The organism is Nocardia sp. NPDC058499, assembly GCF_042719915.1.
GTDB lineage: Bacteria > Actinomycetota > Actinomycetes > Mycobacteriales > Mycobacteriaceae > Nocardia.
In genome coordinates, this window is sequence record NZ_JBHXMZ010000003.1 from 354,662 (window position 1) to 411,827 (window position 57,166).

54 protein-coding genes and 1 pseudogene (1 of these 55 only partly in view) are annotated in these 57,166 nt (G+C 67.9%); 22 read left to right on the top strand and 33 right to left on the bottom strand.

Going from position 1 to position 57,166, the window contains the following annotated elements; translation table 11 throughout:
- Positions 1–217: 217 nt before the first annotated feature.
- Positions 218–1,594, top strand: a complete 1,377-nt coding sequence (gene radA, locus ACFWPH_RS11855; RefSeq protein WP_378750686.1) for a DNA repair protein RadA — start codon at positions 218–220, stop codon at positions 1,592–1,594.
- Between the two features lie 27 nt (positions 1,595–1,621).
- Here radA and ACFWPH_RS11860 read toward each other — a convergent pair whose 3' ends face one another.
- Positions 1,622–2,296, bottom strand: a complete 675-nt coding sequence (locus ACFWPH_RS11860) for a hypothetical protein (protein ID WP_378750103.1) — start codon at positions 2,294–2,296, stop codon at positions 1,622–1,624.
- A gap of 121 nt (positions 2,297–2,417) precedes the next feature.
- Positions 2,418–3,041: a carbonic anhydrase gene (locus ACFWPH_RS11865; protein WP_280415291.1), complete on the bottom strand. Its 624-nt coding sequence runs from the start codon at positions 3,039–3,041 to the stop codon at positions 2,418–2,420.
- A 177-nt stretch (positions 3,042–3,218) separates the two neighbouring features.
- Between ACFWPH_RS11865 and ACFWPH_RS11870 the strand changes: the two genes are divergently transcribed.
- Entirely contained in the window at positions 3,219–4,085 is an 867-nt protein-coding gene (locus tag ACFWPH_RS11870; RefSeq protein WP_378750688.1) for an A/G-specific adenine glycosylase, read from the top strand.
- A 64-nt stretch (positions 4,086–4,149) separates the two neighbouring features.
- Here ACFWPH_RS11870 and ACFWPH_RS11875 read toward each other — a convergent pair whose 3' ends face one another.
- Entirely contained in the window at positions 4,150–4,914 is a 765-nt protein-coding gene (locus ACFWPH_RS11875; protein WP_378750105.1) for an alpha/beta fold hydrolase, read from the bottom strand.
- 502 nt (positions 4,915–5,416) lie between these two features.
- Here ACFWPH_RS11875 and mhuD point away from each other — a divergent pair.
- Positions 5,417–5,728: a mycobilin-forming heme oxygenase MhuD gene (gene mhuD, locus ACFWPH_RS11880; RefSeq protein ID WP_062972073.1), complete on the top strand. Its 312-nt coding sequence runs from the start codon at positions 5,417–5,419 to the stop codon at positions 5,726–5,728.
- A 153-nt stretch (positions 5,729–5,881) separates the two neighbouring features.
- Positions 5,882–6,367 (top strand): hypothetical protein, encoded by a 486-nt coding sequence (locus tag ACFWPH_RS11885; RefSeq protein WP_378750107.1) that lies wholly within the window; start codon positions 5,882–5,884, stop codon positions 6,365–6,367.
- A 50-nt stretch (positions 6,368–6,417) separates the two neighbouring features.
- Here ACFWPH_RS11885 and ACFWPH_RS11890 read toward each other — a convergent pair whose 3' ends face one another.
- Together ACFWPH_RS11890 and ACFWPH_RS11895 are read right to left on the bottom strand one after the other, a co-directional pair.
- A complete protein-coding gene (locus ACFWPH_RS11890; protein WP_062972069.1) occupies positions 6,418–6,861 on the bottom strand; it encodes an OsmC family peroxiredoxin in 444 nt (147 codons plus the stop codon).
- 56 nt (positions 6,862–6,917) lie between these two features.
- Positions 6,918–7,373: an SRPBCC domain-containing protein gene (locus ACFWPH_RS11895; RefSeq protein ID WP_378750109.1), complete on the bottom strand. Its 456-nt coding sequence runs from the start codon at positions 7,371–7,373 to the stop codon at positions 6,918–6,920.
- 187 nt (positions 7,374–7,560) lie between these two features.
- Between ACFWPH_RS11895 and ACFWPH_RS11900 the strand changes: the two genes are divergently transcribed.
- Positions 7,561–8,682, top strand: a complete 1,122-nt coding sequence (locus ACFWPH_RS11900) for a sensor histidine kinase (RefSeq protein WP_378750111.1) — start codon at positions 7,561–7,563, stop codon at positions 8,680–8,682.
- Positions 8,683–9,213: 531 nt separating this feature from the next.
- Here ACFWPH_RS11900 and ACFWPH_RS11905 read toward each other — a convergent pair.
- The 18 genes from ACFWPH_RS11905 to ftsH all read right to left on the bottom strand — a co-directional run bounded on the left by ACFWPH_RS11905 (position 9,214) and on the right by ftsH (position 27,789).
- Positions 9,214–9,870 carry a VWA domain-containing protein gene (locus tag ACFWPH_RS11905; RefSeq protein ID WP_378750113.1) on the bottom strand — a complete coding sequence of 219 codons (657 nt, stop codon included), beginning with the start codon at positions 9,868–9,870 and terminating at the stop codon, positions 9,214–9,216.
- Positions 9,871–10,023: 153 nt separating this feature from the next.
- The gene (locus ACFWPH_RS11910) at positions 10,024–12,579 is read right to left on the bottom strand and encodes an ATP-dependent Clp protease ATP-binding subunit (RefSeq protein ID WP_378750115.1); all 2,556 of its coding nucleotides are present in this window, start codon (positions 12,577–12,579) and stop codon (positions 10,024–10,026) included.
- Positions 12,580–12,858: 279 nt separating this feature from the next.
- Positions 12,859–13,506, bottom strand: coding sequence for an FHA domain-containing protein (locus tag ACFWPH_RS11915; RefSeq protein ID WP_280416968.1), 648 nt, complete (start codon positions 13,504–13,506; stop codon positions 12,859–12,861).
- A gap of 224 nt (positions 13,507–13,730) precedes the next feature.
- Complete coding sequence (locus tag ACFWPH_RS11920; protein ID WP_378750117.1) at positions 13,731–14,093, bottom strand: Lsr2 family protein; 363 nt, start codon at positions 14,091–14,093, stop codon at positions 13,731–13,733.
- Between the two features lie 118 nt (positions 14,094–14,211).
- Complete coding sequence (lysS, locus tag ACFWPH_RS11925; RefSeq protein ID WP_378750690.1) at positions 14,212–15,678, bottom strand: lysine--tRNA ligase; 1,467 nt, start codon at positions 15,676–15,678, stop codon at positions 14,212–14,214.
- 298 nt (positions 15,679–15,976) lie between these two features.
- A complete protein-coding gene (locus ACFWPH_RS11930) occupies positions 15,977–16,399 on the bottom strand; it encodes a rhodanese-like domain-containing protein (RefSeq protein ID WP_378750119.1) in 423 nt (140 codons plus the stop codon).
- A gap of 8 nt (positions 16,400–16,407) precedes the next feature.
- Positions 16,408–17,034, bottom strand: coding sequence for a cysteine dioxygenase (locus ACFWPH_RS11935; RefSeq protein ID WP_378750121.1), 627 nt, complete (start codon positions 17,032–17,034; stop codon positions 16,408–16,410).
- Positions 17,035–17,240: 206 nt separating this feature from the next.
- Positions 17,241–18,035: a type III pantothenate kinase gene (locus tag ACFWPH_RS11940; RefSeq protein WP_378750123.1), complete on the bottom strand. Its 795-nt coding sequence runs from the start codon at positions 18,033–18,035 to the stop codon at positions 17,241–17,243.
- Positions 18,036–18,052: 17 nt separating this feature from the next.
- Positions 18,053–18,472, bottom strand: a complete 420-nt coding sequence (panD, locus tag ACFWPH_RS11945) for an aspartate 1-decarboxylase (RefSeq protein ID WP_033243968.1) — start codon at positions 18,470–18,472, stop codon at positions 18,053–18,055.
- Between the two features lie 556 nt (positions 18,473–19,028).
- Positions 19,029–19,985, bottom strand: a complete 957-nt coding sequence (gene panC, locus ACFWPH_RS11950; protein ID WP_378750125.1) for a pantoate--beta-alanine ligase — start codon at positions 19,983–19,985, stop codon at positions 19,029–19,031.
- A 49-nt stretch (positions 19,986–20,034) separates the two neighbouring features.
- Complete coding sequence (locus tag ACFWPH_RS11955; RefSeq protein ID WP_378750127.1) at positions 20,035–20,982, bottom strand: Rossmann-like and DUF2520 domain-containing protein; 948 nt, start codon at positions 20,980–20,982, stop codon at positions 20,035–20,037.
- A 118-nt stretch (positions 20,983–21,100) separates the two neighbouring features.
- On the bottom strand, positions 21,101–22,222 hold the full coding sequence (locus tag ACFWPH_RS11960) for a DUF6779 domain-containing protein (protein ID WP_378750129.1): 1,122 nt from the start codon (positions 22,220–22,222) through the stop codon (positions 21,101–21,103).
- A 69-nt stretch (positions 22,223–22,291) separates the two neighbouring features.
- Complete coding sequence (locus tag ACFWPH_RS11965) at positions 22,292–22,768, bottom strand: DUF3180 domain-containing protein (protein WP_378750692.1); 477 nt, start codon at positions 22,766–22,768, stop codon at positions 22,292–22,294.
- 53 nt (positions 22,769–22,821) lie between these two features.
- Entirely contained in the window at positions 22,822–23,367 is a 546-nt protein-coding gene (folK, locus tag ACFWPH_RS11970) for a 2-amino-4-hydroxy-6-hydroxymethyldihydropteridine diphosphokinase (protein ID WP_378750131.1), read from the bottom strand.
- Positions 23,364–23,750, bottom strand: a complete 387-nt coding sequence (gene folB / locus ACFWPH_RS11975) for a dihydroneopterin aldolase (RefSeq protein ID WP_378750133.1) — start codon at positions 23,748–23,750, stop codon at positions 23,364–23,366. The genes folK and folB overlap by 4 nt, the downstream gene beginning before the upstream one ends.
- Positions 23,747–24,559, bottom strand: a complete 813-nt coding sequence (folP, locus tag ACFWPH_RS11980) for a dihydropteroate synthase (protein WP_378750694.1) — start codon at positions 24,557–24,559, stop codon at positions 23,747–23,749. The genes folB and folP overlap by 4 nt, the downstream gene beginning before the upstream one ends.
- An 89-nt stretch (positions 24,560–24,648) precedes the next feature.
- Positions 24,649–25,320, bottom strand: coding sequence for a GTP cyclohydrolase I FolE (gene folE, locus ACFWPH_RS11985; protein WP_033243963.1), 672 nt, complete (start codon positions 25,318–25,320; stop codon positions 24,649–24,651).
- 75 nt (positions 25,321–25,395) lie between these two features.
- Complete coding sequence (gene ftsH / locus ACFWPH_RS11990) at positions 25,396–27,789, bottom strand: ATP-dependent zinc metalloprotease FtsH (RefSeq protein WP_378750135.1); 2,394 nt, start codon at positions 27,787–27,789, stop codon at positions 25,396–25,398.
- A gap of 385 nt (positions 27,790–28,174) precedes the next feature.
- Here ftsH and ACFWPH_RS11995 point away from each other — a divergent pair, with 385 nt between their 5' ends.
- A complete protein-coding gene (locus ACFWPH_RS11995; RefSeq protein WP_378750137.1) occupies positions 28,175–29,083 on the top strand; it encodes a hypothetical protein in 909 nt (302 codons plus the stop codon).
- Positions 29,084–29,233: 150 nt separating this feature from the next.
- On the opposite strand, the gene ACFWPH_RS12000 is transcribed toward ACFWPH_RS11995, so the two are convergent.
- Positions 29,234–30,049, bottom strand: coding sequence for a DUF1266 domain-containing protein (locus ACFWPH_RS12000; RefSeq protein WP_062972037.1), 816 nt, complete (start codon positions 30,047–30,049; stop codon positions 29,234–29,236).
- Positions 30,050–30,151: 102 nt separating this feature from the next.
- Here ACFWPH_RS12000 and ACFWPH_RS12005 point away from each other — a divergent pair, with 102 nt between their 5' ends.
- The 4 genes from ACFWPH_RS12005 (at position 30,152) to ACFWPH_RS12020 (ending at position 34,305) form a co-directional block, all read left to right on the top strand.
- Positions 30,152–30,406 (top strand): DUF2277 domain-containing protein, encoded by a 255-nt coding sequence (locus ACFWPH_RS12005; protein WP_378750139.1) that lies wholly within the window; start codon positions 30,152–30,154, stop codon positions 30,404–30,406.
- Positions 30,407–30,576: 170 nt separating this feature from the next.
- A complete protein-coding gene (locus tag ACFWPH_RS12010; RefSeq protein WP_378750141.1) occupies positions 30,577–32,166 on the top strand; it encodes an aldehyde dehydrogenase family protein in 1,590 nt (529 codons plus the stop codon).
- Entirely contained in the window at positions 32,163–32,996 is an 834-nt protein-coding gene (locus ACFWPH_RS12015) for an SDR family oxidoreductase (protein WP_378750143.1), read from the top strand. Before ACFWPH_RS12010 ends, ACFWPH_RS12015 begins: the two co-directional genes overlap by 4 nt.
- 424 nt (positions 32,997–33,420) lie before the next feature.
- Positions 33,421–34,305 carry a LysR substrate-binding domain-containing protein gene (locus ACFWPH_RS12020; RefSeq protein ID WP_378750145.1) on the top strand — a complete coding sequence of 295 codons (885 nt, stop codon included), beginning with the start codon at positions 33,421–33,423 and terminating at the stop codon, positions 34,303–34,305.
- A gap of 246 nt (positions 34,306–34,551) precedes the next feature.
- On the opposite strand, the gene hpt is transcribed toward ACFWPH_RS12020, so the two are convergent.
- The 4 genes from hpt to ACFWPH_RS12040 form a co-directional block, all read right to left on the bottom strand.
- Entirely contained in the window at positions 34,552–35,115 is a 564-nt protein-coding gene (gene hpt / locus ACFWPH_RS12025; protein ID WP_033243957.1) for a hypoxanthine phosphoribosyltransferase, read from the bottom strand.
- A 27-nt stretch (positions 35,116–35,142) separates the two neighbouring features.
- Positions 35,143–36,090, bottom strand: coding sequence for a tRNA lysidine(34) synthetase TilS (gene tilS, locus ACFWPH_RS12030; protein ID WP_378750696.1), 948 nt, complete (start codon positions 36,088–36,090; stop codon positions 35,143–35,145).
- A gap of 516 nt (positions 36,091–36,606) precedes the next feature.
- Complete coding sequence (locus tag ACFWPH_RS12035) at positions 36,607–37,725, bottom strand: zinc-dependent metalloprotease (protein WP_378750147.1); 1,119 nt, start codon at positions 37,723–37,725, stop codon at positions 36,607–36,609.
- A gap of 14 nt (positions 37,726–37,739) precedes the next feature.
- On the bottom strand, positions 37,740–39,230 hold the full coding sequence (locus ACFWPH_RS12040) for a D-alanyl-D-alanine carboxypeptidase/D-alanyl-D-alanine-endopeptidase (RefSeq protein ID WP_378750698.1): 1,491 nt from the start codon (positions 39,228–39,230) through the stop codon (positions 37,740–37,742).
- 189 nt (positions 39,231–39,419) lie between these two features.
- Here ACFWPH_RS12040 and ACFWPH_RS12045 point away from each other — a divergent pair, with 189 nt between their 5' ends.
- Positions 39,420–39,911 (top strand): inorganic diphosphatase, encoded by a 492-nt coding sequence (locus tag ACFWPH_RS12045; RefSeq protein ID WP_378750149.1) that lies wholly within the window; start codon positions 39,420–39,422, stop codon positions 39,909–39,911.
- Positions 39,912–40,282: 371 nt separating this feature from the next.
- On the opposite strand, the gene ACFWPH_RS12050 is transcribed toward ACFWPH_RS12045, so the two are convergent.
- Positions 40,283–41,104, bottom strand: a complete 822-nt coding sequence (locus ACFWPH_RS12050; RefSeq protein WP_280462475.1) for a crotonase/enoyl-CoA hydratase family protein — start codon at positions 41,102–41,104, stop codon at positions 40,283–40,285.
- 129 nt (positions 41,105–41,233) lie between these two features.
- On the opposite strand from ACFWPH_RS12050, the gene ACFWPH_RS12055 reads away from it, so the two are divergent.
- From ACFWPH_RS12055 to ACFWPH_RS12070, 4 genes are all read left to right on the top strand, one after another.
- The gene (locus ACFWPH_RS12055; protein ID WP_378750152.1) at positions 41,234–41,707 is read left to right on the top strand and encodes a YbaK/EbsC family protein; all 474 of its coding nucleotides are present in this window, start codon (positions 41,234–41,236) and stop codon (positions 41,705–41,707) included.
- 69 nt (positions 41,708–41,776) lie between these two features.
- Complete coding sequence (locus tag ACFWPH_RS12060) at positions 41,777–42,337, top strand: flavin reductase family protein (RefSeq protein WP_378750154.1); 561 nt, start codon at positions 41,777–41,779, stop codon at positions 42,335–42,337.
- Positions 42,338–42,838: 501 nt separating this feature from the next.
- The gene (locus ACFWPH_RS12065; protein WP_378750156.1) at positions 42,839–46,756 is read left to right on the top strand and encodes a Pls/PosA family non-ribosomal peptide synthetase; all 3,918 of its coding nucleotides are present in this window, start codon (positions 42,839–42,841) and stop codon (positions 46,754–46,756) included.
- Complete coding sequence (locus ACFWPH_RS12070; RefSeq protein ID WP_378750158.1) at positions 46,756–48,099, top strand: M1 family metallopeptidase; 1,344 nt, start codon at positions 46,756–46,758, stop codon at positions 48,097–48,099. Before ACFWPH_RS12065 ends, ACFWPH_RS12070 begins: the two co-directional genes overlap by 1 nt.
- Here ACFWPH_RS12070 and ACFWPH_RS12075 read toward each other — a convergent pair.
- Positions 48,084–48,272 (bottom strand): hypothetical protein, encoded by a 189-nt coding sequence (locus ACFWPH_RS12075; RefSeq protein WP_378750160.1) that lies wholly within the window; start codon positions 48,270–48,272, stop codon positions 48,084–48,086. The genes ACFWPH_RS12070 and ACFWPH_RS12075 overlap by 16 nt on opposite strands.
- A gap of 14 nt (positions 48,273–48,286) precedes the next feature.
- A complete protein-coding gene (locus ACFWPH_RS12080; RefSeq protein ID WP_378750161.1) occupies positions 48,287–48,772 on the bottom strand; it encodes a DUF2752 domain-containing protein in 486 nt (161 codons plus the stop codon).
- Positions 48,773–49,015: 243 nt separating this feature from the next.
- Here ACFWPH_RS12080 and ACFWPH_RS12085 point away from each other — a divergent pair, with 243 nt between their 5' ends.
- From ACFWPH_RS12085 to ACFWPH_RS12100, 4 genes and pseudogenes are all read left to right on the top strand, one after another.
- Entirely contained in the window at positions 49,016–50,068 is a 1,053-nt protein-coding gene (locus tag ACFWPH_RS12085) for an alpha/beta fold hydrolase (protein WP_378750163.1), read from the top strand.
- Positions 50,069–50,270: 202 nt separating this feature from the next.
- Positions 50,271–51,191: an NADP-dependent oxidoreductase gene (locus tag ACFWPH_RS12090; protein WP_378750165.1), complete on the top strand. Its 921-nt coding sequence runs from the start codon at positions 50,271–50,273 to the stop codon at positions 51,189–51,191.
- 76 nt (positions 51,192–51,267) lie between these two features.
- Positions 51,268–52,515 (top strand): annotated as a pseudogene (locus ACFWPH_RS12095) (alpha/beta hydrolase family protein).
- Positions 52,516–52,606: 91 nt separating this feature from the next.
- Positions 52,607–53,662 (top strand): dihydrodipicolinate reductase, encoded by a 1,056-nt coding sequence (locus ACFWPH_RS12100; RefSeq protein WP_378750167.1) that lies wholly within the window; start codon positions 52,607–52,609, stop codon positions 53,660–53,662.
- Positions 53,663–53,724: 62 nt separating this feature from the next.
- On the opposite strand, the gene ACFWPH_RS12105 is transcribed toward ACFWPH_RS12100, so the two are convergent.
- Both ACFWPH_RS12105 and ACFWPH_RS12110 read right to left on the bottom strand, forming a co-directional pair.
- Positions 53,725–54,198, bottom strand: a complete 474-nt coding sequence (locus ACFWPH_RS12105) for a DUF1772 domain-containing protein (protein WP_378750169.1) — start codon at positions 54,196–54,198, stop codon at positions 53,725–53,727.
- A 43-nt stretch (positions 54,199–54,241) separates the two neighbouring features.
- Positions 54,242–54,655: a DUF4267 domain-containing protein gene (locus ACFWPH_RS12110; RefSeq protein WP_378750171.1), complete on the bottom strand. Its 414-nt coding sequence runs from the start codon at positions 54,653–54,655 to the stop codon at positions 54,242–54,244.
- Positions 54,656–54,742: 87 nt separating this feature from the next.
- Between ACFWPH_RS12110 and ACFWPH_RS12115 the strand changes: the two genes are divergently transcribed.
- The 3 genes from ACFWPH_RS12115 to ACFWPH_RS12125 form a co-directional block, all read left to right on the top strand.
- Positions 54,743–55,345: a TetR/AcrR family transcriptional regulator gene (locus tag ACFWPH_RS12115; protein WP_378750173.1), complete on the top strand. Its 603-nt coding sequence runs from the start codon at positions 54,743–54,745 to the stop codon at positions 55,343–55,345.
- 441 nt (positions 55,346–55,786) lie between these two features.
- Positions 55,787–57,073, top strand: coding sequence for a lipase family protein (locus ACFWPH_RS12120; protein ID WP_378750700.1), 1,287 nt, complete (start codon positions 55,787–55,789; stop codon positions 57,071–57,073).
- 68 nt (positions 57,074–57,141) lie between these two features.
- Positions 57,142–57,166, top strand: the 5' portion of a protein-coding gene (locus ACFWPH_RS12125; protein WP_378750175.1) for a MaoC/PaaZ C-terminal domain-containing protein. It continues 425 nt past the right edge of the window; the window shows 25 of its 450 coding nt (coding positions 1–25); the start codon lies at positions 57,142–57,144; the stop codon falls past the right edge of the window.

Below are 57,166 nucleotides of genomic sequence, written 5' to 3' on the forward strand. Positions count from 1 at the left end.
TCTCCTTCTCCCCCCCCCCTCCTCCCCCCGCCCCCCCCCCCCTTCCCCGGTCTCCCACCCCCCCACCCGGGCCGAAACCTTTCAGGGCCTCGCTGAACTCGGCTGCGCCGCTGGTTGCGTCGGGGTTCGGTGTGGGATAGGGAACCGATGTTTCAGGACAGGAGCCGCAGAAAGGGCTTGCTGTCGGTCGGGGTGCGTAAGGTGCGGGGCTGTGGCAGTGACCAAGACCAAAGCCGTCTATCGGTGCTCGGAATGCGCGCACGAGGTTGCCAAATGGGTCGGTAAATGCCCGGCCTGCGGGTCCTGGGGCACCGTCGACGAGGCGCTGCCCGCGGCGGGAGCCGCCGGGGTGCCGGCGGGGCGTAAAGCGATGCTGCCGAGTACCGCGGCCGCACCGATCTCCCGGATCGACTCGCAGACCACGACGGCCCGCTCGACCGGGGTTTCCGAACTCGATCGGGTACTCGGCGGCGGTATCGTCGCGGGGTCGGTGGTCCTGCTCTCCGGGGAGCCCGGGGTGGGGAAATCGACCCTGCTGCTCGAGGTCGCGCATCGCTGGGCACGACAGCGCGACGAACGGGCCCTCTACGTCACCGCGGAGGAATCCGCGGGGCAGGTGCGGTTGCGGGCGGACCGGACGGGGGCGGTGCACGAGCGGGTGTATCTGGCGGCCGAATCGGATCTGTCGGTTCTGCTCGGGCATGTCGATCAGGTGAAACCCACACTGCTGGTGGTGGATTCGGTGCAGACCATGCTGGCCACCGATAGTGACGGGGTAACCGGCGGGGTCACACAGGTCCGGGCGGTCACCGCGGCACTGACCTCACTGGCCAAGACGAACGGTATCGCGGTACTGCTGGTCGGTCATGTCACCAAGGACGGGGCGGTGGCGGGGCCGCGCACATTGGAACATCTGGTCGATGTGGTGCTGCAGTTCGAGGGTGACAAGAATTCGACCTTGCGGATGGTGCGCGGTATCAAGAACCGTTTCGGCAGCGCCGACGAAGTGGGCTGTTTCGAACTGCACGACGACGGAATCGCTTGTGTGACCGACCCTTCCGGCCTGTTCCTGCACCACCGGACCGATTCGGTGCCCGGTACCGCGGTCACCGTGGCGATGGACGGGAAGCGGCCACTGGTCGGGGAGGTCCAGGGGCTCACGGTGGACACCCAGGTACCGGCGCCGCGCCGGGCGGTCAGCGGGCTGGACTACAACCGGGTCGCCATGGTGCTGGCCGTCCTGCAGAGCCGCTGCGGGCTCTATGTCGGCAAACAGGATGTCTACGCGGCGACGGTGGGCGGGATGCGGCTCACCGAACCCGCCGCCGATCTGGCCATCGCACTGGCAATCGCCGGTGCCGCCCGCGATACCGCGCTCCCGCCGGGCTGGGTGATCCTCGGTGAGGTGGGGCTGGCCGGCGAGGTCCGCCGGATCACCGCCACCGGCCGCCGGCTGGCCGAAGCCGAACGACTCGGGTTCACCAACGCGGTGGTGCCACCGGGTGTCACCGCGAAGGACACGGGCATGACCCTGCACGAGGCGTCCAGCCTGCGGGCGGCGCTACGGCTGGCGGGCCTGTCGAAGAAGAAATAGCGGCAGTACGGCTCCGGCCGCGCGCCGCTATTCCGCGATGTTGAAGGGTTCGGGTGCGCTGCGAACCGCCCCGAGCTGGGCCACCACGTGGTAGGCCCCGCTGGGAACCTGCACCCGCTCCCCAGCGCATTCCGGCTGCGAGGTGGTACCGGTCCAGGTCACCGTGAACGCGGCCTGCTCGCCGCGATCGAGGGTGCGCAGATCGGGTTCACCGTCGGGGTAGCAATCCGTACTGGCCCACAACTGCCGCCCACCGTCCAGCGTCTGCACCGAGACCCGCTGCAGCCCCGACCCCATATCGCGGGTACAGGGCTCACCGGAGATATTCGTGATCACGATCCCGAAAACCGGCTCCTCCCCGACCCGATAGGTCGGCTGGGCCACCGAGACCTTGATGGCCAGCGACTGGTCGGCGCATTGCCCGGACGCGGCCGGCGCCGGCTGCGACGATTCGGCGGCCGAGGTCGTGGCGGACGCTTTCTCGGTGGTGGTCGTGGTGGCCGACGGCGCCGAACTCGCCGCGGCTTCGGAGGTCGCCGTGGACGAGGCCGCGGCGCCGGTCGCCTCGGGCGAACCGCCACCCCGGGTCACGGTCACGACGAGCCAGATCACCACCGCGAGCGCGACCACCAGCGCTCCGATGGCAAAAACGCGACGCCGCCAGTAGATCTCCGGCGGTAACGGTCCTGTCGGTTCCAACACGTGTCAACGGTAAGCGCATTCGGCGGTGGTGGCGGTCAACGGCACACCGGAAGCTGGTCCGGCGGCCGCCACCGCGGTGGCCCGGCCGGGCTTTACGGCCGGACGGCACCTGCCACGACCGTCAGACGGTCTCCCCGATCTGACCGACCACACGCTGCAGTTGAGCACGGCCTTCGGCCAGCTTGTAGGTGACGCACGCGATGGCGCAATCGCCGGATTCGACCCGTTCGGACACGATCTTCGACCGCTCCATGAGCAGGCTGCTGGTTTCCACCACATGGCGGGCTTCGAGCTCGTCGACCGTTTCCAACCCCTCGCGACGGCCGATCAGCATCGACGGGGCGACTTTTTCGACAATGCTGCGAATGAATCCGCCCGGCACGGCGCCGCCGTCCAGCGCGTCCAGTGTCGCTTTGACTGCACCACAGCTGTCGTGGCCGAGGACTACGATAAGCGGTACGTTCAGCACGCCCACGCCGTACTCGATGGAACCCAGGACCGAGGCGTCGATGACATGGCCGGCCGTGCGCACCACGAACATATCGCCGAGGCCCTGATCGAAGATCAACTCCGCGGCCACCCGGGAGTCACCGCAGCCGAACAGCAGAGCGGTCGGACTCTGGCCACCGACGAGCTTGGCTCGGTCGGCGATCCCCTGACTAGGATGCTGCAATGTGCCGTTCATGAAGCGCTCGTTACCTTCGCGCAGCGACTTCCAGGCACTCACCGGGTTGGACTGAGGCATGGTGTCCATTCTGCACGATTATGGAATTGCCCCCGGATTCGGTCCTGTTACAGCACGGCGTCGGTAGCCGCGCCACCGGTGGTACTGCACAGTGAGAACGGAGCGTTTCGGGTGAGCAGCGGAGCAGTCGGCGGACCGGTGACGGCGACGAACCGCGGCACTGCGGGCGAGCTGTCCCTGATCGATTCCGATGCGTTGATCGAGTGGTACACCCGCACTGCCCGCGACCTACCGTGGCGCCGGCCCGGGGTCACCGCCTGGCAGATCCTGATGAGCGAGATCATGCTGCAGCAGACCCCGGTAGCGCGAGTGGAACCGATCTGGCGGGAATGGGTGGCGCGCTGGCCGGTGCCCTCCGCCATGGCGGCGGCGAGCGCGGGTGAGGTGTTGCGCGCCTGGGGCAAGCTCGGCTATCCCCGGCGTGCCCTGCGGCTGCACGAATGTGCGCAGGTCTTGGCGGCCGAGCACGGGGACGAGGTCCCCGGCGATGTCGAGGTGCTGCTCGGGTTGCCCGGTATCGGCGACTACACCGCGCGGGCGGTCGCCTGTTTCGCCTACGGACAACGAGTTCCCGTAGTGGACACCAATGTTCGCCGAGTGGTGGCGCGGGCCGTACACGGGCGCGGCGAGGCCGGTAATCCGGCTACCCGCGACCTACGTGAAACCGAGGCACTACTGCCCACCCGAGTGGACCGGGCGGCGGTCTTCTCCGCGGCCCTGATGGAACTCGGAGCGACGGTGTGCACCGCCCGCACCCCCGACTGCACCCGCTGCCCATTGCCCCACTGCGCGTGGGTGACGGCGGGCCGGCCGCACCAGGAGTCGACCCGGCGGACCCAGAAATACGAGGGCACCGACCGGCAGGCACGCGGACGGCTACTCGACGTACTGCGTGCGGCAGAAGAACCCGTGGACCGCGTCCACCTCGACCTGGCCTGGACCCGCGACCCCGGGCAGCGCGACCGTGCGCTGGATTCCCTGCTGGTGGACGGCCTGATCGAGCAGACCGGAGACGGCCGGTTCGCGCTGGCAGGCGAGGGCTGAGAGCGGCACGTGCGGGGCCGGAACCACCGCTCGAGGGCAGGCTCGCCCCACACACGATGACGGGTCAGCCGCGGGGTGCTGCTTGCGTGGCGAGGACCCGGGTGAGAAAGCGCCGGACCGCGGCACGGTAGCGGCCGGGCTGATCGTCGTGCACCAGATGGCCCGCCTCGGGGATCACGATATGTTCGGCGTCCGGATGCAGATCGGCCATCCGGCGCATCTGCCCCGGCGGGGTGATGGTGTACTCGCCCTCGATGAGCAGGGTGGGCACCCGCACCTGCCGCCACTGCGGCCAGAACGCACGGGTGCCCCATTCCTCGGAGATATCGCGGAACGTGGCGACCTCTCCGTGCAGCCGGTAACCGTCCGGGGTTCGGTCGAAAGAGCGCTGGAAGTAACGCCCGGCGACCGGGCCGAAGAACTCGAGCAGGGTGGCCTCGTCGGCGAACGGCTGCGGCCAGGCCTCGATCATGGCCGCCCAGTGCGCGGCAGTACGGCCGGTGAAATCGGCCGCCATATCCTCGACCACCAGCGCCCGCACCCGCTCCGGATACTCGGCCGCGAAAACCCATCCGTGCAGCCCACCCATGGAATGGCCGATGACGGCCATCGGCTCGCCGATCCGACCGGTGGCCGCGGCCAGATCCGCGACGAACGCTTCGGTCGTCAATTCGGCCGGAGCCGGCCGGCCGTGCCCCGCCGCGTCGAAGGTATACACATGACCGTGGCCGCGCAGCCATTCGAGCTGATCCGCCCAGGTCCGAGCGCTCCCCATCAACCCGTGCAGCAGCAGTATCGGAACCCCGGACCCACCTTCGTCGTGCAACACCGGCCCGAGTGTAATTCGCCCCCACAGCACCCACCCCAAGTATCCGAACCTCCGCGTGTAGGCCGCCCCACCAGAGCCAACCCAAACCGGGCACACCCACCCGCTACGCGGTACACCTCCCCCAGGGTGGGCCCGCCCGGTTCTGGAGCGACGGAGCGGGGGAGCGAAGCGGAGGAGCGGAGGAGTGAAGACCCGGGCCCATAAGGGCCCCACCCTCGAGCCGCGGAGCGGCTCCAAAATTACAGCCCCGCCCCTTCGCGGAGTGTCTACCCGAGATCAGGGCTCACAGTCCTCCTACCCAACAGCCCCGGAGGAGTGACGACTCAGGTCCACAGTCCACGCCCCTCGAGGCGGAAGCGCCTCCTGATCGCAGAGTCCACCGGACCTCCGCCCCCGCAGCGCCGGAGGAACGCGGCGCCGAGGACACAGCGAAGACCGGGTTTCGACAAGCCCCCGCCACAGGCTCAGAACGCCTCCGATATTCCAGCACTAAGCTCAGGGTATGGCTGTTGTGAAGATCAATGCGATCGAGATCCCCGAGGGCGCCGGCCCCGAACTGGAGAAGCGGTTCGCCCACCGCGCGCACGCTGTCGAGAACTCCCCCGGGTTCCTCGGCTTCCAGCTGCTGCGGCCGACCGCCGGTGAGAACCGGTATTTCGTCGTCACCCAGTGGGATTCCGAGGAGTCCTTCGCGGCCTGGCGGGACGGTCCGGCCAAGGAAGCGCATGCCGGGCAGCAGAACAAACCGGTGGCCACCGGCGCTTCGCTGCTGGAGTTCGAGGTGGTGCTCGACGTCTCGGGTAAAAACGCCTGATCGACCCTCCGACACCGGCCGCGCCACCCTCGCACGATCGCGTGGCCTGCGTTTTTTCCGGGGCGTCCGGGACCTCGTCGTACTCCGGTAGCGGAAACGAGTGCAACGGCAGGGTGATTACGGTTCCGGTCCGGCTGCGGCAGTGTCGGGCGTATGAACGAGATCGCCTTCCGTGTTGCGGATAGCGCCCCTGCCACCGTGCCGCGCCCCCGGTCGGTCACCCTCGCGTTTCGCGCCTTGGTGGCCGCGGTGGGGTTCGGTATCGCGGAAACCGCGGTCCGCGGCGTGGGGCAGTTCGGGCAATCGACCGGGCTCGGCTCCCTCGCCGCCGGATGGCTGATGCGAACCGGTATCTATTCAGTGGTGCTCGTGGTGGCGTGGCGGATGCTGCGCGGCGACCGGTGGGCACGGCTCACGCTGGCACTCGGAATCGGCCTGGCCGGCACGGCTTCGCTGCTGGTGGAGCCGCTCGCTGCGCTCCTCGCGGCCGATAGCGCCGGAGATCTGCTACCCGATCCGACGGTCGGGAACGTTCTCGTCGCGATCACCCGCATCGGGCATATCTGCGCGGTGCTGATCGCGATCCCGGCGATGTACACGCCGGCCGCACGCGCGTGGTTCACGCGGATGCGCCGCTAGCTGCCGAGATACCCGGGCTTCCCGTATTCGCGGGAAGCCCGGGCAACGGTTCAGGACTCGAGGGCGGCGTCCAGGGTGATCTCGTCGACTCCGGCCAATGCCTTGCTCACCGGGCATCCGGATTTGGCAGCGGCAGCTGCCGTGGTGAAACCCGCATTGTCCAGACCGGACACCCGGCCGCGCACGGTCAGCGCGATCCGGCTGATCCGGAAACCACCGGCCGGATCCGGGCCGAGCGTGACCGCGGCCGAGACGTCGAGGCTCTCCGGAGTGCCGCCCGCCTGGGCGATCTCGTTGGACAGCGCCATCGCGTAGCAGGACGCGTGTGCTCCCGCGATCAGCTCCTCCGGGCTGGTGGTGCCGCCGGCTTCCTCGGCGGAACGTTTGGGGAAGGACACCTCGTACTTGCCGACTCCGGAGCTGACCAGCTCGACCTGGCCGGAGCCGTCCTGCAGACCACCGGTCCATGCGGTGCGCGCGGTACGTGTGGGCATCACAATCCTTTCGAAGACGAATATGTTCGGGTCCGTTCCGAAACTACCCGCACCCGTCAACCGATCGCAGCGGTTCGCTCGTCGAGGCGGGCCAGCGCCTTGGGCCAGGTCGCGCGGTACCGGTCGCGGGCGGCTTCACCGGCAAATCCGCTGTGCCGCAGTCGTAACCGGATTCCGCGAGGTTGTTTCACGAGTTCCACCCGGACCACTGTCTCCGCGCCTTCGGTACCCGCAGCTCCGGTCACCCAGGTCATTTCGACGAGCCGCCCGGGTTCGAGCCGCAGGAAGCGCCCGTAATGCGGGTGCATACTTCCCTCGTGTGCGGTTTCGAAATAGAACGGCTCGTTCACCCCGGGCCGCATCCGCACCGTCGCGGGTTCGGCGAACCAGATATCGAATCCCTGGGTCCATGCCAGGTACAACAGTTCTGGCGAAGCTTTCATCACCCGTTCCACCGTCAGCTCGTACGGTCGCGCTGACAGGTCCGGTACACGCACTTGCTGGTCGACCATCTCTGGAACCATACCCGCGTCGGGGCAGGTGCCGCCGCAGATGCGCCGATCGTCGCGCCGTCGTCGATCGTTCCGTGTCCGATCGGCGGATAAGGGCCGGCAAACGCCTTGCTACACCGGGAATCCGGGTGTGCACCGCCGCCTTCGCGCGAAGTGCGAATAGGGTGGTGCAGGTGGAGAGTCCGCGATGACGAGCTGGCAGATGGTCGGGCTACTGGGTTGGCTTGCGCTGACCGTCGCCCTGGTGGTGCTGTTGCGGCAGCGCCGCGCACTGCTACGGGCGTACCGGGAGCGCGACGCCGCGACCGCGACCGCCGCGCAGCGGCTACGTGAACTCGAGGTGAGTACCGAACGCCTGGTGATCGCACGTGAGCTACACGATGTGGTGGGACACAATCTTTCGCTGATCAACGTGCAGTCCGGGATGGCGCTGCAACAGGTCGAGAACAAATCGGCGAAGGCCGCGGGCACGGTGGCCGAAATCAAGACCACCAGCCGTAATGCCCTCGAAGACGTGCAGGCGTTGCGCCACGCCATCCAGTCGGTGGAGCCGGCCGAGCCGGCGCGGCCCGAGCGCGAACGGCCCCGCGACGCGGATCCGGGGGGCCGCGGGGAACGGGAAAAACGCGCCCGGCGTACCGGTTTCGGACGCCGTGATCGGGCGGTTGGCGCCGGTCCGGCCGAAGGCCCCGACCGCGGCGGACGGAACCCCGCTCCGCCCGCGGCGCCTGCTCCACCGCCACGCGAACCGGATCCGACGATGTCGGAGCTCGAGGAACTACTCCGGAAGCCCCGGCTGGCCGGTCTGACCGTGCACACCAAAGTGATCGGCACCGCCGGATCCCTACCGGCGGCCATCGACGAGGCGGCGACCCAGATCGTCACGGAGTCACTGGCGAACGTCATCCGGCATGCGCCCAACGCCGAGGCCACGGTGACGGTGCGGTTCACCGCCGACTCGGTCGACCTCACCATCGACAACACCCGGCCCACCGGCAAACCCGAACATACGGGCCCGACGCGCGGTATGGGCATCATCGCCATGCGGGAACGCACTCACGCGCTCGGTGGCGCATTGACGGCCGGCCCGAAACCCAGCGGCGGTTTCCGGGTCGCCGCCCGGTTGCCGAGCCGCCCGCTGCGTATCGCGATCGATCCGGACAAGATGCCGCGCTCACGGCCCGGGGCGGGTTCGGGGTCCGGGTCGGGCCCGGACGAGAACAAGCGGGCGACGCCTTCGTCCGACCGGCCGGTCATTCGTGGTAAATCACCGGACCGGGTCGAAACAGGGCCCACTACAACGGATTAGCCGGTAGGCAGCGTCCCCCAACCGAAGGTGCCTCCCCGCTCACCGAACTCGGCTACGGGGTCGGTCCGGTCGTAGACAGCGGCCCGATGGAGAAGCCCGAAAGCGAGTCGGCCGACCGCGGCGCTGAACCGCAAGACTGCGGAAACTCTCCGGGCGACACCGTTCGCGGTTGAACCAGGCTGTAGGCCCAGCTGCCCTGGAGAAGGCGGCAAACCTGGCGGCCGGGGCCGGGGCCGGGACCGCGGCGAGGGCCCGTCTCTACGTGCGTACTACGCGGGCGGCAGAATTCTTCGATTCGGCCGCCGCCGCGGATACGCCGCGGTCACGAGCCGCCGCGGGTTCGGTGCGGTCACGAGTTCGTGTCGATACGCGGTCCGCGGCGACCGAGGTGGCGGTTTGCTGTCCTGGACCGGCCCCCTTGCCGCTCCGCGTCGGTGACCCCGGCGGCACTGGCCCTGGGGGCGCTCGGAGCTCGCAGACGGGAAGAATACGCGCCCGCGGCCCGAAAAACTCCTGCAACCGGCCGGACGGTTACCGTCCGGGATTGGATCCTTGCCGCTCCTCGTCGGTGAAACCGGCACGGCGAGCGAAACCTGGCGCGTCTGCGTCCGTTGCCTGCAACCGGCCGGAATACGCGGCCGCTGCCCGGAACACCCCTTGCACCCCGGCGGGAGCGGCGCCGTAGGTAATCGACTGCTGAGGTGCGAACCCCAGTTCGGTGCCGATCTGCACTGCGTCCATATTGGCGCCGAGGAACAGGAAATCCCAGTCGTAGTCGTTCTGCTGCTGTTGGATCAGCGAGCGCACCGCGGAATGGGTCCATTCGCGACTGGAGTTCTCGTGGCCGTCGGTGAGGATGACGACGATCACCGTGCCCGGGCGGTCGGACTCGGGACGCGATGCCAGCTCGGCGCCGATATCGGTGACCAGTTTCCCGATCGCGTCGTAGAGCGCCGTACCGCCGCGGGGATGCAGGATCGGCGGCGGGACCTGTTCGAGCGGGGTATTCGAGTACAGGCATTCGTACTCGGTGTCGAACTGGGCGAAGGTCACCCGGACGGTCTTCTCGACCTTGCGCTGCTCTTCGAAGAAGGCGGCCAATCCGCCTTCGGTATCGGATTTGATCGACTGCATGGAGCCGGAGCGGTCCAGCAGGACAGCGATCAGACTCTGGCCGGGATCGGTCATCGTTACCCCCATTGTTGTTCCCTTGCCGCCAGCCTACGCGCGCCTCCGCCTGCCCGCCGCCAGTTTTCCGAGCGGGTGGCCCGCGGGTACGGGCATGCGAAAGGGCCTGCCCTGCTGTGCAATACAGCAGGGCAGGCCCTCAGCGTATTCGGCCTACTCGCCCGAGGCGGACTCGGTGGTGCCTTCACCGGCACCGGTCAGCACGACCTCCGGCTTCTTCTCGTCATCACCCTTGGTGAGCTTGGTCTTCGGGGTGAAGGTGAAACGAGCGTCCTCGCCGGACCCTTCGCCGTCCCAGCCCTCGACATCGACCACCACGTTCTGGCCGGCGCCGATCTCGCCGAACAGGATCTTCTCCGAGAGCTGATCCTCGATCTCGCGCTGGATGGTGCGACGCAGCGGCCGCGCACCCAGCACCGGATCGAATCCGCGCTTGGCCAGCAGGCTCTTGGCCTTGTCGGAGAGTTCCATCGACATATCCTTGTTCTTCAACTGGACGCCGACGCGGTCGATCATCAGATCCACCATCTCCACGATCTGATCGGTGGTGAGCTGGTGGAAGACGATCACATCGTCGATACGGTTGAGGAACTCGGGCCGGAAATGCTTCTTCAGCTCGTCGTTGACCTTGAGCTTCATCCGCTCGTAGTTCGAGCCCTCGTTGTTCGACTGGGTGAAGCCCAGGCCGACCGCCTTCGAGATATCCGAGGTGCCGAGGTTCGAGGTGAAGATCAGCACCGTGTTCTTGAAGTCGACCGTACGGCCCTGGCCGTCGGTGAGGCGCCCGTCCTCGAGGACCTGCAACAGGGTGTTGTAGATCTCCTGGTGGGCCTTCTCGATCTCGTCGAACAGCACGACCGAGAACGGCTTGCGGCGCACCTTCTCGGTGAGCTGGCCGCCCTCCTCGTAGCCGACGTACCCGGGAGGAGCACCGAACAGCCGCGAGGCGGTGAAACGATCGTGGAACTCGCCCATATCGATCTGGATGAGGGCATCGTCGTCGCCGAACAGGAAGTTCGCCAGCGCCTTGGACAGCTCGGTCTTACCGACGCCGGACGGACCGGCGAAGATGAACGAGCCGGACGGACGCTTCGGATCCTTCAGGCCGGCACGGGTGCGGCGGATGGCCTTGGAGACCGCCTTGACGGCATCCTCCTGGCCGATGATCCGCTTGTGCAGCTCGTCCTCCATACGGAGCAGACGGGTGGTCTCCTCCTCGGTGAGCTTGAAGACGGGGATACCGGTCCAGTTGGCCAGCACCTCGGCGATCTGCTCGTCGTCGACCTCGGCCACGACATCCAGATCACCGGAGCGCCACTGCTTCTCACGCTCGGCGCGCTTGGCGACGAGCTGCTTTTCCTTATCACGCAGCCGCGCGGCCTTCTCGAAGTCCTGCGCGTCGATCGCCGATTCCTTCTCCCGGCGCGCATCGGCGATCTTGTCGTCGAATTCGCGCAGGTCCGGCGGGGCGGTCATCCGGCGGATACGCATCCGGGCGCCGGCCTCGTCGATCAGGTCGATCGCCTTGTCCGGCAGGAACCGGTCGTTGATATAGCGGTCGGCCAGGGTGGCGGCGGCGACCAGGGCGCCATCGGTGATGGAGACCCGGTGATGCGCCTCGTAGCGGTCGCGCAGCCCCTTCAGGATGTTGATGGTGTGCTCGACGGTCGGCTCGCCCACCTGCACCGGCTGGAAGCGGCGTTCCAGGGCGGCGTCCTTCTCGATGTACTTGCGGTACTCGTCGAGGGTGGTGGCGCCGATGGTCTGCAGCTCACCGCGAGCCAGTTTCGGCTTCAGGATCGAGGCCGCGTCGATGGCGCCCTCGGCGGCACCCGCACCGACCAGCGTATGCAGCTCGTCGATGAACAGGATGATGTCGCCACGGGTGTTGATCTCCTTGAGCACCTTCTTCAGGCGCTCTTCGAAATCACCGCGGTAGCGGCTGCCCGCGACCAGGGAACCCAGGTCGAGGGTGTAGAGCTGCTTGTCTTTCAGTGTTTCGGGGACCTCGCCGTTGACGATGGCCTGGGCCAGGCCCTCCACCACGGCGGTCTTACCGACACCGGGCTCGCCGATCAGCACCGGGTTGTTCTTGGTGCGGCGGCTCAGCACCTGCATGACCCGCTCGATCTCCTTCGAGCGGCCGATCACGGGGTCGAGCTTGCCCTCCAGCGCGGCCTGGGTGAGGTTACGGCCGAACTGATCGAGGACCAGCGATGTGGACGGCGTACCGGTTTCCCCGCGGGCGCCGGATTCGACCGGCTCCTTGCCCTGGTAACCGGACAGCAGCTGGATGACCTGCTGGCGGACGCGGTTGAGGTCGGCGCCGAGCTTGACCAGGACCTGGGCCGCAACTCCCTCGCCCTCACGGATGAGGCCCAGCAGGATGTGCTCGGTGCCGATGTAGTTGTGGCCGAGCTGCAGCGCCTCGCGCAGGCTCAGTTCCAGCACCTTCTTGGCGCGCGGGGTGAACGGAATATGGCCGGACGGGGCCTGCTGGCCCTGGCCGATGATCTCTTCGACCTGGCTGCGCACGCCCTCCAGCGAGATACCGAGCGACTCCAGCGACTTGGCCGCGACACCCTCACCCTCGTGGATCAGACCCAGCAGGATGTGCTCGGTGCCGATGTAGTTGTGGTTGAGCATCCGGGCCTCTTCCTGGGCCAGGACGACGACACGCCTTGCGCGGTCGGTGAACCTCTCGAACATCGCTCCCTCACTCTCCTGCTCCGGACTCTATGGCCGGCTGACGCCGTGGTGTGTCGTGGACAACCGTCGGACTCAGCCTGCCATGAAGGCCAGGGGTTGCGGCCCCCGCCTCCCACTCTAGTTGGCGGGTGGTCTCACTGCCGCCGGTCCACCCTAATGATCTGCGGGCCGGTCGCAGCGCTATTCATTCATAACGCCCATACCCACGTATTCGTTTCCCACTCCGGTTTTGCCGAGAGCGAACACAGGCGATTCGGGCCCGTCGGGATAACCGCAGGTCTACAGGTCGCGATCGCTGATGAGCCCGCTGCGCATGGCGAGCGCGGCCAGCCGGACGCGCTTCTGGTTCTGGGGCAGATCCTCGACACCGAACTTGGCGAACAGCGCGCGCAGATGCGTTTTGACGGCGTCCACGCTGAGGAACAGTTCGTCGGCGATCTGCTGATTGGTCGCGGGGGCGGCGAAACCGACGTCACCCTTGTACGGGCGGCACAGGGCGATCAGCACGCCGCGTTGGGCCTCGGTGAGCGACCGGACGGTCGGGACGGAACCGCTGGAGGCGCGGGTCGCATCGTCGGCGACCCCGTTGAAATCGTGGAACGACACCATGGAGGTGCCCATCCGGATGCGATCGCCCGGCATGAGCCGGCGGCGGCCGTGCAGTCTTTCGCCGTTGATGAACGTGCCGTTGCGGGACAGTCCGTCGTCCACGATGGTCCATTGCGCGGCGAGGTATTCCACGGCGGCATGCAATCTCGACACCTCGGCGTCCCAGCGCAGCGAGAGGTCCGCGCCGGCCGAACGGCCTATCGTGATCCGCTGCCGGTCGGGGGTCAGCATCACCTCACGCCGCCGGCCCTCGTCATCGGTGAAACGTAGAAACGATCCGACGGATCCGGACACTGCGCCGCTACCTGACCTCTCCATACCGGCAGCATCTGCCGGACACCACCCCGACCGCACGGGCCCGGTACAACCAACACCCCTATGGTGCCGGGCGAGCGGGCGGTGGAGCAAGACTGAACACCGCTGAGCGCAGTCGCCCCGGCACACAGCGCCGGGGCCAGCGGTAATTCCTATTCGCTATCGAGAAAGACCGACCGCCGTCCGCCTCGTAGAAAATAACCGGCGAACGACGGTTGAAAGAAGAACTATCCCTTCGAGGCCTTGTTGTACGCATCGGTGATATCGGCGGAGATACGCCCGCGCGCGGAAACCTTGTGACCATTCCGCCGTGCCCACTCACGAATTGCCGCGCTTTGTTCGCGATCCATCGTGGCACGCCCCTTGCTGTTGCTCGCACCGGCGGCAACCGCGGACTTCACCCGGCGCCGGCCACTCACGCGACGGGCACTGGAAACCCACTGTTCCAACTCGTCCCGAAGCTTCTCCGCATTCGATGACGACAGGTCGATCTCGTACGACACTCCATCGATTGCAAACTCGATGGTCTCGTCCGCGATGGACTCACCGTCGACATCGTCGATCAGGCTAACGGTGACCTTCTTTGCCATGAGATGAACGTCCTCTCGAAATCGTGCGGCCCGGCAAAATCAGGCCGATTACCCGAGGCAAGAATACCTCGAATTCGGAAAATTCCAAGACGAGCGATCGGCTATGCAAACCGATCGCTCAACGGCCGACCGGCCGCACTATTGGGAACAGTATCGTTTCCCGGATTCCCAATCCGGTGAGCGCCATCAACAACCTATCGATTCCCATACCGGTTCCGGTTGTCGGCGGCATCCCGTGTTCCATCGCGGCGAGGAACTCTTCGTCCAGAACCATTGCTTCGTCGTCGCCGGCTGCGGCGAGCCGCGCCTGATCTGCGAACCGTTCACGCTGGATGACCGGATCGACCAACTCCGAATAGCCCGTGGCCAACTCGAAGCCGCGGACATATAGATCCCACTTCTCGGCCACCCCGGCACGCGACCGATGCTGCCTGGTCAGCGGCGATGTCTCGACCGGAAAATCACGGACGAAAGTCGGCTTGTCCAGCTTGTCGCCGTAGCAGTGTTCCCAGAGTTCTTCGACCAGTTTGCCGTGGCCGTAGCCCTTGCCTTCGGGAATTTCCAGACCTTCCCGTTCGGCGAGCGCCAGCAATTCCGGGACAGTTGTTTCGGGAGTGACCTCGACGCCCAGCGACTCCGATAGCGACGGATACATCTCCACGGTTGTCCACTCGCCGCTCAGGTCGTATTCCGACCCGTCGGCAAGCGTCACGACCTCAGTTCCCAGAGCCTCTCGAGCAACTTCCTGGATCAATTCCCGGGTCATCCGCGCGGAGTCGTCGTAGGTTCCGTACGCTTGATAAGTTTCCAGCATCGCGAACTCGGGCGAATGGGTGGAATCAGCGCCCTCGTTACGGAAGTTGCGATTGATCTCGAAGACCCGCTCGATCCCGCCGACAACACAGCGCTTGAGAAACAGCTCCGGAGCAATGCGCAGGTAGAGATCCATATCGAGCGCATTGGAATGCGTCCGGAAGGGCCGTGCCGCGGCACCGCCGTGCAGGGTCTGCAGCATCGGTGTCTCGACCTCGAGGAACCCCCGGCGTTCGAGCGCATTGCGCAGCGCCCGCACCACCGCGACCCGGGTACGGGCCATCTCCCGTGCCTCCGGGCGCAGGATAAGGTCCACATAACGCTGACGGACCCGCGATTCCTCGCTCATCTCCTTGTGGGCGACGGGCAGCGGCCGCAGCGCCTTGGACGCCATCGACCAGGAATCGGCCATAATGCTCAATTCGCCCGTACGCGATGAGATGACTTCACCGTGGACGAAAACCATATCGCCGAGATCCACATCGGCTTTCCACGCCGCCAAGGCGTCGGCGCCGACCCCGTTCAGGCTGATCATCGCCTGCAACGTGGTGCCGTCACCCTCCTGCAACTTCGCGAAACACAATTTTCCGGTATTGCGCATGAAGATGACGCGCCCCGCCACACCGGCCTGCTGACCGGTCGCGGTATCGGCCGCGAGATCCGGATGAGCGGCCCGGATTTCGGCCAGCGTATGGGTGCGGGGCACCACCACCGGATAGGCCTCGCCGCCCGCGGCGAGCAGCCGTTCCCGCTTCTCCCGGCGGATCCGCATCTGCTCGGGGATGTCGTCGACTTCCACGGAGCGGCTGGATCGCCCCGCGGGAACAGTGCCCGCGGAGCCGCCGGATGACGAGGGGTTCGGGTTGCTCACAGCGAACCACCCTAGCGTGCACGGCAAATCGATTCGTCAGCCGCCCGCCCCCTGGACCGCGCCATATGGAATCGGCACGGGTATGCGCGGACGGGCCACGAAAATAGACCATTTGGTTGCTTAGGAATTACCACCGGTGTGACGACAGCACGGAAATGTATTGCGCTCCGGATCTATTCGCCGCCGGCCCCGGAACAATTCAGAGAACCGCGAGCGAACGAACTTCCCTGGTGAAGTGCTCGGCGCCGGTCGCCACCGTGCGCATACCCGCAGCTACCAGGGCCTGGTAACCGCCGACCAGATCGGTCGCGCGGTGCAACCCCAATTGACGCAACGAGGCCGCGGCCAAGCTCGACGTGTAACCCTGCGAGCACACCACGATCCACTCGACATCATGATCCGTGGCCAGCGCCAGCCGGGCCGAACTGCTCGGATCCAGCCGCCACTCCAGCACATTCCGTTCGATCACCAGCGCGCCGGGCAACGTCCCCTCGCGGGACCGCTGTGCCACCGGCCGGATATCCACCAGGATCGCGCCCCGCGCGAGCGCGGCCGGCACTTCGATCGGCTGGATCCGCCGCAGCTGGGAACGGGCGTTGTCGAGCATTTGGTCGATGGTCATCGACGGCATCAGAGATCACCTTCGGGCTGGTCGGTGAGGACGGTGTGGGTACGTCGGAGGCCACCGTGACCGGTCACCTCGTAATAGGACATGGCGGTCAGCGGAGGCGAGTAGGCGTGCACGCTCAGCGTCGGATCCAGCGGTCCGGGGTCGGTCCGGCCCGCGACCGCGGCCCGGCCGGAAGCACGAACGACATCGTGGACCCAGCCGATCGGGAAAGCTGCCTGATCACCCGCCGCCAGGATCCGATGCCGCAGTTCGGAGCCGTTCCAGCGGTACTCGGCGAGCGCGCCGCTGAGCACGGTCAGCGCACCGAGCGAACCGGCATGATCGTGCAGTTTCGTGGATTTCTCGGGTGTCCAGCTGATCAGCCAGATATCGACCTCGTCATCGGCCGCCAGCCGCGTAGCCCAGCGATCCACCAGCGGCCAGCGGCCGTCTTCGGGAAGCAGATGATCGTATCGGCCGGCGAGCACATCTTCGCCGGTCTCGTCGGTCAGCCGTAACAGATCCGCGGGACGCAGGCGGGTGGGCAACGCCGGAGCAATCGGGCGATCGGGAATCGGATTCGCCGCCGCGGCGGCGCTGTCACGGGCCGAGGGCCGGACTACGGAAGAAAGAACAGGGGAACGCATCTGCGCATCTCCAGGAGGAATGAGAACGAACGAGGAATTCGGGATGCCTCGAACGGTCGAGGCGAATCAGCCTCGACAACACTCCTGGGTACGCATGCGGAACAACACACGGCGAGCTTAGCAATCCGGACCGCCGGCGGCCACACCCGGCCCAGCGGAATACATCACATATCTGTTTACTCGGCCGCGACTACACCCCGGTGCGCTCAGCCGCGACTGCGCCGCTGGTTACGTTCGTAGACGAGCTGCAGACCGGTCAGCGTCAGATGCGGCAGATGATGTTCGATGGTCTCGGATTCGTCCAGGATCAACGGCGCCGCCGGGCCCGTCGCCACCACGGCGATATCGTCGCCGGAGAACCCGTCGATATCGTCGCGGATCCGGTCGACGAGACCGTCCACCAGGCCCGCGAAACCGAAAATGGCGCCGGCCTGCATACATTCGACACTGTTCTTGCCGACCACCGACCTCGGCCGGGTCAGCTCCACCCGCCGCAGCGCGGCCCGCTCGATCAGTGCCTCGGTCGCGATCTCCACCCCCGGTGCGATGACACCCCCGAGGAACTCCCCCTTCGCCGACACCAGATCCACACAGATCGACACCCCGAAATCCACCACGATCGAAGCGGTGCCGTATTCGTGATAGGCCGCGAGGCTGTTGACGATCCGGTCCGCACCGACCTCTTTCGGGTTGTCCACCAACAGCGGGATACCGGTCCGCACCCCGGGCTCCACCAGCACATGCGGTACGTGCTGCCAGTAGCGATCCAGCATCAGCCGCATTTCCCGCAGCATGGGCGGCATGGTGGACAGGCCCGCGATACCGGTCACCGTATCGAGATCGGCCCCCAGCAGCCCGCGCAGATTCATGGCGAACTCGTCGGCGGTGTGCAGTGGATTGGTGTGAATCCGCCAGTGCCGCACCAGTTCCGCTCCGGAATCGGTGCCGTTCATCAGCCCGATGACAGTGCTGGTGGTGCGGACGTCGAGGGTCAGCAGCATACGAGTGCCGTCGGCGCTCAGACCAGCGACAGATTACGCGGGCTGATGAGATCCGAGCCCTCCGGCGCATGCGCCGGATCCGAACCCAGCTCCACCGCCCGGTTCCGCGAATCCACGAACACCACCTTCGGGTCGTAATCGCGCAGCTCGGCCTCGTCCATCATCCCGTACGCAATGAGAATCACCAGATCACCCGGGTTGACCAGATGGGCGGCGGCACCGTTGATACCGATCACCCCGGAACCACGCTCACCGGCGATCACATAGGTCTCGAGCCGGGCCCCGTTGTCGATATCGACAATGCAGACCTGCTCACCTTCGAGCAGATCGGCGGCGTCCAGCAGATCCTGGTCCACAGTCACCGATCCGACGTAATGCAGATCGGCATGGGTCACGGTGGCCCGGTGGATCTTCGACTTCATCATGGTCCGCAACATCACTGTCGCCCTTCTGTATCTATGGCGCCGCCTCCGGCACCGCGGGGTTCGGGGCCCCCCTTGGTCTCGTTCTTCACTCCTCCGCTCCTCCGCTTCGCTCCCCCGCTCCGTCGCTCCAGAACGAGACGGGCCCCGAACCTCGGAGGTGAACCAGCTGGAGAGACACAGCGTCGTGGGTTCGCCGCGCCCCACCCATGGAGGTGGACCATCAGCCCTGGTCCCGGGATAAAGCTTCCGCGAAGGGCGGGGCTGTGATTTTGGAGCCGCTCCGCGGCTCGAGGGTGGGGCCCTTGGAGGCCCGGTTCTTCACTCCTGCGCTCCTCCGCTTCGCTCCCCCGCTCCGTCGCTCCAGAACCGGGCGGGCCCCACCCCGGGAAGGTGGGCCGGCCGGAGGAGAGAAAGCCGTGCACTATCTCAGAGTCGATATCGGCCGCAATCACGCTTGACCGACTTGTGTGGGTGCCCGAGGGAGCCGTGGAGTGGTTCGGCTCGGCGCCTTCGCGGAGCAGCGTGGGTCGGGGCCGGCCGGCGGCGGGCGCTTCGGCTACACGCGTACTCATCGGTCGGCACCTGTGGTGGTGGCGGGCTGTTCCGCCTGCGGGGACGAGAGGTCCGCGTCGGGGTGGCCGTCCAGTTGTACACCGAGCTGGACGGCGGCGTTGTCGATCAAGCGGGTGCTGCCGACGCGGGCCGCGATCAGGAGGCGGGCGTTGCCTGTTTCCGGGGCGGGGCCCAGATCCGCGGCGCGCAGTTCCAGGTAGTCCAGTTCGATGCCGGGGGCTGCGGCCAGGACCGAGTGCGCCGCGTCCAGCACGGCCTGTCCGCCTGCGGCGCCGGAACGGGCACCGGCCAGTAGCGCGGCCGAAAGGGTGGTGGCGAGTTCGCGCTGAGTGGGGTCGAGGTAGCGGTTGCGTGAGGACAGGGCCAGGCCGTCGGCTTCGCGGACCGTCGGGACGGCGACGATCTTCACGTCGAAGTTCAGATCGCGGACCATCTGCCGGATCAACGCCAGCTGCTGGTAGTCCTTCTCGCCGAAGAAGGCCTCGTGCGGGCTCGCCATCTGCAGTAGTTTCGCCACCACCGTGAGCATCCCGGCGAAATGAGTCGGCCGGGAGCCGCCCTCCAGTTCGGCGCCCAGCGGGCCCGGCTGCACCGTGGTGCGCGGGCCGTCGGGGTACATATCCGCCGCGCTCGGGGCGAACACCAGGTCGACGCCCTCCGCGCGGAGCAGTTCGACATCCGCGTCGAGGGTGCGCGGATAGCTGTCGAGATCCTCGTTCGCCCCGAACTGCAGCGGGTTGACGAAAATCGAGACGACCACGACCTGGTTGGTGCGCTTCGCGCGACGGACCAGTTCCACGTGACCTTCGTGCAGGGCACCCATGGTGGGGACGAGTCCGACGGTGCGGCCGGAACGGCGCAGCGCGCGGACAACCTTCCCGAGAACGGCCGGGTCGTGCTGCACGGTCAGCTCGCCGGCGCGGTAGGCGTCGCGCAGGGTCTGATCCGTCATGCTGCCTCCTTCGGATCCGGTGCATGCCCTCCGCGGCGCAGATATTGCGTCATCGGTGTTCCTCCAGCAGTGCACGAAGTTCCTCGGGAGCCTGCGCCCGTTCGGCGGTGCGCCGCGACATGGCCCGATACCCGGCGGCGATCTGCGGATCGGCCGCGGTCAACGCCTCGAGATGCGCGGCGACGGCGGCGGTATCGCCCCGGGCGACCGGGCCGGTGAGCGCGGCCTGGCCGCGGCGCAGCGCATTGTCGAGCGCTGCCGAGACCAGCGGTGCGAGCAGCCGTTCGGGCAGGCCGTTGGGCTGATCGTCGATGGTCTGCTGGCCGAGTAGCCCCGGCCCGGCGAGCGCTTCGCGCAGGGCCTGCACGGCGTCGAGTACCAGGGTGACCAGGTGATTGCTGCCGTGGGCGAGCGCGGCGTGATAAAGGGTGCGGTGTTCCTCGGCCACCCGGACCGGTTCCCCGCCCATCTCGATCACCAGCGACTGCGCGATGGCGTAACCGATCTCGTCCGCCGCGGTGATCCCGAAACATGCATTGGCCAGGCGGGACAGATCCTCGTCATGGCCGGTGAAGGTCATCGCCGGATGAATGGCCAGCGGTCGGACGCCGGCTTCCTCCAGCGGCGCCAGGATCGCGATACCGTTCGCGCCCGACGTATGCGCCACGATCGTGCCCGGCCGCACCGTCCGCGCGCTCGCCAGCCCGCGCACCAACCCGGCCAGTTCGGCGTCCGGGACCGCCAGGATGAGCAGTTCGCAGCGCGCAGCGACCTCCTCGACCGGCAGGATCCGGGATTCGGGCAGCCGGGTACGCGCCCGCTGCACCGACGCGTCGGAGATGGCGGCGACGCCGAACACCACATGTCCGGCGCGTTCGAGCGCGGCGCCGAGTGCGGATCCCACGCGTCCCGCCGAAACGATTCCTACCGTCAGGCGTGCGGGCGCCGGATCACCACTCGCGGCCGGATTGCCAGGAGTCACGCGTGGCGAGGTCAACAGTGTCCTCTCGGAAAAAGTCGTTCCAGTCCCGCGCTGCGGGTACCGGACGTTACGCATCGAGGATATGACTCGCGACCGCCGATGCGCCACGGGCGCACCGGGTGATATGCCGCACTCAGGAGCTGCGCTGCTCTTCTTCCCGGCGCAGGTTCGCCATGATCTCGGCGACCGACAGCCGGCGGGATCCCGCCGGATCGGATTGGGTACGGCGGCGCCGGGAATTGACCGAGCGCGGGGACAACTTGCCCGGGGCGCGGGTGTTGCCCCGGGCCTTCGCCGCAGCCGGTGTCTTGGGCGATTCGGATTCGGCGGCGGCCGGGCGACGCGGTGCGGGCGGACCGTGGACGGGCTCGGGCGGCCGCGGCGGGCCCTGGACGAATTCGGCGGGGTGCGGCGGACCGTGTCGCTCGGCACCGCCGGGCATATCCGTGGCGTCGTCGACCTCGGTGAACGCATCGGCCCAGCTCGAACCCGCGAACCTCGCCTCTGGCCGGGCCTCAACCGGGTCGTCGTCGAGGCGCACGATCGCCGTTTCGGCGGTGATGGGGTCATCGTCGGGGCCGGCGAACCGGGGGCGGCCCGGATGATCGCTTTCGTAGACGGGGGTGACGGTATTCCGGTCCGCGGTATCGGCGTCCGATTCCGCCACCTCGTGTTCGGTATCGACCCAGCCGTCCGCCGCATGCGACCAGCTCGCCGCGGCGTTGGCCCAGGCGTCGACCGCGCGCCGCTCACCGTCCTCGGCCGGCGGCCAGGCCGCCGCGAAACCGGCCCGGTCGTGCGCGCTGGGCAGTTCCTGGATACGGAAGGACGCGGCCGGCAGCGCGGGACGCTCCGGCGGGAGTTCACCGTCGAAGAGCCGTTCGAGCTGCCGGCGCAGCACCGCGAGCTCGGCCCGCAGCGCGGCCATCTCGGTCGCGTCGGCGCCCACCTCCGAACGCACCCGGGCCTCGATTCCGAGCTCGTGTTCGCGGCGCGCGCTGACCTCGCGCTCCAGTTCCCGCTCATACGCGCCACGCAGATCCCGGACCTTGGCCTGATACCGGCTCACCGCCCACGCCCCCAGGACCGCCGCCCACAACGCGGCGACCAGCCCCACACGGATGAGCTGCACGCTATCGCTGAGCACCAGCAGAACACTGGCCACCACCCCGAGCAGCACCAGGCCGCCGAGGAAAAATTTGCCCACATCTTCCCGGCTGCGCACGGAAGAACTACTGCGGGACGGTGACACCATGCCCGCAAGAGTAATCGTGAAAGTCGGACGCGCCCAGGTCAGAATGGGCGTGATCCATCACGAAGAGGTCTAGGATGGCGCGGGCTCGTCAGTGGGGTCGTCCGGGGCCCGGCAGCAGTGTTCGAGCCACAGTGCCGCGACCGCCAGCGCGATACCCGCGCCGCAGCCGATGAGGGCGCCCGGATAGTCCCCATCCGCGGCCCGCAGATCCCCGCGCTGCGGGAAGATCCACAGCAGGAACCCCAGCCAGACCCCGGCCACCAGCGAACCCACCTGCGCGGACGCCTTCGCCAGCGCCAACGCCCGGGCCACCGTGATCGGATGCAGCTGGCGCCGGTCGGCACCGATCTGGCTGTTGCTCACCCGGGCGCGGATATAGAACCCGAGTGCCGCCTCGAGCGCTGCCACCGGGTACAGCGAGGCCCCCGCGATCGTGGAGATCGGCGGGAAACTCCCGTAGGCGAGCCGGGTGGCCACCCAGGCGATAACGGCCGCGATCGCGATATTGGCGAGCAACTCCCGGATACGGGTGGGTTTCAGCCTCATATCGCCGTCGTCGCCGCCGTTACCGCGGGTGTTCTTATCGCTGCCCCCGGAGGTCATGGTGCGGCTCCCGCGGCGGGTAGCAGGGTGAGGCCGGTGCGGTGAACCCCCGCGACCTCGCCCGCGTCCAGCTTCGACAACAACTCCCGCACCGGGTGTCCGGTACCCGCGACGTCCAGCACGGCCTCCGGTTCCACGTCCAGCCACGGAACCAGAACGAAGGCGCGTTCGTGCGCGCGCGGATGCGGAAGCGTGAGGTCGGGGTCGGTACTGCGACAGGATCGCCACTTCCCGGCGACGTGTTCGGCGCAGGCAACGATATCCACGTCGAGGGTGCGGGCGCCCCAGCGCACCGTCCGCTCCCGGCCGGCGGCCTGTTCGAGTCGCTGCCCGTGCGCCAGCCAGGCCCGGCAGTCGTACGCCGGATCGTCGACGACCAGTACGGCGTTGAGGAAATCGTCCTGTTCCACACCGCCCCACGGGGCGGTGCTGTACACCGGCGAGACCGCCCGGACCCGCGCACCGAATCCGGCGACGACACCGCGCAACAGCGCGAGCCGATCCCCCATATTCGAACCGATGGACAGGACCGCGCGCGTCATTCGGCCCCCTGTTCCCGCCGGCCCGCGGTGACCACGCGGACATCGGTGAAACTGTGCGGGATCGGTGCGCTCGGTTTGTGCAGCACAACCTCGACATCGGCGACACCGGGAACAGCGCGCACCCGGCCGGCGATTTCGGCGGCCACGGTCTCGATGAGATTGCGCGCAGGCCCCTGCACGATCGTCACGGCAAGTTCTGCGAGCGCGCCGTAATCCACGGTCCGGGCGAGATCATCGGTGGCGGCCGCCGCGGAGATATCGGTCCAGACGGTGAGGTCGACGACGAATTCCTGCCCGTCCCGGCGTTCGTGTTCGAAAACCCCGTGGTAGCCGAAGACCCGCAGGCCACGCAGTTCGATCCGGTCCCCGGCCCCGGTGCTCACCGCGCGTCTCCCATCGCGCGGCGCCAGGCATCGGTTACCGCGATCGCGTCCTGCGAACCGCGCACATCGTGCACCCGGACCCCCCATGCGCCGTGCCAGGCCGCCAGCGCCGAAATCGTGGCGGTGGCGGTTTCCCGCCCGGCGGGCGGGCGTGGATCGTCGTTCTCCGCTAGCAGCGTACCCAGGAAACGTTTCCGTGAGGCCCCGATCAGCACCGGGAAACCGTCCGCGACGAAACTGTCCAGCGCGCCCAGCAGCGCCCAGTTGTGTTCGGCGTTCTTGGCGAAACCCAGGCCCGGGTCGAGAATGATCCGGGCCGGATCCACCCCCGCGGCAACCGCGTGCCGCACCTGGACCCCGAGTTCCGCCCGTACTTCGGCCACGACATCGTCGTAACGGTCGGCCGGGCCGGTATGCCGGTAATCGGCGGCCGCCCGCCAGTGCATGAGGATCCACGGAATATCGGCGGCGGCGACCACCCCGGCCATCGCCGGATCGGCCCGTCCGCCCGATACATCGTTGATCACCGACACGCCCGCCGCCATGGCCGCTTCCGCGACCACGGCACGCATGGTGTCGACGCTGGTGGGCACACCGGCCGCGACCAGCCCCGCGATCACCGGGACCACCCGTTCGACCTCGGTTTCCGGATCGACCCGCACCGCGCCCGGCCGGGTCGATTCCCCGCCCACATCGATGATGTCGGCGCCGGACTCGTAGAGCCGGACCCCGTGTTCGACGGCCCGGTCCGGGTCCAGATAGCGCCCGCCGTCGGAGAACGAATCACTGGTCACGTTCACGATGCCCATCACCACACACGACCGGCCCGGCCGCGGTTGCACCCCCGGCCGGGGCACCACACCGGTCAGGGTGGGGGCGGCGGCGGAACGCTGATCGCTCACTTGCGCAGAATCAGGTCGAGGGCCTCGGAGCGCGAGGCCGAATTGGTCTGCAACAGCCCGCGGACCGCGGAGGTCGTGGTACTGGCGCCGGGTTTACGGATACCGCGCATGGCCATGCACAGATGTTCGGCCTCGATCACCACGATCGCGCCGCGCGGATCCAGTTTGCGCATCACTGCGTCCGCGACCTGGCTGGTCAGCCGTTCCTGCACCTGGGGGCGTTTCGCGTACAGGTCGACCAGCCGGGCCAGTTTCGACAAGCCGGTCACCCGGCCGTGCGGGCCGGGGATATAACCGACGTGCGCGACGCCGTGGAACGACACCAGGTGATGCTCGCAGGTCGAGTACATCGGGATATCACGAACCAGCACCAGCTCCTGGTGCTCCTCGTCGAAGGTGGTGTTCAGCACCGCATCGGGTTCCACATACAGCCCGGCGAACATCTCCCGGTAGGCCCGCGCGACCCGCGCGGGTGTATCCAGCAGCCCGGGCCGATCGGGATTCTCGCCCACCGCGAGCAGCAACTCCCGTACCGCGGCCTCGGCGCGCTGCTGGTCGAACGGCTTTCCGGTATGCCGGGCGATCAGCTCCGGCGCCGGGCCACCGGTCTCGCCCAGTTCGGCGGGGATACCGGTCGTATGGCCGTTGGTCTGCTGATTGGCCGACATTCGAGGACACCTCCACAATCCGGGCGCGGCAGTAATGACCGGGCGCCGTCGGGTCCGAGCGTAATCGGCGCCTGACTACTGCCGGCCGTTCGGGCTGTCCCAGGAGTGCGGGCCGCCACGACCGGGCTCCTCGCCGGAACCGTAGCCGGGATCACCCTGGCCACGGTCGTACGGCGGGGTAGCGCCTTCGCCACGGTATCCGGCGGAGTTCGGGCCGGGATGGGCATGGTGCGGCTGCTCGGGAGGGGGGTCACCGTAACCGCGTTCGGCGGGCGGTGACTGCGGTTCCCGCGGCGGCCAGCCCGGGGCCGACCAGCCCGCAGGAGCACCGTAATCGGGCCGCGACCCCTGCGTGGCACCACGCGGATACGCGGGCGCGGGCTGCTGCGGAGCCGGGTAACCGGCCGGCGGCTGCCCGTATCCGGGCGGCGCGACCGGTGCGTCCGGGTATCCGGCGGGTTGCGGGAGGCTGCCCGCGGCCGCGGGGTCGGCGGGGGGAATACCGGCAGGGACCTTCGGCTCCGGCGGCCAGGGCTCACCGCGTTCGGCCGCGAGTTCGCCCGGCGTCTTCACCGGCGGTTTGTCCGACGGCACCCGATCACCGAAATCGTTGAACGCGGTGATCCGCGGCCGCTTCTGCACTGCACTGAGGATGACTTCCAGATCCTTGCGATGCAGGGTTTCGCGTTCCAGCAGCGCGGTGGCCAGCTCGTCGAGCACATCACGGTATTCGCTCAGGATCGACCAGGCCTCGGTATGCGCGGCCTCGATGAGGTTGCGGACCTCCACGTCGATCGCCCCCGCGACCTCGTGCGAATAATCCGAAGCGGTGCCCATGGACCGGCCCAGGAACGGATCGCCCTGCTCCTGGCCGTAACGGACAGCACCCAGGCGGGCACTCATCCCGTATTCGGTGACCATCGCGCGCGAGATCTTGGTGGCCTGGTCGATATCGGAGGACGCGCCCGTGGTGGGCTCGTGGAACACCAGTTCCTCCGCCGCGCGACCGCCCATTGCCATGACCAACCGGGCGATCATCTCGGAGCGGGTCATCAGGCCCTTGTCGTCCTCGGGGACGGTCATCGCGTGACCGCCGGTGCGGCCGCGGGCCAGAATCGTCACCTTGTAGACCGGTTCGATATCGGGCATCGCCCACGCCGCCAGGGCGTGACCGCCCTCGTGGTAGGCGGTGATCTTCTTCTCGTGTTCGCTGATGATCCGGCTCTTACGACGTGGCCCGCCGATCACCCGGTCCACCGATTCCTCGAGCGCGTCGCCGGTGATCGTGGCGCCGTTCTCCCGGGCGGTGAGCAGCGCGGCCTCGTTGATGACGTTCGCCAGATCGGCACCGGACATACCGACGGTGCGCTTGGCCAGACCGTCGAGATCGGCATCCGGCGCGATCGGCTTACCCTGCGAATGCACCCGCAGAATCGACCGGCGACCGGCCAGGTCGGGGTTGCTGACCGGGATCTGCCGGTCGAACCGGCCCGGGCGCAGCAGCGCGGGATCGAGGATATCGGGGCGGTTGGTGGCGGCGATCAGGATGACGCCGGTGCGGTCGCCGAAACCGTCCATCTCGACCAGCAGCTGGTTGAGCGTCTGTTCACGTTCGTCGTGCCCGCCGCCGAGGCCGGCGCCGCGCTGGCGGCCGACCGCGTCGATCTCGTCGACGAAGATGATGCACGGACTGTTCTGTTTGGCCTGTTCGAACAGGTCACGCACGCGGGACGCGCCGACACCGACGAACATCTCCACGAAATCCGAGCCGGAGATGGTGAAGAAGGGCACCCCGGCCTCACCCGCGACGGCCCGCGCGAGCAGCGTCTTACCCGTTCCGGGCGGACCGTAGAGCAGCACGCCCTTCGGGATCTTCGCGCCCAGCGCCTGATAGCGCACGGGACTCTGCAGGAAGTCCTTGATCTCGTAGAGCTCCTCGACCGCTTCGTCGGCGCCTGCGACATCGGCGAACGTGGTCTTGGGCATATCCTTCGACAGCTGTTTGGCCTTGGATTTACCGAAGCCCATCATGCCGCCGCGGCCACCGCCCTGCATCCGCGACATCACGAAGATGAACAGGCCGAGCAGGATGACCATCGGCAGCACGAACAGCAGGATCTGGGTGACCCAGCTCTCCTGTTTGACGACCGTGTTGTACGGCGCGCCGGACTCCTGAACGGCCTGGAAGATCTGCGACGAGGTGTCGCTACCGCCGGGATATTTGGCGATGATCTGATTCTGGCCTTCGGTGGCCTCGTTGCCGTTCCTCAGTTCGATCCGCAGCTGCTGCTCGCGATCATCGATCTGGACGTTGGCGACGTTCTCCTTGTCCTTCAGCTGCTCGAGCGCCACCGACGTATCGACGCTCTGCCAGCCGCGGGTGTCGTTGCCGAAGTAACTGAACAGATAGATCACGAGCAGAATGCCCGCGATTATCGCCAGGGTGCGAAACACTGTCTTGCGGTTCATAGAGCGTCGGCCGGGCGGCCAGTCCTTTCAGGCGTCTCCGCGTTTTGCCTAGCGATGCGTCGGTCTCGAGCGGCGCAACCCACTTCCGGGACCGCCCGGTGGGCGGATTCGGATGCGGACATGCCACGTTACCGCGTACGGTCTACTCGATACATCGCGCTTCCTGACTTATCGCAAGCGAGGAGTTCGGCTGGTGATGCAGTTCAACAGGTAAACGGCCGGAAAACCACGGTGGTTCCCGGCGTCGTGGTCTGTGATATCTCGTAGTGATCACAATCATGGCACGCCCGACCGATGATGATCGACGTACGACCCGAGCGCAGGGGGTATGGACATAGTCGAGTTACGGACACCCACAGCAATAGTTCGGCACGGCGAAGGACGTTTGGTAGTTCTTCGCCCGGAAGCCGACGGCGATACCGAGACCGACGGCGAGCGGGTGCTCGACGTAGCGGTCACCGACCTGCTGGAAGTGCGGCTCAGCCGGCGCGCCGACGATGCGGTCGTCATCGAGATCTACCTGCGTTATCCGACCCCGGTACTGGTCGGCGTGCCCGCCGACCGGACGCCACTTCCCGTGCTGATCGCCGAACACGACGTCCCCGCCGCCGCCGGGATCGTCTCGCGGATCAACGACCAGATTCTGGCCGCGCAGCGAATCGATATCTCCGCTCCGGCGCTGAACCCACCGGCCCCCGAGGTCACCGAACGGGGTCCGGTTCGCGCGGACGTCGACCGGGCCGTGGGCCGGATGTCGGTCACCGGGCGTGGCGAAGCGGCGCTGCACGATCTGCACAGCCTCGTCGACGGTGACGAGTACGTGCTGGAAACCGCGTATGTGATCGCCCATCCACCGGTCGGCGACGACGACGCCTGCCTGCTCACGGTCACCACGAAACGCCTGCTCCTCGCGTCGCTGAGCACGGACGAGCCCTACGCCCACGATCTGCCGATCCCGATGATCATGATGGCGCGGGCCACGGAGGAACCCGGTTCGATGGCGGGCGGGCTACGCGACGCGGACCGCCGCCCCATCATCGAGGTGCGCGACGGCAACACCACGATGTGCTTCACGGGGCTGGATCGCGCCGATACCGAGCGGATGACCTACGCCATCAACTTCGCCGTCCGGCTGATCGCCCTGGACGGTTCGGCGGGTCCGGCCGATCCGAGCGTCGCGCAGTTGTACTCCGAATGGGAACTGCTGGTGGAACGGCACTCGCTGGGAATGGTCGACGACACCCAGTTCCAGCGCTACGGCCGCGGCATCCTGCGCTCCCTGCCGGGTATCTGACGGCCGCGGCGAGAAGGCCGCGCGAGCCGAGAGGCACGCCGACGTCCTTCTCGCCGGGCTGGGCACAGGTCGCCGCCCCGGCGTCGATTGGGTTCGGCGATCTGCAACAGCGGGGTCGCCGACGCGGGGCGGGCCCGGGGCGCTATCGCACTACACCAGGTCTATACGACGCCAAGGGCTGGTCGGGCGTAGCCATAGTCGTAACAATTCGAGCCGGCGGTCCACCCCGCCGTCCTTGAGTTCGGCCAGGTCTTCACAGGCCTGCCAGTAGGTCCAGCCGGTGAGGTAGGCGTCGCCGAACTGGCGCCAGTTGCGGTATTTGCGCTGGGCCAGCGGTAGCGCACGGGCCAGATAGTCCCAGGCGACATCCGCTTCGATATAGCCGGCGGTATAGGCCATCCGGGCCACCGCGACCACCCGCGCCAGATCCCAGGCGTGGATATCGGCGGGCAGGGGGCGGGACAGATGATCGGTGAAACCGATTTTGATCGCTTGGGACCAGATGTCGTAGTCGCGGACCAGGGCTTCGGAATTGTCGATACCGCGGAACGAGGCAACCTGCCGGAGGAAGGCGCGGTGCCGGTCGGCGCGCTCACCGAACCGGTCCCGTTCGCTGGCGTTCAGTGAGGCGGTCACCAGCGGGTGGACCAGGGCGTAGAGCGGGGCGTGCATCCCTTCGAGGAGTTGTTCCATCGAGGCGCGGGCCTCGGTACCGTCGGTGATTCCCCAGGCTCCGGTGAGCGTGTCGATGGCCAGTTCGCGCCGGTCGCCCAGCGGATGGTCGCGTTCGGGGCCGAGCAGCAGTTCGTCGTGGAACGCGTCCCAGCGCGCCGAGTAGAAGGCGCCCAGCGACAATGCCCGCAAGCGGCCATCGTCGATCTGCGCGCCGGACCAATGGTCCTCCTCGCGCTTGTCGAGCTCCGGATAGGGGAAGGGGGTCGGCGTGGGCAATCCGGCAGCAGCCATACCGTGAGTGTAGGACCCCCGTCCGACCCCGGGCCGGTCAATGTGTTTTCACATTTTCGGCTTGTCCTGTCACGGCACCGGTTCCGGCGCTAATGTGCATTCATGTGTAGAAACATCACCGTCTTGCGAGGTCTGGAACCCGCCGCCACCGAGGAGGAGATCTACGCCGCCGCACAGCAGTATGTGCGCAAGGTCGGTGGCCTGTCCGGACTGAGTTCGGCCACCAAACCCGCGGTGGACAAGGCAGTGGCCGCGGTCGCCGAGGCAACCACCACCCTGTTGACAGAGTTGCCCGACCGGCGAGTTCCGCCCACCTCCGAACCGCCACTGCGCCGGTTGGCTCGGGAGAACCTGTAACCACGCACTACCGGGACGCCGCGACCGGGCGCGGTGGCCCCAGAGAAGCTGCCCCGCATCTATGAGATGCTGAGGCAGTTACCGGTGAATTGTGTCACGATCGGTGCTGTGCGCTGATCCACTGTGATCGGCCACCAGCAGTTCCAGCACGATGCAGTGGGAGAACAGCAGTGACCGATACCGAATCGGAACGACCCGATACCGAGCCCGCCACGGGCCGGCCCCCGGACGCGGATATCCGAGTCCTCAACCCCGCCACCGGCGAAATCGTCGGCAGCGTTCCCGATACTCCGGCCGAGCAGGTCGCAGCGCGAATCGCCGAACTACGCGAGCACCAGCGCGAATGGGCGGCCATCGGCGCGAACGGGCGCAAAGAATGGCTGCTGAAACTGCAGGACTGGATCATCGACAACACCGAGTCCCTCGCCGATGTCCTCCAGTCCGAAACCGGTAAGCCCCGGGTGGATTCCCTCATCGACCCGATCTTCGGCAGCGATCTGATCGGCTACTACGCCCGGCGCGCACCCAAATTCCTGGCCGACGAGCATCCGGCCCCGCACAGCCCGCTGGCCCGGGTGAAACGGCTGACCACGGTATTCGAACCGTATCCGGTGGTCGGCGTGATCACGCCGTGGAATTTCCCGCTGGCCATGCCGATCCTCGATGTGATCCCGGCCCTGGCGGCCGGGGCCGCAGTGATCTTGAAGCCGTCCGAGGTCACCCCACTGTCGGCCCTCGAACTGGCCCGCGGCTGGTCCGAGATCGGCGCGCCCCCGGTGTTCTCCGTCGTCACCGGAGCGGGCGCGACCGGTGCGGCAGTGGTGGACAACGCCGATTACATCCAGTTCACCGGCTCCACCGCCACCGGCCGCCGGATCGCCGCCGCCTGCGCCGCCCGCATGATTCCCTACAGCCTGGAGCTGGGAGGTAAGGACCCGGCGATCGTGCTCGCCGATGCCGATCTCGATCGCGCCGCGCACGGTATCGCGTTCGGCGGCATGTTCAACTCCGGTCAGGTCTGCATCTCGGTGGAACGGGTCTACGTCGAGGCCCCGGTATACGACGAATTCGTCGCCAAACTGACCGCGAACGTGAAATCCCTGCGCCAGGGGCGCGACGATCGCGTCCCCCGCAACGATGTCGGCGCCATGGCGAACGAGAGCCAGGTCGCGATCGTGTCCCGGCATGTCGAGGAAGCGGTGGCCGCGGGCGCGAAAATCCTGACCGGCGGTAAACGGACCGGCGAGGGCACGTTCTTCGAACCGACGGTTCTGGTCGATGTCGACCACAGCATGTCCTGTATCGCCGAGGAGACCTTCGGGCCGACCCTGCCGGTGATGAAGGTCGCCGACGAGGCCGAGGCCGTCCGACTGGCCAACGATTCGGTGTACGGCCTGTCCGCCTCGGTATGGACCGGCGACAAGGCCCGGGGCGAGCGGGTGGCGCGTGCGTTGAACGCGGGCGCGGTGAACATCAACGATATTTTCGCCAACCTGTTCAACTTCGCGCTGCCGATGGGCGGCTGGGGCGATTCCGGTGTCGGCGCCCGCTGGGGCGGGGCCCAGGGCGTGCGCAAGTACTGCAAGGCGAAGGCGATCACCACACCGCTGCTGCCGACACAGGAACGCGAGCTGACCTGGATGCCCTACGACCTGAACAAGATCCTGATCGGACTGGGCGCCATGCGGGCGGCCGGTGCGCGCGGTATGCGCCGGATCGACCTTCCCGCCCTGCTCCGACTCAAGGGAGACAAACGATGACCGGCACCGTTCCCCTCCGCGGCAAGGTTGTCGTGATCACCGGCGGCGCACGCGGAATCGGCCTGGCCACCGCCGTGGCGCTGGCGAAACTGGGCGCGAAGATCGCGATCGGCGATATCGACGAGAAAACGGTCAAGGAATCGGGTACCGACCACGATTTCGACCACTACGGCCGGCTCGATGTCACCGATCAGCAGTCGTTCACCACTTTCCTCGACGATGTCGAGCGCGAGCTCGGACCGATCGACGTACTGATCAACAATGCGGGGATCATGCCGACCGGGCGGCTGGTCGACGAATCCGATCAGATCACCCGCCGGATCCTGGACATCAACGTCTACGGCGTGGTCCTCGGTTCGAAGATCGCGCTGGCCCGGATGCTCGAACGCAGGCGCGGACACATCATTAATATCGCCTCGCTGGCCGGTGAGACCCACATTCCGGGCCTGGCCACCTACAACGCCTCCAAGCACGCGGTATTGGGTTTCACCGACACCCTGCGCGAGGAGTACCGCGGGACCGGCGTCGAATTCTCCTCGGTCCTGCCGACCCTGACCAGGACCGAACTCGGGTCCGGCGTCGCGGCGCCCAAGGGTCTGCCGGCCGCGGAGCCGGAGGATATCGCCGCCGCGGTGGTCCGGCTCATCGCCAAACCCAAGGCGAAGGCCCGGGTGACGCGGGCCGCGGGCGCCATGTCGGTTTTCGTGAACCTGCTACCGCAGTCGGTGGGCGATGCGCTGGGCCGCTCGATGGGGTCGGCGCAGACCTTCCTCGACGATGTGGACAGCGAACAGCGCAAGGCCTACGAGGAACGTATCCGCAACGACTGAGACGCCGAGCTTCGATCGGCCGATACACGCCGCGGTCCGCTACCGGCCCGCGGCGTTGTCGTCCGCGCCATCGGACGCCTATCGAAACACTATTGTGATCAATGTCACTTGACGTGCATAGTCGGGTAGAGGCCGCACGAAATCCGCCGCCGCGGCCGCAACCCCGACAGTCCGGCGACTTCATCACCCGAGGTGGGCACCCCATATTCCATGAAGAGCTCTACCACCGGAAACGCCCGGCGTTTTACGTCGTATCGCCCGCGATCGTCACACAGACCGCGCGGCGCGAAACCGATGATGCACATCACCGTGACACCGAATAAGCTGTCACTAACAAACCTGCCGACTGTTTCTGGGCCGCTATGCGGACCTTCCGAACATATTAGGGCTGGAAATTCAGCAACGATTCTGATAGCAAGGTGCTATGGACCCGCATTTGCGCGATCTGCGGTATTTCGTCGCCGTCGCCGAGGAACTGCACTTCACCAACGCCGCCCAGCGGTTGCACATCGCTCAACCGACACTGTCGCGTCAAATCCGGCAGCTGGAACGTCAGCTCGATGTGGTCCTGTTCGACCGCAACCAGCGCAGCGTCGCACTCACGGTGGCAGGTAAGGAATTGCTGGGCGGTGCCCGCAAGATCCTGGAACTCTGGGAAACCACCAACGGCTCACTGCAGGAAGCGGGCGAAGTACTACGCGTCGGCCTGCAATCGAACCTGGGCCGCGGCCTGCTCAACGACCTGGAAAGCGCCAGCGGCCACCGGCTCGCATTGCACCAGGCCTCCTGGACCGATCCGTCCAGCGGCCTGTCCGGCCGCCAAGCCGATCTGGCCCTGGTCTGGCTCCCGCTACCCGACCCCAACCGCTACCGCTGGCAGGTGCTGCGCACCGAGCGGCGCTGGGTCCTGCTCCCGGAAAACCATCCACGGGCAGGTCAGGAAATGATCGACTTCGCCGACCTGATCGACGAGCCGTTCATCGCGCTCCCCGCCGAAGCCGGCGCGGTCCGCGATTTCTGGCTGGGCAACGATGCCCGCAACGGCCGGGCGGCGAAGATCGGTGCGGAAGCCGCCACCCCGGAAGACCGGCTGGAAGCCGTCGGACTGGGACTGGGACTGTGCATGCTGGCCGAGAACAACGTGCCGATGTACCGGTGGCCCGGACTGACCGCGCGCCCCCTCACCGGGATCGCGCCGTGTGAACTCGCGGTCGCCTGGCGTACCGACGACACCAGGCCGACCATTCTGGAATTCGGCCAGCGGGCCGTCGCCGGAGGTTTCGCGGAACCACCCGCCATCCCGGCTTGAGTTTTCTGCGGCGCCTGCGGCGCCGCGGGGTTCGGCCCTTTTGGCGTGGTGCTTCAGCACCCGACACTCGCGCCTGCGGCGCATCGCATCGGGTGCTGAAGCACCACGCGGGCCGAACCCTTTGTGGGCCTCGCTGAACTCGGCACAACTGGTGGGCACGTTCGGTCGGGACGGCGAGCATGTTCGATCGGGAACTCGCCACCGGTGGGCACCTTCGTTCGGGGGCTCACCGCCCACCGCCGGGTCTCAGTCGGTTTCGCCGCCGTAGACGCGCGGGTGCAGGGTGCCGATATAGGGCAGGTCGCGGTAGCGCTCGGCGTAGTCCAGGCCGTATCCCACAACGAACTCGTTGGGGATATCGAAGCCCACATTCGCCACCTCGACCTGGGTGCGCAGCGCATCGGGCTTACGCAACAGGGTCACCACCTCGAGCGAGGCCGGGTTGCGGGTGGAGAGGTTACGCATCAGCCAGGACAGCGTCAGGCCCGAATCGATGATGTCCTCGACGATCAGCACATTACGACCGGCGATGTCCTTGTCCAGATCCTTCATGATGCGCACGACGCCGGAGGACGAGGTGGACGACCCGTAGGACGAGACGGCCATGAACTCCAGCTGGGTCGGGATGGGTAGGGCCTTGGCGAGGTCGGTCATGAAGAAGATCGCGCCCTTGAGTACTCCGACCAGCAGCAGATCCCCCTCCGGGGCATCGGCCGGGTACCGCTTGGAGATCAGTTCGGCCAGCTCGCTGACCTTGGCCTCGATTTCTTCCTCGGTGATCAGGACCGAAGCGATATCGTCCCCGTACACGTCAGCTGGTTTCCCTTCGGTTTCGGCTCACCCGGTCGCGCGGGCAAGTGTCAGCCTGCCATGCTCGCGGACGACGACCAACCTGGTCCCCCGCTCTCCCCCACTCACCGCGACCCCGCCCTGGCCGTGCCAGGCGACTACAAGATCGTCCACCGCCCGGAGGTGTGCGCCTGTCACCACCCGCACTCCGCAGGCCAGCAGCCAGGCCCGCACGGTCCGGCGCCGCACTGCCGGGGCCGCGTCGGCGAGTACCGCGCAGGACAGGCCCGAGCCGCCGAATTCCGCCCGGACCAGCAGTTCGGCAGCGAACTCGTCGAGTGCGGCGTTGTCCTCGCGTAACAGTTCGGCGGTACGGGACAGCGCGAGGGCCGCGCTACCACCGAGCACATCCTCCAGGAGCGGCAGGACTTCGGTGCGCAGGCGGACACGGGTGAATTCCAGGGAAAGATTGTGTGGATCCTCATACGGCACCAAACCGAGGTCCGCGCAGAACTGCCGGGTGGTCTCCCGCCGGACATTCAGCAGTGGCCGGCCCCATGGTTCGTCGAACGGCGCCATCCCCTGGATCGAGCGTGCTCCGGAACCGCGGCCGAGTCCGAGCAGCACGGTCTCGGCCTGATCGTCGAGCGTATGCCCGAGCAGCACCGGCAGGTCACCGCACGCGTGGTCCAGTGCGCTGTAGCGGGCGGTGCGTGCGGCCGCCTCCATACCGCCGGGGCCGTTCACTTCGACCGGCAGTACGCGCACCGATCGACAGCCCAGCGCTCGCGCGGTGGCCGCCGCCGTCGCCGCGACCTCGTCCGACCCGGCCTGCAACCGATGGTCCACGACCAGCGCGTCCACCGTCGCCGCCTCGGCGACTGCCGCGGCCGTCAAAGCGAGCGAATCGGCGCCACCCGACAGGGCCACAGCCACCGTCGATTCCGCGGGCCGGAAGCGCGTCAGCCAACCCCGGACGGCGTGCCGCAGAGCCAGAACCGCGGGTGTCTCGGGTAACCGGACCGGCTGTGTCGCGGCGCTGTGCCCCGGCACCGACTCCGGGGCCGCAAGGTCCGGGCCGCCCTCGGTCTCGTTGTCCACTCCATCGCTTCCGTGTCATGGCGCTACCTTTCGGCGTCGCCGGTTCGGGCCTGGCCACCTCGATTCTTCACCTGCCGGTTACTCGCCCCTGCCAAGGGGCACACGGCACACCACCATGAACGAGCGAAAATCACTCGACTGCGCTGGCCGGGCAGACCGTCCGGTAAGGGCGGGCTGTAATTTTGGAGCCGCTCTGTGATTTTGGAGCCGCTCCGCGGCTCGAGGGTGGGGCCCTTATAGGCCCGGTTCTTCACTCCTCCGCTCCTCCGCTTCGCTCCCCCGCTCCGTCGCTCCAGAACCGGGCGGGCCCCACCCCGGGGAGAGGCGGGCCTTGACGGGGCGGTGTGTTGTCTTGTCGGCGCCGAGGGGGGCGGAGTCGGGGCTTTCGTCTCTGGCTCCTCCGGCCGGAGGTCAGTCCAGGACCCGGGTGATCCAGCGGCGTGGGTCGTCGATCTCCTCGGCGCGCGGCAGGGTATCGGCATCGGTCCATATCGCGTTGAACTGCTGCATACCGACCGTGGCGACCACCTCGTCGACGAAGGCCTTACCGCGCACATACTGTGCAACCTTCGCGTCGATTCCCAGCAGTGCGCGCAGCAGGCGCTGGACAGGGTTGGCGGGCCGGGTGCGCCGTTTGTCGAAAGCCGCCCGGATCTGCTCGACCGTGGGCACCACACTCGGGCCGACAGCGTCCATCACATGGTCGGCGTGCCCCTCGAGCAGGGTGCCCAGCATCAGCAGCCGATCCAGCGCCTCGCGCTGCGCTGGCGGTTGGGTGGCGCGCAGCAAACCGACCACGCCGCGCGAATTCGGATCGTCGGAGGCCTGGCCGCTGCGCCGCAGCTTGAGTTCGGTGATCAACCGTCCCAGCATCTCCGAGGTCGCCTCGTCCTCGATATCGCCGAGCACCTCGACGTTCTCGCGCATATAGCCGGACAGCCACGGGGACGCCGAGAACTGCACCCGGTGGGTCACCTCGTGCAGGCAGACCCAGAAACGGAAATCCGCCGGCGTCACACCCAGCGCCCGCTCGACACCGACGATATTCGGCGCCACCAGCAGCAGGGTGCCGTCCGGGCCGGTGAACGGGTCGTACTGGCCGAGGATCGCGGTGGACAGGAAGGCGAGCATGGCGCCCACCTGCACACCGGCCGGTTTACCGGCGAGCGCGCCACCGCGGTCCGCCGTTCCCGTTCCGGTGAGCAGCGACATGGAATCGGCCGCGGCACCGATCCAGCCGGGGCGGTCGACGATCCGCGCGGCGGGCACCGGCTGATCGTCGAGCAGACCGGTCACCGCGCGGACCGGTGCCTCGGCCCGCACCGACGCGTCGGCGAGTTCGGCCACGGCCTGCTCGGCGGCGAGCCGGGAGGTTCGTGGCCCGGCCGGTACCAGCGCCGACCCGGTACGGGCGGCCCAACGCCAATCCACCGCACCCGAAAACGTGCGCCGCTCGCTACCGGTATCGGGTGAGCCGTTATCGGCCGACTCGGGCGCGCCGGGCCCGCCCGGACCTTGTCGAATCGTCATGCGCCCTCCAGCCGTCAGGAACATCCACAGTTGCGCAGCGTGGTCGCGACGGCGTCCAATGCGGGCCGGCTGACCTCCGGCGGCCGATCGCTCGACATCAAGGTGAAGGTCAGGACCCGGCCATCACGATCCAGCACATACCCGGCCAACGTACTGGCCACCGACAGAGTTCCGGTCTTGGCGCGCACCCACCCCGCGCCGCCCTGGTTCTGCGTGACATAACGACCGGCCAGCGAACCGGTACCGCCGGCGACCGGCAGATAGTCGAGCAGCGGGACCAGCGCGGCGGTCAGGGACTGCTCGGGGTCGGCGGGTTCGGATTTCGACCCGGCACCGGCACCGGCACCGAGCGGCGGTAGCACCGGATTCGGTGCGGTGCTCGCCGGCTCCTCCTCCGGTCCGGGGCCGGCGGCGGTGGCCAGGATTCGATCCAGCACCCGCGCCGGAATCCGGTCGTCGGTCGACAGGCCACTGCAATCGTGCATGGTGACGCCGCTCAGATCGAAACCGTGCTCGGTGAGCACCGCGGCGACCGCGGCGGCAGCGCCGTCGAACGATGCCGGATGGCCGGTGGCCTGCGCGACTTCCCGGCCGATCGTCTCGGCCAGCACGTTGTCCGAGTGCACCATCATGTCGCGCAACCGGTCGCGCAGCGGCGCGGACGCCACCTCGGCCAGTCGCTTGGTGCCCTGCGGCGCGCTGCCGATCCGCACCTTCGCCGGATCGAGGCCGAGTTCGGTCGCCAACCGCCGGCCCACATCCAGCGCCGGAGTGCCCGAACGTGGCGAATACTCGACCAGCGGATCCAGCCGGCCACCGTCGAGCATGACCGGTTCCAGAGGGGCGATGGAACCGCCGCCGATATCGATCGGATCCCAGCCCCGGGCCATCGCCGGGCCGGTGTAACGCGAGATATCGACCACAATGGTGTCGGCCCGCACATCGGCGTTACGCACCTGATTCGCGAGGTCGGCCAAGCTGGCGGCCCCCGGGTAGTAGCCCTTCCCGCCGGGTTGCGCGGTCAGCGTGGGATCGCCGCCGGCGACGAGCACGATCTCGTTCGGCGCCGCACCCGCCACCACCCGGGTCTGCACCCGCTGATCTGCGGGCAGGGTGAGCAGCGCGGCGGCGGTGGTCATGATCTTGGCCGTCGACGACGGCACACGCGGTTCGTCGGCGCGGGAATTCCACAGCACGGTGCCGGTCTCGGCATCGGTGACCGACCCCGCGAAACCACCCAGGTCAGGATTGGCGGCCACCGGGCCGAGGGCCGCCGCGACCCCGGCAGCGCTGGGCACCGGACCGGTATCGGGCGCCGGCCGGACATCCGGAAGCACCCGGACCGGGGCAGGCGGCGCCGCGACGGTGAGCCCACCGTGCCGGAATTCCGGAGTCCACGGTTGCAATACGACCGCCAGCACCACACCCGCGCCCACCAGCCCCACCAGGACGGTGATCAACCACGCCCGCAACCCACGGCGCCGGCGTCCTGCCGACCCGTCCATCCCGCTGCCACCCTGCCAAACCACGCTGCCGCCGTCTCCCTCGTACCTGTCCGTGGCACCGGACCCCGCCGAACCCATGTGCCGCCGACAACCCTATCGGTGTTCCGCTACCGTTCTCGGCGAACAACCGGGTGCGCCGGCCGGCGCCGGCCACCACGGTGCATCGTGAGAGCAGCGGAAGGAGCTGGCGTGGAGTTCGACGTCACCATCGAGATCCCCAAGGGGTCGCGCAACAAGTACGAGGTCGACCACGAAACGGGACGGGTCCGGCTCGACCGGTTCCTGTACACCTCGATGGGCTACCCGGCCGACTACGGCTTCATCGAGGACACCCTCGGCGAAGACGGCGACCCGCTGGACGCGCTCGTACTGCTGCCGGACTCGGTGTTCCCCGGCGTCATCGTCGAGGCCCGCCCGGTGGCCATGTACCGGATGACCGACGAAGCGGGCGGCGACGACAAGATCCTGTGCGTACCCGCCGGAGACCCGCGCTGGGACCATATCCAGGACCTCGCGGACGTTCCGGAGTTCGAACTGGCCGCGATCAAGCATTTCTTCGAGCGGTACAAGGACCTCGAGCCCGGCAAGTACGTCAAGGGTTCGGAATGGGTCGGGCGCGCCGAGGCCGAGACCGAGATCGAGGCTTCCTTCCAGCGGCTGAAGGACAAAGGCGGGCACTGAGTTTTCGGCGCGCGATACCTACCCGATCCGAATGTGGGAGGGACCGACGTCGCGGGACATCGAAAACCGATCGGTCAGTAGCACCGACCTCGGAAAGTTCAGCCCCGAACCGAACGAACGCAACCACGGCGGCGCCGAGTCCAGCGAGGCCCTGAAAGGGTTCGGCCCGTCCATGCTTTCCGCCCGCGAGACAATGCGGCGCAGCCGCGAGTATCGCGGGCGGAAAGCATGGACCTAAAGGGCCGAACCCCGCGCGCGCCAGCGCGCCAAAAACACAGAACCTTCACGAACAAGCCCGCATAGACCCTTCACGGTCTGTGCAGCAGTGAGCATGTATCGACCGGAGCTGGGGGTTCAGACCGCCGGCCTCCTTACCGGCCCTTGTAGTCGGGAGTGCGCTTCTCGAAGACCGCCTGGATCGCTTCGGTGAGGTCCTCGGAGGGGAGGAAGGCGGCGTTCCAGGCGGAGACGTAGCGCAGGCCTTCGGTGACCGCGGCGGCGTTGCGCTGGCCGAGGACGTCTTTCACGCCCTGGACCACGAGCGGCGGGTTGGCGGCGATTTCGCGGGCGGTCGCGTGGGCGGCTTCCAGCGCCGCGTCCTGGTCCGGGTAGACATCATTGACCAGGCCGATCTTCTCAGCGCGGGCGGCATCGATGTCCTTGGCCGTGTAGGCGAGTTCCCGCAGGTGGCCTTCGCCGATGATGCCGGGCAGCCGCTGCAGCGAACCCACATCGGCCACGATCGCGACCTTGGCTTCGCGCAGACTGAATTTCGCCTCGGCGCTGGCGTAGCGGATATCCGCGGCGGAAATCAGGTCGAGGCCGCCGCCGATGCACCAGCCCGAGACGGCGGCGATCACCGGTTTACGGCATTCGGCCACCGCGGTGATCGCGTCCTGCAGGCGCCGGATCTCGCCGAGGAAATCGGTGCGGGGAGCGGCCAGGGCGCGGTCGGCCATCAGCGGGCCGAAGGTGCCGCTCATTGCGGGCAGGTCGAGACCGTAGGAGAAATGCTTACCCGAACCGGTGAGTACCACCGCCCGGACCTCGGGGTCGGCGTCGAGACCGCGGAAGATCTCCGGCAGTTCCCGCCAGAAATCCGGGCCCATGGCGTTTCCTTTACCCGGGCCGGTGAGCGTCACCCGGGCGACGCGGTCGTTGGTTTCGACGGTGAAAGCCTGCCAATCTGTCATCGGTCCAGACTAATGCCCGTTCCCTACCGGCCCAGGACTGCTGGGCGGGTCTGTCCACTCGCCGGGACGGCCTGGACGGTCATCGGATAAACGGCGGCGCAGGAGCCGGGTTCGCCTTACTCTGTGGCCATGCGCAGGTCGCTTCCACCGATAACCTGCCGGGTCTCGGATACTTTGATAGCGCGCGGACACCACGGTCTGATCGTCACCGTCCCGGAATCCGCGGCCGGTCCCGCGGCAACCGCGCACGCGATGGAGGTGGCACGGGGGGCATTGGTGCAGGCACAGGTCTTCCTGCTGGGCGACGATCCGATTCTGCTGCTGGTTTCCGCGGCGCATCGGGTGGACGCCGCGCGTACCGGGGCACGGCTCGAGGGTGAGCTCGTTGCGGCGCCCCCGCATCTCGCCGTCAAGTACACCGGACAGCTGCCGGGCAGTATTGCGCCGGTGGGCCATCCCGCGAACCTGCCCACCTGGGTGGACAGCACGCTGTCCCGGTTCGGGGAGCTGGTGGCGGCCGGCGGCTATCCGGGCGCGGTTTTCCGCACCTCCTACCCCGAACTCCTCCGGATCACCGCCGGCCTCTCCCTCGATGTGGAGTGATCCGGAAGGACCTCCCACCCAGCGGACCACCCCGCACTATCGGGACGATCCGGGCGTAGCGTCGGCTGGGTGACCGAAGCACCACGGCCCGAGACCGGAATCCGGATTCCCGACGATCTCAGCGGGATCACCGCCGAGCAATACCGCGCCTCGATGCGGCACTACCCGTCCGGCGTCACCATCGTGACGTTGAACTCGCCCGCCGGGCCGGTCGGTTTCACCGCGACATCGTTCGCCTCGCTCTCCCTGGATCCGCCGCTCATCTCGTTCAATATCGCCGATACCTCCTCCAGCCTCGCCGCGCTCACCGCCGCGCAATCGGTGGTGATCCATTTCCTGGGCGAACATCAGCGCCATCTCGCCCAGCGGTTCGCCCGCACCGCGGCGCACCGCTTCAGCGACCCCGCCCTGTGGTCGGCCCTGGATACCGGGGAACCGGTTCTGCACGGCACCCCGCTGTGGTTGCGCACGACCATCGAGCAGCTCATCCCGATCGGCGACCACACTCTCGTGGTGGGCCGAGTGGTGAAGGTCCACGACGACACCGAAGAAGAGCCCCCGACGGCCCCCTTGCTCTATTACAAGGGCCGCTACTACCGCCCGACCCCCCTCGCCGACGACGTCGACTGAGCGCGGACGATACTGCCCGCTTCGCCAGACCCGGACCGCCCGGCTCCAGCGCCTCAGCGTGTTCGACGAATTTCGACTCCCGCAGGCACGACGCAAGCCGGGCCCGCGTCCGGTCCGCCGCGCCCTGATCCTGCCCACAGGCGTGGGGGTCCGACGTTCTCTGCGGCCGAACACGCCCGGCGGCCCGGCGGTGAGTGAGCCGCTCACGGCGTATCGCGAGGGCGCACCGACGAGCGCAGCGACAGCATTCGCCCCCACCCGCGGAATCCGTCGCACCCAGCGCCGCCGAGTACTCGGCGGCGCTGGGTTTTGGCCCGTCCATGCGGAGAGTATGGACCCGGGGCCGAGCATTGCGGCGCCGGAGACACCGCACGACATAGGGGCCGGAACCCCGTCTGCACCAGCGCGCCAATAAACTCATTCGACCGCTGTTTGCCGGGCGGTAACCCTCGTGTGGGAGAACGAGTCCGTCGGCTGGGCGATGGAAGGTGGGCCGGGTAAATGCAGGCGCAGCTCGAAACGGTGAGCGGGCTCCGGCGCGCCGAGGCGGCGCCGCGGGCGCGCACCCTGGTCGATGTGCTCGCCGAGACGGCCACCCGGCACCCGGATGCTCCTGCCGTGGCGACCGCCGACCGCACCCTGTCCTATGCCGAACTGCTGGTGGAGATCGACCGTTCGGTCCGGGATCTGCGGGCGGCCGGGGTCCGGCGGGGTGATCGGGTCGGTGTAAGGATGCCGTCGGGGACCTGGGAGCTGTATCTGACGATTCTGGCGGTACTGCACGCCGGGGCCGCCTATGTTCCGGTCGATGCCGATGACCCCGAGGAGCGGGCGCGGCTCGTTTTCGGGGAAGCGCGGGTCAACGCCCTCGCCACCGCGGCGGGTATCGAACCGGTCGGCGACCGCCAACCCGATCCGGCAATCGGCGGGCAATCCGGCGACGCCCCCGCGGTGGACGACGACGCGTGGATCATCTTCACCTCCGGTTCCACCGGCACACCGAAGGGTGTCGCGGTCACGCATCGCAACGCGGCTGCCTTCGTCGACGCGGAGGCCCGCCTGTTCCTGCGGGACAACCCACTCGGGCCCGGTGACCGCGTCCTGGCGGGGCTCTCGGTGGCCTTCGACGCCTCCTGTGAGGAGATGTGGCTGGCCTGGCGGCACGGTGCCTGCCTGGTCCCGGCGCCGCGGGCGCTGGTGCGGACCGGCGCCGATCTGGGCCCGTGGCTGGTCCGGCAGGGCATCAGCGTGGTCTCCACCGTTCCCACCCTGGCAGCGACCTGGCCGGCCGAAGCGCTAGAATCGGTGCGGCTGTTGATCTTCGGCGGCGAGGCCGTACCGCCGGACCTGGCCGAACGACTGGCCGACGACGACCGCGAGATATGGAACACCTACGGCCCCACCGAGGCCACCGTGGTCGCCTGCGCCGCGCTGCTGGACGGCACCGGCCCGGTGCGGATCGGGCTGCCGCTGGACGGCTGGGATCTGGCCGTGGTCGACGCGGAGGGTCTTGCGGTGGGCGAGGGCGAATCCGGCGAATTGGTGATCGGCGGCGTAGGTCTGGCCCGCTACCTCGATCCGGTCAAGGACGCCGAAAAATACGCGCCGCTGGCGACACTGGGCTGGGACCGCGCCTACCGCAGCGGCGACCTGGTCCGTAACGACAGCGCCGGTCTGATCTTCCTGGGCCGCGCGGACGATCAGGTGAAGATCGGTGGTCGCCGGATCGAACTCGGCGAGATCGACAACGCTCTCCAGCATCTGCCCGGCGTGAGCGGTGCCGCTGCCGCGGTACGCACCACCGCCACGGGTTCACCGGTGCTGATCGGCTACCTCACCGGTGTCCCCGCCGATTACGACCTGGCCGCGGCGCGGACGTTACTGTCCGGGCAGCTACCGGCGCCGTTGATCCCGCGACTGGTCGTCGTCGCCGAACTACCCACCCGGACCTCGGGAAAGGTCGACCGCAACGCACTGCCCTGGCCGTTGGCGGGCGCCGATGCCGGGACCGAACACGGTTTGACGGGAACGGCCGCCTGGGTGGCCCAGATCTGGATCGATGTACTCGCCGCCGAGATCACCGGCGCCGACGCCGATTTCTTCGAACTCGGCGGCGGATCACTGTCGGCCGCGCAGCTGGTATCGGCGCTGCGCACGCGGTACCCGCAGGTCACCGTCGCCGATATCTACGACCATCCGCGGCTCGGCGCGCTGGCCGAACTCCTGGACGACAGCGGGCCGGGTGTCAAAGCCGACGTCCGCCGGGTCGAGCCGACGCCACGCCCGGCGCAACTTGCCCAGATCCTCGCGACGGTCGCCCTCACCACTCTCACCGGACTGCAATGGGTGACCTGGCTCGCGGTGGCCGCGGGTGTCGCGGGCTGGTTCGAGGTATTGCCGTGGCTACCGCGCCTGTCGTGGTGGTGGACCGCACTGCTGTTCGCCGTGTTCATCACCCCGCTGGGCCGGATGGCGATCTGTGTCGCGGGGGCGCGGGTCCTGCTCGCGGGCGTCGAGCCCGGGAGTTATCCGCGCGGCGGTCCGGTACATGTGCGGTTGTGGGCCGCGGTCCGGCTGGCCGAGGCCAGCGGGGCGGAAAACCTTTCCGGCGCACCGTGGATGGTGCCGTTCGCCCGGGCGCTGGGAGCCACCGTCGGCAAGGGCGTGGACCTGCACACGCTGCCCCCGGTGACCGGCATGCTCGAGCTGCGCGACGGGTGCAGTGTGGAACCCGAGGTCGACCTGTCCGGATATTGGATCGACGGCGATACCGTGCACATCGGTGCGATCCAGGTGGGTAAGGGCGCGGTCGTCGGCGCCCGCTCGGTGCTGCTGCCCGGGACGAAGATCGGCCGGGACGCCGAGGTCGCGGCCGGTTCGGCGGTATCGGGGAAGGTGAAGGCAGGCCAGGAATGGGCGGGCTCACCGGCGGTGAAGGTCGGCCGGGCGCGGCACCGCTGGCCGGCGCAGACACCCGAACGTGCCGTGCACTGGGTGGTAGCGTACGGCATTGCTTCGCTGGCGCTGGGCGCGCTGCCGCTCGCCGGGCTGGCGGCCGGCCTCGCGGTGATCGCATGGGGCGTCCGGGATTCGGTGGGTTTCGCCGGCGCCTTGCTACCCGCTTTCCTCTGGTTGCCAGTGGCGACACTGTTCAGCCTGCTGGTGTACGCGGTAACGACCGTCGTCGCGGTCCGGCTGCTCAGTATCGGCTTGACCGAGGGCTACCATCCGGTGCGCAGCCGAGTCGGCTGGCAGGTCTGGGCGACCGAACGCCTGCTGGACTCCGCCCGCACATTCCTGTTCCCGCTCTACGCTTCCCTGCTGACCCCGGTCTGGTTGCGGCTGCTCGGCGCGAAGGTCGGTAAACGGGTCGAGGCCTCCACGGTGCTGCTGCTACCGAAGTTCACCACCGTCGCCGACGGCGCGTTCCTGGCCGACGACACCATGATCGCCAGTTACGAACTCGGTGGCGGCTGGTTGCACATCGGTGAGGCGAAGGTCGGTAAACGCGCCTTTCTCGGCAATTCCGGGATGACCGCACCCGGCCGGCGGGTGCCGAAGAATGGTCTGGTGGCCGTGCTGTCTGCGGCTCCGAGCAAGGCCAAGGCCGGATCGTCGTGGCTGGGCAGCCCACCGGTCCGGTTGCGGCGGGCAGCCGGAAGTGCCGATACCGACCGCACCTTCGACCCGCCGCTGCGGTTGCGGATCTTCCGCAGCGCCTTCGAAACCTGCCGCCTGGCCGCGGTGGTGGTGACCTTCGCCATCGGCCTCGGGGTGCTGTTCGGCCTCGCGCGAGTGGCGGACAGTTTCGGTTTCCTGGCGGCCGGGTTGCTGTCCGGGGTGGTGCTCATGGTCGCGGGCGCGGTGGCCTGCGCGAGTGCGGTGACGGCGAAATGGGTTCTGGTGGGCCGTATCCGGGCCGAGGAACATCCACTGTGGAGTTCTTTCGTCTGGCGTAACGAAGTCTCGGACGCCTTCGTGGAAACCGTTGCCGCGCCGTGGTTCGCCCGCGCGGCAACCGGTACGCCCGTGCTGAATCTCTGGTTGCGCGCACTCGGCGCGAAGATCGGCCGCGGGGTATGGTGCGAGTCCTATTGGCTTCCGGAGGCAGACCTGGTGACACTCGGCGACGGGGCGACCGTGGAACGCGGCTGTGTGGTGCAAACGCATCTGTTCCACGACCGCATCATGGCCATGGACACCGTCACCCTGGAACCGGGCGCCACCCTCGGACCGCATTGCGTCGCCCTACCGGCCGCGACTGTCGGCGCGGGCGCCACCGTGGGTCCGGCATCGCTGGTGATGCGCGGCGATACCGTACCGCCCTCCACGAGATGGTGGGGTAACCCCATCGCCCCCTGGACCGGCCCGGTGCGCACCCCGGACAGCGATTCGGCGGACGAGGAGACGGACCGCTGATGGGGAGCAGGTTCTACGACGCCCCCATCGACGACTACCTCCCGCAGAACGGCAACCGGGGCTATCGCGTTTCGCGGTACGAGCTGGAACTGAACTACAAGGTCGCCAGTAATCGCCTCGCGGGCCGGGCCGTGATCACCGCGGTGACCACGGCCGAACGCCCCCGCTATTCGCTCGACCTGTCCCAGCCTCTTGCGGTATCGAAGGTGCTGGTCAACGGCAACAAGGCCGCCAAATACAACCATCAGCGCGGCAAACTCACCGTCACGCCGCGCCAGCCGATCCCGGCGGGCGGGATGCTGCAGCTCGTCGTCCTGTACGCCGGCGCACCGAAACCCGTACGGGGTCCGTGGGGGGAGGTCGGCTGGGAGGAACTCACCGAAGGCGCGCTGGTGGCCAGTCAACCCAACGGCGCCGCCTCCTGGTTCCCCTGCGACGACCATCCCAGTTCCAAGGCCAGCTACCGCATCTCGATCACCACCGATACCCCGTACTACACCCTCGCCAACGGCAACCTCGTCGGCAAACAGACCAAGGCCGGGCAGACGACCTGGATCTACGAGCAGGCCGAACCGATGGCCGGCTATCTGGCGACCGTGCAGATCGGCCGCTACCGCAGGCACCGGATCGGCGAGCACAACGCTCCGGTACCGATGTACGCGGCCGTCCCGGCCACCCTGCGCGCAGCGTTCGACCACGATTTCGCCCGCCAGCCGGAGATGATGTCGGTGTTCATCGACCGCTTCGGGCCGTACCCGTTCCAGAGCTACTCGGTGGTGGTCACCGAGGACGAGCTGGAGATCCCCATCGAAGCCCAGGGCATCTCGATTTTCGGCGCCAACCACTGCGACGGCCGCCGCGGGGTGGAGCGGCTGGTGGCGCACGAACTGGCACACCAGTGGTTCGGCAACAGCCTGACCCTCCAGCACTGGTGCGATATCTGGCTGCACGAGGGTTTTGCCTGCTATGCGGAATGGATCTGGTCGGAAGCCGCCGGCGGCGCGAGTGCGGACCAGCTGGCCCGGGCAGCTTGGCATACGCTGCGCCGGGAGCCGCAGAACATCGTGGTCGGCGATCCCGGCCCCGGCCTGATGTTCGACGATCGCGTGTACAAACGGGGCGCGCTCACCCTGCACGCGCTGCGGCTGGAACTCGGCGATACCGCGTTCTTCCGGTTGATCCGCGATTGGACCGCCCGGCACCGTCATGCCTCGGTCTCCACCGAGGAGTTCACCGATCTCGCCGGCCACTACAGCGTGGCGCCGCTGCATGCGCTGTGGCAGGACTGGCTGTATTCCGAACCGCTACCGCAGCTGCCGCCCGCCGGTCAGAAAACCAGGTAGCGGCCCGCCAGCTGCTCGACCAGCGGATCGTCCTCGCCGACGCTGTCCAGGGCGTCGAGATCGGTCACCAGCGAGATGAGGCGCGGATCCTCCGATTCGGGTCCGGCCGGGCCGTCTTCGGCGAGTTGCCGCAGCATTTTGTCCCGTACCCGGTCCTTCAGTGAGTTGCGCATATCCACCTCTCGGGTCAGACCGGCGTCAACCAGGTGCCCCACGGCGTGTTGCGCAGCACGGTGTACGCGGCCATCGAGCCGAGTAGCACCCACATCGTTGCGGTGCCGATTCCGGGCAGCCGCGGTCCTTCGCCGCGCCAGGCACGGACGGCCCAATCGCCCACCCACAGCGCGAACAGCACCAGCACCGGCAAAGCCAGCAGGTTGCTGTGCAGGGAATCGATGATGTTCCCGTCGGTGAGGTTGTGCACTGCCCGCATACCCCCGCATCCGGGGCAGTACACCCCGAACAGCGCATAGGAAGGACACAGCCCGTACGACCCCGGAACGTGCGGATCCCGGAAGTGCAGCAGCAGTACGGCCGCCGCTCCCGCACTCGCGACCGCCGCCGGTAGCGCGACCGCGCTCAGCCGCGCGAGCCCGCTGCGCACGGGTTCCGTTCCCACGGCCGCAACACCGGAGGGCACCGGTTGTGGCGGGGCCGCGTCGGAATCGTTCACGGTTCTCACCGTAGCCCCGGCGGCGGGGTTGATGCCACAACCATCGGAGGTGCTAGCTCCGGTTTCCGGCTGCGGTGCATAGAAACGGCGTCGAATGGGAATTCTGGGTTAACGGCACCGCCCGCGGAACCGACATCCGGGGTGAGAACCACATTCCGGACAGAGAATCTCGGCGCGGCGCTTGCTCTTGTAAGCACCCAGCTTGCAGGTTACCGTGTCAGGCAGGCACAAAGGAGTGTTCTGATGCTGGTGAAATCACTGACGGCGCTATCGCAGGCGCACCACGGCGCGCTGACCGCCCCTTACCGTGCCGCATTGCGCGCCCGCCGATTCCGGAACGCCGCCTTCAACGCCCCCGCCGATGCGCCCGAGGTCTCCACCGTCACCACCGTCGACGGCGCCCGCCTGCGCGTGCACTCCTACGGTCCCGCCGATGCCGAGCCGATCGTGTTCATCCACGGCTGGAGCTGCTGTATCGAGTACTGGAATCCACAGATCAACGCCTTCGCGGGCCGCTACCGGGTGATCTCCTACGATCAGCGCGGCCACGGCGAGAGCACCCTGGGGCGCGCTCCACTCGGCGACCGCACCCTCGCCGATGATCTCGCGGCAGTTCTGGACGCCACCCTGCGCCCGGGTCGCACTGCATTGCTGGTCGGCCACAGCATGGGCGGCATCACCTTGCAAGCATGGGCCGCCCGTCATCCGCAGCAGGTCGCCCGGCGGGCCCGCGCGGTGGTGCTCGCCAACACCACCTCGGGCAATATCCGCTACGACACCGATCTGCTCCCGCTGCTGAACAAACCGCTCAGTGTGGGAAACCTGCCGATCACCCTGCTCGGCTCGCCCGTCCGACTCCCGATGATCGTCGCCGAGTCCATCCTCACCTCCCCGGTCCCCCTGCCCGGCGGCTGGGCAGCCCGGGAACTGCTCAAACAGCGCATCATGGCCCGCGGCGCCACCAACGAACAGGCCGATTTCGCCCTGAGCATCGTGCGCTCCTGCCGTCCCCTGGCACGCGGCCGGCACGCCGCCATCCTGGCAGACCTGCAACTGGGCGAAGCGGCCGCGAACCTCACGGCGCCCACCACGATCATCGCCGGCCAGTACGACCGGCTACTGCCCGAACGAATGTCGCGCATCATCGCCGACACCATGGAGCAGGCCGGTCACCGCCCCGATTACCAGGTCTGGCCCACCGGCCACCTCGGCAATATCGAAGCCGCCGACCGTTTCGACACCGAACTCGCCTCCATCCTGAATCGCACCGGTTCGCGGTCTGTGGCCGCGGGCTGAGCGGAGGTCCCCGAGTTCGGTCGACGATGCCCGGCTCGGCGGACTTCATTACGGCGGCACCGGACAGAGGGAGCTGCGTAGCGCCATGCGGGATCGCCGGCCCCATTACCGTGACCAGGGCGGCCGAAGCCATGCGCACAGGAATATCGGCGATGGCGCGTCGTTGCACCCAGCGACAGCTCCCTGGCGATAGGAATGGACTATGCGCGCAGCGACCTACGACCGCTACACCGCCGACGACAACGATGTACGAGTCCGTGACCTGCCCACACCCAAACTGTTCCCCGGCTCGGTCCTGATCGAAGTCCGCGCGGCAGGGGTGAATCCGGTCGACTGGAAGTTGATGTCGGGCGCACTCGACGGCCTGATCGACGCGGTGTTCCCGGTGATTCCCGGCTGGGATGTCGCCGGAACCGTGGTCGATACCGGATTGGACACCCCGGAGTTCTCGGTGGGCGACGATGTGCTCGCCTACGCCCGCAAGGATGTCCTGCAGGCCGGTACCTTCGCCGAACTGGTCACGGTCGCGGCCGCGCACGTCGCCCGGAAACCGGCCGAACTGCCGTGGGAGCAGGCCGGTGCGCTCCCCCTGGCCGGTGGCACAGCACTGCGCACCCTCGACCTGCTCGAGGTGACCGCCGACGATACCGTGCTGATCCACGCCGCGGCCGGGGGTGTCGGCAGCCTGGGCGTGCAGATCGCGACCGCCCGCGGCGCCCGGGTCCTGGGCACCGCATCCCAGAAGAACCACGAGTACCTGCGGGAACTCGGGGCCGAGCCGGTGGAGTACGGCGACGGCGTCGTCGAACGAATCCGGGAACTGGCCCCCGACGGTGTGGGCGCGGTGGCCGATTTCGTCGGCGGCCAGCTCGACACCACTCTCGCGGTACTCGCCCCCGGTGGCCGGCACGCCTCGGTCGCCGACAACGGTGTGGCCGAGCACGGCGGGCATATCGTCTGGGTCCGCCCCGACGGCACGCAGACCCAGCGCCTGGCCGACCTCGCCGCCAAAGGCGACCTGACGGTCCCCATCGCCCGCACCTTCTCCCTCGACGAGGTCCCCGAAGCGTTCGCGGCGAGCCGCACCGGACACACCCGCGGGAAGAACGTCATCGTTCTCTGATCTCCCGGCAGCGCGGCCCCAGAACAGACCCACACACTGCGGCGTCCGACCTCCCCGGCCCGGCGAAGGAGATCTCGTGCCCACGTTCCCGTTCCGGCCCGCTCTCCCGCATCAGGTGTTCACCGCCGGTTTCTACCCGGATCCCGACGCCGACTACGTGGTGCGCTGCGTCCTCGGCGCCACCGCGTCCGGGGCGGCCGATATCGGCGAGGTCCTATGGGCCATCGATGCCGCCGAACCCGATGACCACGAAAACTGGTTCCGCAGCTGGGAAGCCGCCGGCGAACGTGCACGCGCCCTCGCCGATACCTCCGCTGCCGGCGGCCATCAGCTGAGCGCCTCCTGGGCATACCTACGGTCCGCCACCTATTTCGCGACCGCCGTCAATGCGCTCAGCGGTTCCGGCGCCGGCGAACGGCTTCTCCCGGCCTTCCGTAACCACCGGTCCGGTTGGGACCGTTTCGTCGACACCACCGCGTATCGGGTCGAACGCGTCGACATCCCGTACGAGAACAGCACCCTGCCCGGCTATTTCTTCCGCCCGGCGCCGGACAGCACGCCGCGACCCACCCTCGTCATGGTCAACGGCAGCGACGGCGCGCTCAGCGGACTGTGGAATGCGGGGGCCTCCGGCGCACTGGCCCGCGGCTACAACGTGCTGATGTTCGACGGCCCGGGTCAGCAGTCGATGCTGTTCGAGCGGGAAATGGCATTCCGTCCGGATTGGGAGGCGGTACTCACCCCGGTCCTCGACCATCTGCTCGAACTGCCCGGCGTCGACGCCGAACGGGTCGCGCTGTACGGGATCAGCCAGGGCGGATTCTGGATCGCCCGGGCGCTGGCCTTCGAGCACCGTTTCGCGGCCGCTGTCGCAGACCCCGGTGTGGTCGATGTTTCGGCCTCCTGGGCGGCGAATATCCCGAAATCCCTGCTGAAACTGTTCCATGCGGGCAAGAAGAAGCAGTTCGACACCGAGCTGGGTATCGGCCTGAAGCTGTCCGGAAAAAGTGCCCACACCTGGAACTTCCGGGCGCGGCCGTATCGGCGTGACAGCTATTTCGACACCCTCACCGCGGTCGGCTAGTACACACTCGGCGCCGCCGAGGCCGCCCGGATCACCACGCCCGTGTTCATCTCCGACCCCGAGGACGAACAGTTCTGGCCGGGCCAGTCCCGGCGCCTGGCCGAAATGGTTGCGGGGCCGGTGCACCGCTGCCGGTTCACCGCGGCCGAAGGCGCGAACTACCACTGTCAGCCGCTGGCCCGCGCCCTCACCGACCAGCGGATGTTCGATTGGCTGGACGAAACACTTGGTTCTCGGTGACGATCGGCGTCTTCGCCACTGAATGGGACCGGCGCCCGATCGGATAGGGCGGTACACCCATGGCCGTCCTTCCGGAAGGTAGGTTCACACGATGGCTTTGCGCGTAGTTCAGTGGGCGACCGGGGGTGTCGGACAGGCCGCGATCGAACACATCCTGGCCCATCCCGACCTCGAACTGGTCGGCTGCTGGGTTCATTCACCGGAGAAATCCGGTAAGGACGTCGGCGATATCGTCGGATCGGACAAGACCGGTGTCATCGCGACCCACAGTGTCGAGGAAATCCTCGCGCTGGACGCGGACTGCGTACTGTATGCGCCGCTGCTGCCCGATGCCGGTCAGGTTCGGGCGATCCTGCGTTCCGGCAAGAATGTCGTCACTCCCCTGGGCTGGTTCTGGCCGACCGACAAAGAACGGTCGAAAATGGAACCCGCGGCCCTCGAAGGCGGGGCGACCTTGCACGGCACCGGTATCGACCCCGGCGGCGCCACCGAACAGCAGCCCCTTTTCTTCAGCGGACTGTCCTCGGCGATCACCTTCGTCCGCGGCGAGGAGTTCTCCGATATCCGCACCTACAACGCCCCCGACGTGGTCCGCCATATCATGGGCTTCGGCGGAACCCCCGAGGAGGCGAAAGCGGGCCCGATGCTCGGCCTGCTCGCGCGCGGTTTCGAACAGTCGGTGCGCATGTGCCTGGACACGCTCGGTTTCGCGGACGCCGAGATCCGCAGCAGCCACGATATCGCGGTCGCCACCGCACCGATCGATTCACCGGCCGGCGTGATCGAACCCGGCCGCGTCGCCGCGCAGCGTTTCGCCTGGGAAGCGTTCATCGGCGAAACCAAGGTAGTCCGGGTGGCGGTCAACTGGTTGATGGGCGAGGAAAACCTGGACCCGGCATGGGAATTCGGCTCCGGCGGGGAACGCTTCGAGATCGAGGTCAAGGGCGACCCGGACTGTTCGGTGGTCATCCACGGCTGGCATCCGACCAGTGTCACGGCCGGGCTGCTCCGCAACCCCGGAATCGTGGTCACCGCCGCACATTGCGTCAATTCGATCCCCACTGTCTGCGCCGCGCCGCCCGGCATTCTCACCTTCGTGGATATGCCCGTGGTCACCGGCCGCGCGCACCCTGACCTCGCGGGGTAACAACACCTTTCGAGGACCAACGCGAACGAACCGGCACTCCGCCGGTTCGTTCGCATGGCCGCTCAGACAGCCGCGATCACGACCGCCAGGGCGACCAGCGCGATCGCCTGCAGCCCCACCCGCGGGAAGATAATGCTGTCCCAACGCTGTTGCAGCGCACGCGCATTGTCCGGAATGACCCCGGAAACCGCCGCCGCCTTCTGCGCCGTATTGACCGGTTTCGCGATCCGGGCATACAGGGCGAGCCAGACGACCAGCGCGACCACGGCCACCGCCGCTGCTCCCGCCGAGACCAGGTATCCGCTCAGCCCGGCCACCACAGCGGCGGCGAGCGCGCTCACCAATCCGGTGATGCCGACCGGCGGCATGCGCGCGTCAGCGTAATAGTGACCCCACCCGGCACTCAGGGTCATAGTGGCGTCGTCGAGCCGGGCATTGACCGAGCGTGCGATGAGTGCGGCAAAAGCGTCGGTGCCGTAGACGACGGCGTTGGTGACGAGGGCGAGCACGGCGAGAACTTGGATGAGCGTGGTCATGGGAGGCTCCTGAGGGTTTGGGCTGTCGAATGGTTCCGATGCGCTACACGGCCTGGACAGCGGCAGCGGCGCCGACGCGCTCACGGATGAGCAGCACCCCGGTGAGTGCGACGAACGCAGCGGTCAGCCCGTGGATTCCGAAAGCCGCGGCGGCCGAACCGTTGTGGAGCAGAACGGTGAGCATGTCCCCCACCGGGATCAGCGCGAACCCGAGCAGCACGACCCCCAGCGCGTACCGCTGTCCCAGCGCGAGCAGCACCAGGACGACGATCCCGGTGACCGTATCGCGAACTCCCTTGAGATTCGAGAACGCCGCCGCTTCACCCGTGGGCCATACCGGCAATCCGAAGCCGGGAGCGATCCATTCGGGGGCGATCAGATAACCGACCCCGATGTACAGGATGAATGCGGCCCCGATCAGGGACAACACGGTGGCGATGCGGCGAGCGGTGATCATGGTCGACTCCATATCTAGCATTGCTATATCTAGTAGCGACACTAATCTGTTGGCGCTACTTTGTCTAGCGCTGCTAGATTCGACGGTATGGGTATCCAGAACAGGCGCGAACGGGAACGAGCCGAGCGGCACAGGCTCATCGTCGATACGGCCCGCGAACTGGCGGAAACCGAAGGCTGGGACGCCGTCACCGTCCGCAAACTCGCGGACCGCATCGAATACAGCCAACCCGTCCTCTACAGCCATTTCGCCGGTAAACGCGCCATCGTCACCGCGGTCGCCCTCGACGGCATCACCGAAGCCGCCGCCGTCCTCCACCACGCCCGCACCACAGCCCCCGACAAATCCGCAGCTCTGGCTGCCGTAGCCCGCGCCTACACCGACTTCGCCGCCGAAAACCCCGCCCTCTACGAGGCCATGTTCGTCCTACCCACCGACCTCACCTTCGGCGACGGCGCCCCCGAACCCCTCCGCAACGCATTCACCGAACTGGTCACAACCTTTGCCCCCTTCGCCGCCACAACCGACGTCGAAACCCTCACCGAGACTATCTGGAGCACTCTCCACGGCCTGGCCACGCTCGAACGCAACAACCGCCTTCGCCCAGGTCACCGGACGGAGCGGTTGGCGATCCTGCAGGGCTGGCTGGAAGACGCCGCACACGACCCCGCCGAGCCGCACGCGAAATAGTCGCCCGCTACGGCCCGGCGTCTACACACAGTGATGACTTCGTGGGAGCGGCTCGCAATTCCGCACGGATCCGGGTAACGCCGCTACTGTCGGTCGCCGGAACCCGAGGGCCGCCCGCTACTGCCTGATTCCACGTCGGCGGTCTCGATGAAATTGCCACCGTCCCGAGAACGGGCTCGGGTTCTGCTCATGCGCCGCCCGGCCGGGTCGAAACCGCGGGCCTCTTCCCGCGCGTGCCTCCGGCGTGTTCGTTCGCGACCCGCGCGACCGGTTCGTTGACCCCAATGTGCGGGTGGGTTTCAATGCAGCCGGCGTCCGAGAGACATTTCGCTGCTCAGGCTTGTGCACAACTCGTCACACCGCGCCGGTGACCGGCCGATCCGGAGACTGCCCGCGGTAGCGCCCGGCGGCTGCTGCCGGGGAACGGAGTCGACGATGAGGATGGTCGCATTCGGTTCCGGGGCACTGCCCCGGATGATCCGCGCTCTGGTCACGGCGGCACTGCTGCTGTCGGGCAGTACGGCAGCAATCCCGGCTGCCGTACAAGCCGACCCACCACCTGCGGCTGCCGACTCCTTCTACGACTACGACCGGCCCCTGACCACCACCGCTCCGGGGGCAGTCCTGCGTTCCCGGCCCGCGCCGTTCGCGTTCCCGAAGTTATCCACACCCATCACCAGCACCCAGGTGCTCTACCGGACCACCAATCAGCAGAACGGCCCCACCGCGGCAGTCACCACCGTGCTCCGACCACTCGTCCCCGGCCCCACGCGACTCCTGTCGTACCACATGGCCTACGACGCCCTCGGATCCCAATGCAACCCCTCGTCCACGCTCACCGGCCGGACCGACAGCCCCGGTGCCATCATGGAGCAGGCCATCATCGCCGGCTATCTAGCCGCCGGATTCACCGTCGTGGTACCCGATTACGAGGGCCTGGATCTGGAGTGGACCGTCGGCCGGCAATCGGGCTACGCCGCCCTCGACGGAATCCGGGCCGCCGAACAGATCCTGGGCCTGCCCGCATCGACACCGGTCGCGATGACCGGATACTCGGGCGGTTCGGTGCCCACCGAATGGGGCGCCGAGCTCGCCCCGCACTACGCCCCCGAACTCGCCCTGATCGGCGCCGCCGCCGGCGGGCTACCCGTCCACCTCGCCCACAACCTCCCCTATGTCAGCGGCAGCGCCAACTGGGCGGGCGTCATCCCGGCCATGGTCGTCTCCTTCCGCCGCGCCTACGGCCTCGACACCGCCGCCTTCCTCTCCGAACGCGGGGCCCAGCTCACCGCCGCTGTGGAGAGCCTGTGCCTCGGGCAGTTCGCCAAACGTTATCCCGGCCTCACCGACGCCGAAATGGTCCGCGCCCCCTACCATTCCCTGCTCGATGTCCCCGCGGCCGCGGCCGCCGTCAACGACAACATCATGGGCACCGCCGGCACACCCACCGTTCCACTGCTGCTCGCCGTAGGCCAGAACGATCCGATCGGCGACTCGGTGATGGTCGCCCGCGATATCGAGGCCCTGGCCCACCAGCACTGCGGCCGCGGCGTCCCGGTAACCTACGCCCGATACCAGCACCACGACCACATCGCCGCCTTCGCCCGCTTCCAGGCCGAGGCCGCCCAGTTCCTCGCCGACCGTTTCGCCGGCACCCCACCCACGACGAACTGCGCATCCATCGGCCCCGGCAACTCCCTCGCACCAGTCCCCATCCCGGCCGGGTGATCGACCGGCCTATCTCAGGCGCCCGCATCCGGCCGGTCCGGACGCAGTGATAGGCCTAGCCTCGGGGCATGATCGTTATCGACGCCGCCGAGG

Coding starts and splice junctions, on each gene's coding strand:
- folE (WP_033243963.1), bottom strand. CDS start 25,320: ATGTCGGCCAATCAGCAGACCAACGGCCATACGACCGGTATCCCCGCC.
- ACFWPH_RS12020 (WP_378750145.1), top strand. CDS start 33,421: ATGGACCCGCATTTGCGCGATCTGCGGTATTTCGTCGCCGTCGCCGAG.
- ACFWPH_RS11965 (WP_378750692.1), bottom strand. CDS start 22,768: ATGAGGCTGAAACCCACCCGTATCCGGGAGTTGCTCGCCAATATCGCG.
- ACFWPH_RS11885 (WP_378750107.1), top strand. CDS start 5,882: ATGAACGAGATCGCCTTCCGTGTTGCGGATAGCGCCCCTGCCACCGTG.
- ftsH (WP_378750135.1), bottom strand. CDS start 27,789: ATGAACCGCAAGACAGTGTTTCGCACCCTGGCGATAATCGCGGGCATT.
- mhuD (WP_062972073.1), top strand. CDS start 5,417: ATGGCTGTTGTGAAGATCAATGCGATCGAGATCCCCGAGGGCGCCGGC.
- ACFWPH_RS11890 (WP_062972069.1), bottom strand. CDS start 6,861: ATGCCCACACGTACCGCGCGCACCGCATGGACCGGTGGTCTGCAGGAC.
- folK (WP_378750131.1), bottom strand. CDS start 23,367: ATGACGCGCGCGGTCCTGTCCATCGGTTCGAATATGGGGGATCGGCTC.
- ACFWPH_RS12085 (WP_378750163.1), top strand. CDS start 49,016: ATGCTGGTGAAATCACTGACGGCGCTATCGCAGGCGCACCACGGCGCG.
- ACFWPH_RS11935 (WP_378750121.1), bottom strand. CDS start 17,034: ATGCGTTCCCCTGTTCTTTCTTCCGTAGTCCGGCCCTCGGCCCGTGAC.
- ACFWPH_RS12055 (WP_378750152.1), top strand. CDS start 41,234: ATGCGCAGGTCGCTTCCACCGATAACCTGCCGGGTCTCGGATACTTTG.
- ACFWPH_RS12050 (WP_280462475.1), bottom strand. CDS start 41,104: ATGACAGATTGGCAGGCTTTCACCGTCGAAACCAACGACCGCGTCGCC.
- ACFWPH_RS12120 (WP_378750700.1), top strand. CDS start 55,787: ATGGTCGCATTCGGTTCCGGGGCACTGCCCCGGATGATCCGCGCTCTG.
- ACFWPH_RS12110 (WP_378750171.1), bottom strand. CDS start 54,655: ATGATCACCGCTCGCCGCATCGCCACCGTGTTGTCCCTGATCGGGGCC.
- ACFWPH_RS11915 (WP_280416968.1), bottom strand. CDS start 13,506: ATGGAGAGGTCAGGTAGCGGCGCAGTGTCCGGATCCGTCGGATCGTTT.
- ACFWPH_RS12065 (WP_378750156.1), top strand. CDS start 42,839: ATGCAGGCGCAGCTCGAAACGGTGAGCGGGCTCCGGCGCGCCGAGGCG.
- ACFWPH_RS12105 (WP_378750169.1), bottom strand. CDS start 54,198: ATGACCACGCTCATCCAAGTTCTCGCCGTGCTCGCCCTCGTCACCAAC.
- ACFWPH_RS11940 (WP_378750123.1), bottom strand. CDS start 18,035: ATGCTGCTGACCCTCGACGTCCGCACCACCAGCACTGTCATCGGGCTG.
- ACFWPH_RS12115 (WP_378750173.1), top strand. CDS start 54,743: ATGGGTATCCAGAACAGGCGCGAACGGGAACGAGCCGAGCGGCACAGG.
- ACFWPH_RS12090 (WP_378750165.1), top strand. CDS start 50,271: ATGCGCGCAGCGACCTACGACCGCTACACCGCCGACGACAACGATGTA.
- ACFWPH_RS11905 (WP_378750113.1), bottom strand. CDS start 9,870: ATGACCGATCCCGGCCAGAGTCTGATCGCTGTCCTGCTGGACCGCTCC.
- ACFWPH_RS12015 (WP_378750143.1), top strand. CDS start 32,163: ATGACCGGCACCGTTCCCCTCCGCGGCAAGGTTGTCGTGATCACCGGC.
- ACFWPH_RS12100 (WP_378750167.1), top strand. CDS start 52,607: ATGGCTTTGCGCGTAGTTCAGTGGGCGACCGGGGGTGTCGGACAGGCC.
- ACFWPH_RS12035 (WP_378750147.1), bottom strand. CDS start 37,725: ATGACGATTCGACAAGGTCCGGGCGGGCCCGGCGCGCCCGAGTCGGCC.
- panD (WP_033243968.1), bottom strand. CDS start 18,472: ATGTTGCGGACCATGATGAAGTCGAAGATCCACCGGGCCACCGTGACC.
- ACFWPH_RS11960 (WP_378750129.1), bottom strand. CDS start 22,222: ATGGTGTCACCGTCCCGCAGTAGTTCTTCCGTGCGCAGCCGGGAAGAT.
- folP (WP_378750694.1), bottom strand. CDS start 24,559: ATGGGCATCGTGAACGTGACCAGTGATTCGTTCTCCGACGGCGGGCGC.
- ACFWPH_RS11900 (WP_378750111.1), top strand. CDS start 7,561: ATGACGAGCTGGCAGATGGTCGGGCTACTGGGTTGGCTTGCGCTGACC.
- ACFWPH_RS12000 (WP_062972037.1), bottom strand. CDS start 30,049: ATGGCTGCTGCCGGATTGCCCACGCCGACCCCCTTCCCCTATCCGGAG.
- ACFWPH_RS12070 (WP_378750158.1), top strand. CDS start 46,756: ATGGGGAGCAGGTTCTACGACGCCCCCATCGACGACTACCTCCCGCAG.
- ACFWPH_RS11865 (WP_280415291.1), bottom strand. CDS start 3,041: ATGCCTCAGTCCAACCCGGTGAGTGCCTGGAAGTCGCTGCGCGAAGGT.
- ACFWPH_RS12005 (WP_378750139.1), top strand. CDS start 30,152: ATGTGTAGAAACATCACCGTCTTGCGAGGTCTGGAACCCGCCGCCACC.
- ACFWPH_RS11910 (WP_378750115.1), bottom strand. CDS start 12,579: ATGTTCGAGAGGTTCACCGACCGCGCAAGGCGTGTCGTCGTCCTGGCC.
- panC (WP_378750125.1), bottom strand. CDS start 19,985: ATGACGGATCAGACCCTGCGCGACGCCTACCGCGCCGGCGAGCTGACC.
- lysS (WP_378750690.1), bottom strand. CDS start 15,678: ATGCGGATCCGCCGGGAGAAGCGGGAACGGCTGCTCGCCGCGGGCGGC.
- ACFWPH_RS12040 (WP_378750698.1), bottom strand. CDS start 39,230: ATGGACGGGTCGGCAGGACGCCGGCGCCGTGGGTTGCGGGCGTGGTTG.
- ACFWPH_RS11920 (WP_378750117.1), bottom strand. CDS start 14,093: ATGGCAAAGAAGGTCACCGTTAGCCTGATCGACGATGTCGACGGTGAG.
- ACFWPH_RS11895 (WP_378750109.1), bottom strand. CDS start 7,373: ATGGTCGACCAGCAAGTGCGTGTACCGGACCTGTCAGCGCGACCGTAC.
- ACFWPH_RS11930 (WP_378750119.1), bottom strand. CDS start 16,399: ATGACCATCGACCAAATGCTCGACAACGCCCGTTCCCAGCTGCGGCGG.
- ACFWPH_RS12075 (WP_378750160.1), bottom strand. CDS start 48,272: ATGCGCAACTCACTGAAGGACCGGGTACGGGACAAAATGCTGCGGCAA.